The organism is Lentibacillus halophilus, assembly GCF_039522485.1.
Lineage (GTDB): Bacteria > Bacillota > Bacilli > Bacillales > Amphibacillaceae > Lentibacillus > Lentibacillus halophilus.
In genome coordinates, this window is record NZ_BAAADM010000054.1 from 358,715 (window position 1) to 416,385 (window position 57,671).

Annotated in this window: 57 protein-coding genes (1 of these 57 cut by a window edge); 3 read left to right on the plus strand and 54 right to left on the minus strand. The window is 42.4% G+C overall.

The window, feature by feature from the left end:
* The 7 genes from ABDZ72_RS11600 to ABDZ72_RS11630 form a co-directional block, all read right to left on the minus strand.
* A partial coding sequence (locus ABDZ72_RS11600; RefSeq protein ID WP_343753751.1) for an MnhB domain-containing protein occupies positions 1-239 on the minus strand: 239 nt, incomplete at its 3' end.
* Positions 240-328: 89 nt separating this feature from the next.
* Positions 329-1,036 (minus strand): cytochrome c biogenesis CcdA family protein, encoded by a 708-nt coding sequence (locus ABDZ72_RS11605; RefSeq protein ID WP_343753237.1) that lies wholly within the window; start codon positions 1,034-1,036, stop codon positions 329-331.
* A gap of 170 nt (positions 1,037-1,206) precedes the next feature.
* Positions 1,207-1,431, minus strand: a complete 225-nt coding sequence (locus ABDZ72_RS11610) for a YneF family protein (protein WP_343753239.1) — start codon at positions 1,429-1,431, stop codon at positions 1,207-1,209.
* Between the two features lie 44 nt (positions 1,432-1,475).
* On the minus strand, positions 1,476-1,940 hold the full coding sequence (gene sirA / locus ABDZ72_RS11615; protein WP_343753241.1) for a sporulation inhibitor of replication protein SirA: 465 nt from the start codon (positions 1,938-1,940) through the stop codon (positions 1,476-1,478).
* A gap of 138 nt (positions 1,941-2,078) precedes the next feature.
* Positions 2,079-4,082: a transketolase gene (gene tkt, locus ABDZ72_RS11620; RefSeq protein ID WP_343753243.1), complete on the minus strand. Its 2,004-nt coding sequence runs from the start codon at positions 4,080-4,082 to the stop codon at positions 2,079-2,081.
* A gap of 84 nt (positions 4,083-4,166) precedes the next feature.
* Positions 4,167-4,400, minus strand: coding sequence for a DUF896 domain-containing protein (locus ABDZ72_RS11625; protein WP_343753245.1), 234 nt, complete (start codon positions 4,398-4,400; stop codon positions 4,167-4,169).
* A gap of 80 nt (positions 4,401-4,480) precedes the next feature.
* On the minus strand, positions 4,481-5,122 hold the full coding sequence (locus tag ABDZ72_RS11630) for a YneB family resolvase-like protein (RefSeq protein WP_343753247.1): 642 nt from the start codon (positions 5,120-5,122) through the stop codon (positions 4,481-4,483).
* 280 nt (positions 5,123-5,402) lie between these two features.
* Between ABDZ72_RS11630 and lexA the strand changes: the two genes are divergently transcribed.
* The 3 genes from lexA (at position 5,403) to ABDZ72_RS11645 (ending at position 7,049) form a co-directional block, all read left to right on the plus strand.
* Positions 5,403-6,026 (plus strand): transcriptional repressor LexA, encoded by a 624-nt coding sequence (gene lexA / locus ABDZ72_RS11635; protein WP_343753249.1) that lies wholly within the window; start codon positions 5,403-5,405, stop codon positions 6,024-6,026.
* A gap of 137 nt (positions 6,027-6,163) precedes the next feature.
* Positions 6,164-6,598 (plus strand): DMT family transporter, encoded by a 435-nt coding sequence (locus ABDZ72_RS11640; protein WP_343753251.1) that lies wholly within the window; start codon positions 6,164-6,166, stop codon positions 6,596-6,598.
* Positions 6,582-7,049, plus strand: coding sequence for a DMT family transporter (locus ABDZ72_RS11645; protein WP_343753253.1), 468 nt, complete (start codon positions 6,582-6,584; stop codon positions 7,047-7,049). Before ABDZ72_RS11640 ends, ABDZ72_RS11645 begins: the two co-directional genes overlap by 17 nt.
* A gap of 192 nt (positions 7,050-7,241) precedes the next feature.
* Here ABDZ72_RS11645 and glnA read toward each other — a convergent pair whose 3' ends face one another.
* From glnA to ABDZ72_RS11880, 47 genes are all read right to left on the minus strand, one after another.
* Complete coding sequence (gene glnA / locus ABDZ72_RS11650; RefSeq protein ID WP_343753255.1) at positions 7,242-8,579, minus strand: type I glutamate--ammonia ligase; 1,338 nt, start codon at positions 8,577-8,579, stop codon at positions 7,242-7,244.
* 169 nt (positions 8,580-8,748) lie between these two features.
* On the minus strand, positions 8,749-9,972 hold the full coding sequence (locus ABDZ72_RS11655) for a methionine gamma-lyase family protein (RefSeq protein WP_343753257.1): 1,224 nt from the start codon (positions 9,970-9,972) through the stop codon (positions 8,749-8,751).
* The gene (gene hflX, locus ABDZ72_RS11660) at positions 9,969-11,213 is read right to left on the minus strand and encodes a GTPase HflX (protein ID WP_343753259.1); all 1,245 of its coding nucleotides are present in this window, start codon (positions 11,211-11,213) and stop codon (positions 9,969-9,971) included. Before hflX ends, ABDZ72_RS11655 begins: the two co-directional genes overlap by 4 nt.
* 65 nt (positions 11,214-11,278) lie before the next feature.
* The gene (gene spoVK, locus ABDZ72_RS11665; RefSeq protein WP_343753261.1) at positions 11,279-12,205 is read right to left on the minus strand and encodes a stage V sporulation protein K; all 927 of its coding nucleotides are present in this window, start codon (positions 12,203-12,205) and stop codon (positions 11,279-11,281) included.
* Positions 12,206-12,320: 115 nt separating this feature from the next.
* Positions 12,321-12,545, minus strand: a complete 225-nt coding sequence (hfq, locus tag ABDZ72_RS11670; protein ID WP_343753263.1) for an RNA chaperone Hfq — start codon at positions 12,543-12,545, stop codon at positions 12,321-12,323.
* Between the two features lie 46 nt (positions 12,546-12,591).
* Complete coding sequence (miaA, locus tag ABDZ72_RS11675) at positions 12,592-13,518, minus strand: tRNA (adenosine(37)-N6)-dimethylallyltransferase MiaA (protein ID WP_343753265.1); 927 nt, start codon at positions 13,516-13,518, stop codon at positions 12,592-12,594.
* A 23-nt stretch (positions 13,519-13,541) separates the two neighbouring features.
* Entirely contained in the window at positions 13,542-13,991 is a 450-nt protein-coding gene (locus ABDZ72_RS11680; protein ID WP_343753267.1) for a Dps family protein, read from the minus strand.
* A 52-nt stretch (positions 13,992-14,043) separates the two neighbouring features.
* Positions 14,044-15,897, minus strand: coding sequence for a DNA mismatch repair endonuclease MutL (gene mutL / locus ABDZ72_RS11685; RefSeq protein WP_343753269.1), 1,854 nt, complete (start codon positions 15,895-15,897; stop codon positions 14,044-14,046).
* A 20-nt stretch (positions 15,898-15,917) separates the two neighbouring features.
* Positions 15,918-18,485, minus strand: coding sequence for a DNA mismatch repair protein MutS (gene mutS, locus ABDZ72_RS11690; RefSeq protein WP_343753271.1), 2,568 nt, complete (start codon positions 18,483-18,485; stop codon positions 15,918-15,920).
* 125 nt (positions 18,486-18,610) lie between these two features.
* Positions 18,611-19,174: an outer spore coat protein CotE gene (gene cotE, locus ABDZ72_RS11695; protein WP_343753273.1), complete on the minus strand. Its 564-nt coding sequence runs from the start codon at positions 19,172-19,174 to the stop codon at positions 18,611-18,613.
* 176 nt (positions 19,175-19,350) lie between these two features.
* Positions 19,351-19,779 (minus strand): YlbF/YmcA family competence regulator, encoded by a 429-nt coding sequence (locus ABDZ72_RS11700; RefSeq protein ID WP_343753275.1) that lies wholly within the window; start codon positions 19,777-19,779, stop codon positions 19,351-19,353.
* 1 nt (position 19,780) lies between these two features.
* A complete protein-coding gene (miaB, locus tag ABDZ72_RS11705; protein ID WP_343753277.1) occupies positions 19,781-21,361 on the minus strand; it encodes a tRNA (N6-isopentenyl adenosine(37)-C2)-methylthiotransferase MiaB in 1,581 nt (526 codons plus the stop codon).
* A 165-nt stretch (positions 21,362-21,526) separates the two neighbouring features.
* Positions 21,527-21,787 carry a stage V sporulation protein S gene (locus ABDZ72_RS11710; protein ID WP_129674070.1) on the minus strand — a complete coding sequence of 87 codons (261 nt, stop codon included), beginning with the start codon at positions 21,785-21,787 and terminating at the stop codon, positions 21,527-21,529.
* Between the two features lie 107 nt (positions 21,788-21,894).
* Positions 21,895-22,692 carry a TIGR00282 family metallophosphoesterase gene (locus tag ABDZ72_RS11715; RefSeq protein ID WP_343753283.1) on the minus strand — a complete coding sequence of 266 codons (798 nt, stop codon included), beginning with the start codon at positions 22,690-22,692 and terminating at the stop codon, positions 21,895-21,897.
* Between the two features lie 103 nt (positions 22,693-22,795).
* On the minus strand, positions 22,796-24,361 hold the full coding sequence (gene rny / locus ABDZ72_RS11720; RefSeq protein ID WP_343753285.1) for a ribonuclease Y: 1,566 nt from the start codon (positions 24,359-24,361) through the stop codon (positions 22,796-22,798).
* Positions 24,362-24,591: 230 nt separating this feature from the next.
* Positions 24,592-25,629 carry a recombinase RecA gene (recA, locus tag ABDZ72_RS11725; RefSeq protein ID WP_343753287.1) on the minus strand — a complete coding sequence of 346 codons (1,038 nt, stop codon included), beginning with the start codon at positions 25,627-25,629 and terminating at the stop codon, positions 24,592-24,594.
* Between the two features lie 175 nt (positions 25,630-25,804).
* Entirely contained in the window at positions 25,805-27,052 is a 1,248-nt protein-coding gene (locus ABDZ72_RS11730; RefSeq protein WP_343753289.1) for a competence/damage-inducible protein A, read from the minus strand.
* Positions 27,052-27,630, minus strand: a complete 579-nt coding sequence (pgsA, locus tag ABDZ72_RS11735) for a CDP-diacylglycerol--glycerol-3-phosphate 3-phosphatidyltransferase (RefSeq protein WP_343753291.1) — start codon at positions 27,628-27,630, stop codon at positions 27,052-27,054. The genes ABDZ72_RS11730 and pgsA overlap by 1 nt, the downstream gene beginning before the upstream one ends.
* A gap of 68 nt (positions 27,631-27,698) precedes the next feature.
* A complete protein-coding gene (locus ABDZ72_RS11740) occupies positions 27,699-28,643 on the minus strand; it encodes a helix-turn-helix domain-containing protein (RefSeq protein ID WP_343753293.1) in 945 nt (314 codons plus the stop codon).
* A 103-nt stretch (positions 28,644-28,746) separates the two neighbouring features.
* Entirely contained in the window at positions 28,747-29,538 is a 792-nt protein-coding gene (locus ABDZ72_RS11745; protein ID WP_343753295.1) for a YmfK family protein, read from the minus strand.
* Positions 29,539-29,668: 130 nt separating this feature from the next.
* Positions 29,669-29,929, minus strand: coding sequence for a DUF3243 domain-containing protein (locus ABDZ72_RS11750; RefSeq protein ID WP_343753297.1), 261 nt, complete (start codon positions 29,927-29,929; stop codon positions 29,669-29,671).
* 68 nt (positions 29,930-29,997) lie between these two features.
* A complete protein-coding gene (gene ymfI, locus ABDZ72_RS11755; protein ID WP_343753299.1) occupies positions 29,998-30,717 on the minus strand; it encodes an elongation factor P 5-aminopentanone reductase in 720 nt (239 codons plus the stop codon).
* Between the two features lie 7 nt (positions 30,718-30,724).
* Positions 30,725-32,008 (minus strand): EF-P 5-aminopentanol modification-associated protein YfmH, encoded by a 1,284-nt coding sequence (gene yfmH, locus ABDZ72_RS11760; protein ID WP_343753301.1) that lies wholly within the window; start codon positions 32,006-32,008, stop codon positions 30,725-30,727.
* Positions 32,001-33,290, minus strand: coding sequence for an EF-P 5-aminopentanol modification-associated protein YfmF (gene yfmF, locus ABDZ72_RS11765; protein ID WP_343753303.1), 1,290 nt, complete (start codon positions 33,288-33,290; stop codon positions 32,001-32,003). Before yfmF ends, yfmH begins: the two co-directional genes overlap by 8 nt.
* A 117-nt stretch (positions 33,291-33,407) precedes the next feature.
* Positions 33,408-35,720, minus strand: coding sequence for a DNA translocase FtsK (locus ABDZ72_RS11770; protein ID WP_343753304.1), 2,313 nt, complete (start codon positions 35,718-35,720; stop codon positions 33,408-33,410).
* A 142-nt stretch (positions 35,721-35,862) separates the two neighbouring features.
* On the minus strand, positions 35,863-36,069 hold the full coding sequence (locus ABDZ72_RS11775) for a YlzJ-like family protein (protein ID WP_343753306.1): 207 nt from the start codon (positions 36,067-36,069) through the stop codon (positions 35,863-35,865).
* Positions 36,066-36,800 carry a ClpP family protease gene (locus ABDZ72_RS11780; protein ID WP_343753308.1) on the minus strand — a complete coding sequence of 245 codons (735 nt, stop codon included), beginning with the start codon at positions 36,798-36,800 and terminating at the stop codon, positions 36,066-36,068. The genes ABDZ72_RS11775 and ABDZ72_RS11780 overlap by 4 nt, the downstream gene beginning before the upstream one ends.
* Positions 36,801-36,899: 99 nt before the next feature.
* A complete protein-coding gene (dapA, locus tag ABDZ72_RS11785) occupies positions 36,900-37,766 on the minus strand; it encodes a 4-hydroxy-tetrahydrodipicolinate synthase (protein ID WP_343753310.1) in 867 nt (288 codons plus the stop codon).
* A 31-nt stretch (positions 37,767-37,797) separates the two neighbouring features.
* Complete coding sequence (dapG, locus tag ABDZ72_RS11790; protein ID WP_343753312.1) at positions 37,798-39,033, minus strand: aspartate kinase; 1,236 nt, start codon at positions 39,031-39,033, stop codon at positions 37,798-37,800.
* Between the two features lie 16 nt (positions 39,034-39,049).
* Positions 39,050-40,096: an aspartate-semialdehyde dehydrogenase gene (gene asd, locus ABDZ72_RS11795; protein WP_343753314.1), complete on the minus strand. Its 1,047-nt coding sequence runs from the start codon at positions 40,094-40,096 to the stop codon at positions 39,050-39,052.
* Positions 40,097-40,146: 50 nt separating this feature from the next.
* A complete protein-coding gene (gene dpaB, locus ABDZ72_RS11800) occupies positions 40,147-40,737 on the minus strand; it encodes a dipicolinate synthase subunit B (RefSeq protein ID WP_343753316.1) in 591 nt (196 codons plus the stop codon).
* Complete coding sequence (dpaA, locus tag ABDZ72_RS11805; protein ID WP_343753318.1) at positions 40,734-41,621, minus strand: dipicolinic acid synthetase subunit A; 888 nt, start codon at positions 41,619-41,621, stop codon at positions 40,734-40,736. Before dpaA ends, dpaB begins: the two co-directional genes overlap by 4 nt.
* A 185-nt stretch (positions 41,622-41,806) precedes the next feature.
* Positions 41,807-42,037, minus strand: coding sequence for a YlmC/YmxH family sporulation protein (locus ABDZ72_RS11810; RefSeq protein ID WP_343753320.1), 231 nt, complete (start codon positions 42,035-42,037; stop codon positions 41,807-41,809).
* Positions 42,038-42,105: 68 nt separating this feature from the next.
* Positions 42,106-43,326 carry a M16 family metallopeptidase gene (locus ABDZ72_RS11815; protein ID WP_343753753.1) on the minus strand — a complete coding sequence of 407 codons (1,221 nt, stop codon included), beginning with the start codon at positions 43,324-43,326 and terminating at the stop codon, positions 42,106-42,108.
* 17 nt (positions 43,327-43,343) lie between these two features.
* Positions 43,344-44,315, minus strand: a complete 972-nt coding sequence (locus ABDZ72_RS11820) for a polysaccharide deacetylase family protein (RefSeq protein ID WP_343753322.1) — start codon at positions 44,313-44,315, stop codon at positions 43,344-43,346.
* A 126-nt stretch (positions 44,316-44,441) separates the two neighbouring features.
* Positions 44,442-46,562 (minus strand): polyribonucleotide nucleotidyltransferase, encoded by a 2,121-nt coding sequence (pnp, locus tag ABDZ72_RS11825; protein ID WP_343753324.1) that lies wholly within the window; start codon positions 46,560-46,562, stop codon positions 44,442-44,444.
* Positions 46,563-46,715: 153 nt separating this feature from the next.
* Complete coding sequence (gene rpsO / locus ABDZ72_RS11830) at positions 46,716-46,985, minus strand: 30S ribosomal protein S15 (protein WP_343753326.1); 270 nt, start codon at positions 46,983-46,985, stop codon at positions 46,716-46,718.
* A 121-nt stretch (positions 46,986-47,106) separates the two neighbouring features.
* Positions 47,107-48,048, minus strand: coding sequence for a bifunctional riboflavin kinase/FAD synthetase (locus ABDZ72_RS11835; protein ID WP_343753328.1), 942 nt, complete (start codon positions 48,046-48,048; stop codon positions 47,107-47,109).
* A 17-nt stretch (positions 48,049-48,065) separates the two neighbouring features.
* On the minus strand, positions 48,066-48,959 hold the full coding sequence (gene truB / locus ABDZ72_RS11840; RefSeq protein WP_343753330.1) for a tRNA pseudouridine(55) synthase TruB: 894 nt from the start codon (positions 48,957-48,959) through the stop codon (positions 48,066-48,068).
* 96 nt (positions 48,960-49,055) lie between these two features.
* Positions 49,056-49,397, minus strand: a complete 342-nt coding sequence (gene rbfA / locus ABDZ72_RS11845) for a 30S ribosome-binding factor RbfA (RefSeq protein WP_343753333.1) — start codon at positions 49,395-49,397, stop codon at positions 49,056-49,058.
* 44 nt (positions 49,398-49,441) lie between these two features.
* On the minus strand, positions 49,442-49,720 hold the full coding sequence (locus ABDZ72_RS11850; RefSeq protein ID WP_343753335.1) for a DUF503 domain-containing protein: 279 nt from the start codon (positions 49,718-49,720) through the stop codon (positions 49,442-49,444).
* Complete coding sequence (gene infB, locus ABDZ72_RS11855; protein WP_343753337.1) at positions 49,717-51,966, minus strand: translation initiation factor IF-2; 2,250 nt, start codon at positions 51,964-51,966, stop codon at positions 49,717-49,719. Before infB ends, ABDZ72_RS11850 begins: the two co-directional genes overlap by 4 nt.
* 20 nt (positions 51,967-51,986) lie before the next feature.
* On the minus strand, positions 51,987-52,286 hold the full coding sequence (locus ABDZ72_RS11860) for a L7Ae/L30e/S12e/Gadd45 family ribosomal protein (RefSeq protein WP_343753339.1): 300 nt from the start codon (positions 52,284-52,286) through the stop codon (positions 51,987-51,989).
* Complete coding sequence (rnpM, locus tag ABDZ72_RS11865) at positions 52,276-52,557, minus strand: RNase P modulator RnpM (protein ID WP_343753341.1); 282 nt, start codon at positions 52,555-52,557, stop codon at positions 52,276-52,278. The genes ABDZ72_RS11860 and rnpM overlap by 11 nt, the downstream gene beginning before the upstream one ends.
* An 11-nt stretch (positions 52,558-52,568) precedes the next feature.
* Positions 52,569-53,687: a transcription termination factor NusA gene (gene nusA, locus ABDZ72_RS11870; RefSeq protein WP_343753343.1), complete on the minus strand. Its 1,119-nt coding sequence runs from the start codon at positions 53,685-53,687 to the stop codon at positions 52,569-52,571.
* A 15-nt stretch (positions 53,688-53,702) separates the two neighbouring features.
* Complete coding sequence (gene rimP, locus ABDZ72_RS11875) at positions 53,703-54,173, minus strand: ribosome maturation factor RimP (protein ID WP_343753345.1); 471 nt, start codon at positions 54,171-54,173, stop codon at positions 53,703-53,705.
* Between the two features lie 324 nt (positions 54,174-54,497).
* A protein-coding gene (locus tag ABDZ72_RS11880) for a PolC-type DNA polymerase III (RefSeq protein WP_343753347.1) crosses the window boundary here: on the minus strand, positions 54,498-57,671 show its 3' portion. It continues 1,122 nt past the right edge of the window; only the last 3,174 of its 4,296 coding nucleotides appear in the window; its start codon lies off the right edge, out of view; the stop codon is at positions 54,498-54,500.

A 57,671-nucleotide genomic window follows, 5' to 3' on the forward strand; every position in this document is an offset into this window, starting at 1 on the left:
GCAAGCAGGAGTCCACCGGGAATTAATAGCCGATAATTAAGGGGCAGAACTTTTTCCATAACAGTTGTCCCATATGCCATATACATCAACACAACGGCAGCAGAAGTCATTAATCCCCCAACAAAACCTCCACCAGGTGCGTTATGCCCAGCAAGCAGCAAATAAATCGAAAAGCCTAATAAAATAAAAGCAATTAATGATGTCGTCGTGCGTAAAATTAAATCATTCGGCTTGTACATGGAGTAAAACTCCTTTGTTCAATTATTTCTGTATAATGAATGCATGTTTATTTTAATACAAATAAAGAAAAAATCCAATGAAAGCGGATTTAGAAACCTGTAAATCCGAATAGGCCGCCTAAAAACGATGTCAAATCCGTCATCCAATCAAAAAACAAAGCAATTCCGACTAAAATCATCAAGTATCCGCCAATTTTCATGATCGTTGCACTGTGTCGTTTTATCCAACCCAATTTCCCGACGAATAGAGACAACACAAAAAATGGAATGGAAAAACCTAAAATATAACTTATCATCATGACCAGTCCTAAGTCTGGATTGGTTGCTGCTAACGAAATAACAAATGTCAAAATTGGTCCCATACACGGTGTCCATCCCAGTGAAAATGTCAAACCAATCAAAAAAGACCCCGCGAAACCAGCCGGCCGGTTTTTAAAAGTTATTTTTTTGTCTTTCATTAAAAAATCAAACCTGAGCACGCCTATAATGACAAGACCGAAAAAGACGATCACAATGGCGCCAATTTGTCGGATGACAGCACTGTTTTCTTTCAAAAATTCCGAAATGAACATCGACCCAAAACCAAGAACGAAAAAGATGATTGAAAACCCAAGCAAAAAGAACAATGTATGTAATAAACTTTTCCGGGTAAGCATTTTGTTTTCTTCTTTTATTTCATGGACACTCATCCCCGTTATATATGATAAAAATGCCGGGTATAGTGGCAAAACACAAGGTGAAATAAATGATAAAACACCTGCTCCAAACGCGATAAATATATTTATCTCCTCATTCATGGAATTCCTCCCATTAATCTCTCACATCCATTTTATCAAACGGAAATGAAAATACCATAACAAGCCTTTGACAATAATGCAACAATATAACGTCGTTGCCATTCATGTAAAATACCCCCGTTATCCAAATATAACAAGGGGTTTTCACGTAAACAGAAGGCAATATATCATTATTTTCCTTGCTGCTGATTATTCATTTGACGCATCATCTGGTTAATTTTCTTCTGCGACGGTTTTTGTCCCATTTGCATCATAAGTGTTCGAAGCATCTGTTCATTAATAGGTGGATTTTTCTTCAAATAATTCATCATATATTTTCTGGCAATAAAAAATCCGAGTGCAAGACCAGCTATTAATGCAACGATTGCAATTAAAACAACCCAAATTATGCCCATCCAAGCTTTCCTCCTTCATGTTGTTTCCCGTATAGTATAGTAAATCAGAGGCATGAATACAATACTTGTCCAATTTTGTCCATTTTTGTCAACCGGCATACCGGTGATACCCAGCCAAAATCTTCCGTATTGTTTCCAACAACAAACAAATAAGGCTGGAAAGACCGTAAAGCGGGAAACAGCAAATCTTCAGCATCATATATGATGTCACTACGAAAGTTTATACGTTTTTTTTCCATATGTAAAGAAATATAGCGTTCGTCGTTCGCATAAATGTTCAACAAATCATTGTTCTTTATGGCAACGGTATCAGATGGAAGACATTCTGTTATATGGGTTGTTAGTAAACTACATGGAAATGTTTGTGTGATATATTGGAATTGGGAAGCGAGGTCTTCCCTGTTTCGATCATGTTCATAACTTTTGATGAACCGATATAATATTTCACTTTTGTAATAAAAAAAGTGCGCAAATTCTTTTCTGATCCAGTAAATAGAGTAATGGTTCAACCGAATCCCTCCTCTTTTACTTGTCAATATACCAATTCTATTTTAAAAACGTTGTCATTTCGCGTAGCAAACTAGAACTAGTTTTGTCGATGATCATAAAAAAGTGACTCCCGTAAAATGGAAGTCACTTTTAGGGGATCAGTCGAGAAGTGCTTGAACACGTTTCACAACATTATCCACTGTAAAACCATATTTTTCAACTACTTCAGAACCTTTTGCAGATGCACCAAATTGATCGATAGCCATAATATCTCCATGATCGCCTGTATATCTTTCCCAACCAAATGGAGCAGCCATTTCGATGGCAAGCCTTTCCTTTACATCGGGAGGAAGAACACGGTTTTTATACGTATCATCCTGTTTATTGAACCTATCCCATGAAGGCATACTTATAACATTCACAGCAATATTTTTTTCCTTTAGTGCGTCTTTTGCCCTGACGGCAAGTTGAACCTCTGAACCTGAAGCGAGAAGAAGTGCATCCGGCGTGTCTTTTTCACACGCACTCACGGTGTAGGCGCCTCGTTTAACACCTTCATACGCATTTTCTTTTGTTCCCTCCAATACTGGAACACCTTGTCTCGTCAGTACAAGTGCTGTTGGTTGATCCTTTGACTCAAGTGCCAGTCTCCATGCTGCCTGAACTTCATTTCCATCGGCAGGGCGAATAAGAGAAAGACCTGGCATAGCTCTGAGTGATGGCAGTTGTTCAATCGGTTCATGTGTTGGACCGTCTTCACCCACAGCAATGGAATCATGTGTAAAGACATATGTGACCGGATTGTTCATAATAGCTGAAAGCCGTACTGCTGGTCGCATGTAGTCGCTAAATACAAAGAATGTTCCTGCATAAGGTTTTATTCCACCATGAAGTGCCATGCCATTGACTGCAGCTGCCATTGAAAATTCCCGGACACCAAACCAAATATTTTTGCCGGTGTAATTTTTATTTGAAAAGTCATTTTCGCCTTTAACAGTCGTTTTATTGGATCCAGCAAGGTCTGCACTCCCACCGAAGAGGTATGGAATAGCTTTTGAAACTTCATTGAGCACTTCTCCGGATGTGGCACGCGTCGCCTTGGCATCGTCATCTGTGCTGTAAATTGGTAGGTTTTCGTTCCAACTTTTCGGCAGTTCTCCTTTTATAGCGCTTTCCAACTCAGCACCTGCTTCAGGATATGTTTCCTTATAATTTTCAAATAAACGGTTCCAGTTTTCTTCAGCAGAAGCGCCTTTTCGGGCTGCTTTCTCTTGGAAGTCCTGATACACTTCATCAGGAACATGAAATTCATCAAATGTCCATTCATAATGCTCTTTTGTTAATTTCACTTCATCTTCACCAAGCGGGGCCCCGTGGGAATCAGCTGATGCGGATTTGTTCGGTGACCCAAAGCCAATAGTGGTTTTGACTTCAATTAACGACGGTTGCTTTGTATTTTCTTTTGCTTTTGTGATGGCTTGCCGGATCTCTTCCAAATTATTACCGTCTTCCACACGCAGAACTTGCCATCCGTACGCTTTGAATCGTTCTTCAGTATTATCGGAGAATGATCGATTCAGATCTCCATCAAGTGAAATGTCGTTGGAGTCATACAATGCAATTAGTTTGCCAAGCCCCAGATGACCGGCTAGTGATGCTGACTCATGCGATATGCCTTCCATCATGTCACCATCGCTGACAAGTGCATATGTGTGGTGATCGATAATAGGAAATTCCTGCTTGTTGTAAGTGCCCGCTAGATGTGCTTCGGCCATTGCCATTCCAACCGACATCGCCAATCCTTGTCCAAGAGGTCCGGTCGTGGATTCCACGCCATCCGTATGATGCACTTCTGGATGTCCTGGGGTTTTGGATCCCCATTGACGGAAAGATTTTAAGTCATCAATGGTTACATTATATCCGGACAGGTGCAGCAGTCCATACAATAACATGGAACCATGCCCGGCAGACAAAACAAAACGATCCCGGTTGAACCATTTGGCGTTTTGGGGATTGTGGGTCATGAAATCAGTCCACAATGTATAAGCCATTGGCGCAGCACCCATGGGAAGTCCGGGATGACCGGAACTGGCGTTTTCAACTGCGTCAATGGCCAAAGTGCGAATGGCATTAATCGATAATTGCTCGGTATATTGCGACAATATAATACCCCTCTCTATCCTTGTATTCCTATCCTTCTTAATTCTATAACGAATCCGGCTATCCAACAAGTATATAAAGGAAGTTCAGCGTTTGTTGTCTCCTTTTTGCAAATCACGAACCTTTTCAGGTGTAACATCTTGTCCTGCCGGATCTTTTACTTTCATGGATTTAAGTTGATTTTTAAATGATTTTCTCACATTTTGCAAATATTCTTCGCGTAATGTTTTTTGTTCCGACTGCTCTTTTACTGTTAAACCTTCTTCCTTGGATTTTTTGGCTAGTTTATTTATGCGGTCCAGCTTTTCTTGTGATATCATATTTAACCTCCCGGAACCGATGAAAATGAAAACAGTAATGGTACTCTATTGGTACATATTACGCTTCACGTGCATCATTATCAAGTCTTTTGATGTTCCTGATATCTCCTGTTCACAGTAGCCTTTGAAACCGGGTGTCCTAGTTGATTTAAGGTGTGGGCAATCTCCTCAAATGTCATTTGATGGTTTTCCCTTAAGCGTACAACTTCATCCATTGGAAATTGTTTACGTTCTTTACCCGGGGCCTTGTCGCGATTGGTTAAATTATTGCCCGGGTTAAAGCCGTTGTTAACAGCTTTCCTCATACCTCGTTTAATTTTTGCATTATGAATTTTACGCTGATACTCTTCCACGATACTTACTATATGCAGGACCATAGAATCGGATTCAGACAATTCCAGTCTACCATTATGTTGGATGGTATAGATATTGACGTTCATTTTATGAAGTTGGTGGAAAAGGGCAATTTTCGTGTTTCCCCTCCCTAATCTTGTTTCATCCTGTATAAGTAGACTGTCAGCCTGGCCTGAGGAAAAGTAATCGAGCATTTGAAAAATACCGTCTCTATTTATGTCGTAACCACTGGATCTTTCCTCGATAGATTCGGCAATGGTAAAATGATAACGGGCTGCAAGGTCTGTCAATTCGTCATTTTGGCGCTTCAGTGACGTTTCCTGCGCTGATTTATCTGTACTCACACGGCAATAAATGATGGCTGTCAACACAAAGTCCCCTTTTATATTACGCACTTATTATTAAAGCAACATATAAAAAACCTAATGCAAATGCAAATGCCACCAAATAAAATACATCTGTTTTCGTCATTTTTTCAAACATTTGAATCGTCCCCTTCCAAATTAAGAACTATTGTTCGCATATTTAACTCTTATTGTATAAGAACATGTGATCTTGTCAAGCTCTTTTTTCGAACTTATGTTTGCTTTTTTAAAGTCTCCGTGATAAACTTTCATTAATAAATTCTATTCACGGGGTGTTAAATAGATGACAAAACTCTCTAAACGACAAGAGGCAATTTTGGATTTTATAAAAGAACGCGTATATGAGAAAGGTTATCCGCCGTCTGTTCGGGAAATCGCCGAGGCAGTTGAACTCGCATCAAGCTCAACTGTACACGGGCATTTAGCAAGACTTGAAAGCAAAGGATATATCAGACGGGATCCCACGAAGCCAAGAGCTATTGAAGTGTTGGATTTGTCTGAAGAAAGTCAGATCCCCAGGGAAGAAGCACGATATGCACCCGTCATCGGTAAAGTAACAGCAGGTTTGCCGATTACAGCTGTAGAAAACATTGAACAATTTGTACCACTGCCTGGATCGGTATCAGGTACCGAGGAAAATTTGTTCGTCTTAATCATTGAAGGGGAAAGCATGATCGAAGCCGGAATACTTGATGGGGATATGGTTATTGTTAAACAACAGAATGCGGCGCAAAACGGGGATATAGTGGTTGCTATGACAGAAGAAGATGAGGCGACAGTTAAGCGGTTTTTTAAAGAACAAGATCACGTACGTCTGCAACCGGAAAATGCCACGATGGATCCACTCATTTATCATCATGTGACCATTTTGGGAAAAGTAGTCGGACTGTATCGCAATATTGACTGAAAAGTACTGGATAGTTTTGTTATGATGAGAGTTATATAACATGTTTATGATTGCCGATTGATTTGTACATGTCCTTTTTATTGGTAAGAATATAGCAGTTAGCATCATGAAGCATGAGAATAGAGAGGACAGATTGTATGTTTAGGACGTATATGTGGCTGACATTCAGTGTGTCCGCTTGGGGAAGCAATTTTGTTTTCGGAAAAATACTTGTGAACGACTTTTCCCCAGCGGTCTTGACATCGCTCCGATTATTATTCATCGTTCTTTTCCTTATTGTCTTCGTTTTATCAAGACAAAAACTCCAGAAAGTTTCAATCCGAGATTGGAAATGGATTCTTATGCTTGGTGTTGTCGGGGTATTTATAAATCAGCTGACTTTTTTTAAAGGGCTTGTTACGGCCGATTCCACTTCTTCAGCGTTGATCCTTGCCACAGCTCCTATATTGACCGGATTTTTGGGCCGCTTTTTTGAAAGAACCATTCACATCACGTATGCTTTTTGGTTCTTTTATTGCAATCATTGGTATTTACTTTGTAGTGAGCAAAGGAGGAGTGGTATTCCACTTTGAACCAGGTTTGATGTGGATTGTTGCCACAATGATCTCTTTTGCTATACTGATTATTATTACCCGGATATTGTCGCAGCGCATAGACCCAGTCAGTACGACGTTTTATTCCAATGTAACGGGTTTTATTGTGTCTCTTCCGGTCATATTCGTCATGGATGATCCTGTGGAATTGAACGGGAATTGGCAAAGCTGGTCCTTTTTGATTGGGACAGCCATTGTTGTTCATGGCATTGCCACGTTGGTATGGAATCAAAACATTCGTTACGCCGATGCATCCAAGGCATCCATTTTATCCAATCTCGAACCGTTTGCTGCTATGATAATGGGGGTTATTTTGCTGCAAAAGCCGATTACCGGTCCTGAAATAATCGGTTCACTGTTTATTGTAGGCGGCGTTATGTTTGCAACCCATCAGCGTCGAAAACAGAGTCGAAAAGCACCCCAGCACTGATGTTTAATTATTATCAATTAATGTATTGATATCTTTATCTTTATATTTTATTACCTCAACTACGGGAAGCTTGGTGCATCCATAAAACATACCGCCCATTTAATCTTGCATGGACGGTATGTTAAGAAGTCATATTTTGTGGGTGTTTGCTTATATAAGGTTGTCACGATACATTGTTTTGACATACCAATGTTAATACGAACTCAAATACTGCTCCCTTTCCCAAGGATGCACAGTCGTACGGAACATATCCCACTCAATTTCTTTTGCCTCCATGAAATGTCCGTAAAGATGCTCCCCAAGTGAGTCAACAATCGTCGGATCCTTCTGAAGTTCCCGTAAGGCTTCCATTAATGTCTCAGGCAAATCTTTTATGCCGTTTTGTTCACGTTCATTACGATCCATTGCATATATATTTCGATCAACAGCTGTAGGTGGGGTTAGTTTATTCTCAATGCCATCGAGTCCGCTTGCAAGCAATGCAGACATTGCCAAGTATGGATTGGCTGATGGATCAACACTTCTTACTTCAATTCGGGTACTCAATCCTCTAGAATAAGGAATGCGGACGAGCGGGCTTCGATTTGCCCCGGACCAGGCAACATAACATGGTGCTTCATACCCTGGCACCAGTCGTTTATAAGAATTAACAGTCGGATTTGTTACAGCTGTAAAATTGGTCGCGTGTTTAATCATACCGGCTGTAAATTGATAGGCAACATCACTGAGCTGCATGTCACCATTTTTATCAAAAAAACTGTTTTCTCCATTTGCGAATAAAGACATATTAACATGCATGCCGGAGCCGTTAACACCAAACAAAGGTTTCGGCATAAATGTTGCGTGTAGATTATGTTTTCTGGCTATCGTTTTTACAGCGAGCTTAAATGTCTGAATATCGTCAGCATGCTTGACGGCATCTGAATATTTGAAGTCAATTTCATGTTGGCCTGGTGCCCCTTCATGGTGAGATGCTTCAATTTCGAATCCCATTTCCTCTAATTCTAAAACAATATCGCGACGGCAGTTTTCTCCCAAATCCGTTGGAGCCAAATCAAAATAACCGCCACGGTCATTCAGTTCCATCGATGGATCGCCTTTTTCATCCAACTTAAACAAAAAGAATTCTGGTTCTGTTCCGATGTTAAAAGCATCAAAACCCAGCTCTTCCATTTTTTTGAGATTACGCTTCAAGTTATATCGTGGACAGCCTGCGAATGGGCTACCATCCGGATTATAAATGTCACAGATAAATCGAGCCACTTTCCCTTTTTCCGATGTCCATGGGAAAACCACAAATGAATCCAGGTCTGGGTGCAAGTACATATCTGATTCTTCAATTCGGACAAATCCCTCGATGGATGAGCCGTCAAACATCATTTTGTTGTCTAATGCCTTATCAAGTTGACTGAGTGGAATTTCAACATTTTTTATCGTTCCCAGCATATCTGTAAATTGAAGACGGATAAATCGGACGTTTTCTTCATCAATTCGTTTCATAATTTGTTCTCTGGTTAAGTGATCGGACATTCATGTTCCTCCTGAATATGTGTCATTGGTTTATCTTGATAGAGTTATTCCTATATCAATATAATAAAGTAGAGTATCAAATGTTTCCACTGTTGTCAAATGGCGTTGTACCTTCGACAGCAATAAAAAAAGAGCCCTATACAAGCTCTTTTTCAACGGTTTGATTAGTTTAATCATCAAGTGTTGTGACGGCAGCCGTCAATGCCAGTTTTACATGAGCATAGGTCAGCCCACCCTGTATGAAAGCCATATATGGTTGTCGAATCGGGCCATCTGCTGTCAGTTCAATGCTAGCGCCTTGAATAAATGTACCGGCAGCCATAATGACCTCATCGTCATACCCAGGCATTGCAGCTGGATAAGGTGTTACAAAAGCATTGACCGGTGAGTTTTGTTGGATGGCTTGACAAAAAGCAATCATTTGTTCAGAAGAGTGGAACGTTACCGACTGTATTAAATCTGTGCGCTCAGCTTGATAATCCGGTGATGTATGGAATCCGGCCAATTCCAGAAATCGCGCTGTCAAGATGGCACCCTTCAAGGCTTCTCCAACAATCATAGGCGCCATAAATAAGCCTTGAAACATCTCCTGCAACGTATGCAACGTCGCACCTGTTTCTTTCCCGAGACCCGGGGCAGTAAGTCTATTGGCGCATTGCTGCACGAGGTCTCCCCTCCCGGCAATATATCCTCCGGCACGTACAATACCGCCACCCGGATTTTTAATAAGCGAACCTGCGATGATATCAGCATTTGCGTGCAACGGTTCTTGCTCTTCAACAAATTCCCCGTAACAGTTGTCAACAAAGACTGTTACATTGGTATTAATCGATTTAACATAAGCAACTATCTCCGCTATCTCATTAATGGTGAAGGAAGGTCTGTCATCATATCCTTTTGAGCGTTGAATGGCGACAATGCCTGTATTCTCTGATAATTTGCGTTTAATTTCCGGAAAATCGACCGAACCATTATCCATCAGATCAACCTGGTCATAGGCAATATGGAAATCAGCCAGAGAACCGGCTGCCTGTCCGTTGGTGCCAATGACCGATTCAAGTGTGTCATATGGTTTTCCAGTAATATAGAGCAATTCATCACCAGGTCTGAGCAATCCGAACAATGTTGTCGATATAGCGTGTGTGCCGGAGACAATCTGCGGCCTGACAAGGGCATCTTCTCCCCCGAAAATCTCCGCATATACGGCTTCGAGTGTTTCACGTCCAATGTCATCATACCCATAACCGGTTGTTGATTGGAAATGGGTATCACTGACATGGTTGTTAATGAAAGCATCCAAGACACGTTTCTGATTGCGTTCAACGATTGTGGATACATTGTCATGAACTTGTGCGCAGTCTTTTTCGGCTTGTGTCATTAAGTCGTCTGTCATTGGTTTTGAAACTCCTTCAGTACCCCGTTGAGTGGATGGTCAGGCCGGATATACCCTTGTATCGCATACATGTTTTTGCTGTCATCAAACGATTGTCTCGTAATAATGGTTTCTCGCTCCAAACGATGCATCCATTTTCCTTCTGCCGGATCCAGGTTCACCGAAAACCAGCGCCATTCCGATTGTAAGATCTCCTCGATTTTTTTTAGCAGCATGTGAATATCTGACGATTCGTAAGCACTCATCACGATGTTCGGATGATACACTGGTATAAAATCTTCTGTCAGCAAATCGTTTTTGTTGTAAACAGTCAATATCGGTAAATGATCCGCTTTTAATTCATTCAGCATGGATTGCACGGTTTCCTGCTGCCTTTGCAAATCCGGGCTTGCTGCGTCAGCCACGTGAAGAATAAAATCAGCTTCCGATACTTCCTCCAGTGTGGAGCGGAAAGAGGCTATCAGAGATGTTGGCAAATCTTGAATAAACCCAACTGTATCGGTGATAAGCGACTGAAAACCGGAAGGAAGCTGAATCTGCCGTGTCAGTGGATCAAGTGTGGCAAACAAGTAATTTTCAGAAGTTGAATCGCTTTTGGTAAGTTGGTTAAAAAGAGTGGACTTGCCTGCGTTTGTATAACCTACAAGGGCTATCTGAAAAACGTCATTGCTTTTTCGTCGCTCCCGGTATTGCCCCCGTTGGCGATCGGCTATTTTTAATTGCCGTTTAATATCGTCAATTCGTCTCCTGATATGCCGTTGATCGGTTTCTAATTTTGTTTCACCGGGACCGCGCGTTCCAATGCCGGCTCCAAGACGCGACATCTCTTCCCCTTTCCCGCGCAGTCTTGGCAATGTATATTCAAGCTGGGCAAGCTCTACTTGCAGTTTGCCTTCTTTGGTACGTGCCCGTTTAGCAAATATATCCAATATGAGTTGACTTCGATCAATGATCTGAAAACCGGATTGATCCGTTAAGTTCCGCAGCTGAGACGGTGATAATTCGTCATTGGAAATGATGACATCTATATTCAACTGTTCGGCGATTTCCTTTATCTCTGCAAGTTTTCCCTCACCGATATAGTATGCAGGGTGAATCTTTTGACGTTTTTGCGTAATCGTTTCTTCGACAGATCCATCAGCTGTATGGCATAGAGACACAAGTTCTGCAAGCGAGGATTCGAATCGTTCTTTACGGTCGTGCGGCAATTCTACCGCGATAATCAATACTCGTTCCATCATCGGTTTATCACATCCAGTACAGAATTCCTCAATCATCATAGCAAAGTTTGCGATGTACAACAATGTCAAGCTTGGATCTCAAGGGTCAAATCAGCCCCGGTTAAATAGATCAGATCATTTGCCGAAAAAGCCTCTTGATTTAACAATCGTACGGCATGATATCGAATGGATTGCTCAATCACATTGCGAATATAGCGCGCATTGGAAAAATTAACAGATGTTTCCCGCTTTTTTTTATATAAATGCGTTCGCAATTTCCATTCAGCTTCTCTGGTCAGTTCATATTCCCGTTCCTGCACCATTTGTTTGGCGATATTCATAAGCTGGTCGATATCGTAGTCATCAAAGTCGAGAATAAATGGAAACCTTGATTTTAATCCGGGGTTAAGCGTCAGAAAACGATCCATTTCATTCGGATATCCGGCCAATATAAGCACAAAATCGTTATGACGGTCTTCCATATGCTTCACAAGGGTATCAATAGCTTCTTTTCCAAAGTCCTTTTCGCCTCCGCGTGCCAATGAATATGCTTCATCAACAAATAAAATGCCTCCCATAGCCTTTTGAATGACTGACCGCGTCTTTTGTGCGGTCTGCCCGATATATTCACCGACCAAATCGGCACGTTCCGCTTCAATGAAATGCCCTTTGGAAAGCAAATTCATACTATGATACATTTCCGCCAGTTTTCGTGCTACCGTTGTTTTGCCTGTTCCAGGATTACCTTTAAATAACATATGAAGGACTTGATTAGAACCGGGGAGACCCATTTCGTTTCGTTTTCTGTTAACGACAATGGTTGCATATACTTCTTTAATGGTTTCTTTCAGTTCGTTCATTCCGATGAACGACGAAAACGCCGAATCAATATGAGAAAACGGATTATTTGTTGATAGCTGCCTATCACCGTTTTGTTCAAGCGGTGCACTCTGTTTATCCTGCAAAATAATATTGATTTGCCCGTTTTTGTTTCGCTTTTTTTGCGTTTCCACGTCATCACCCCTTCGTCACGATAGTATACGCGACAGGAATGGAAGACGTGACAGGTGCCTATTTCTTCATATCTGTAAGCAAAAAAAGGACGCATGAAAGCGCCCGTTTGGTATGTTATTCTTTTTCAATGGACACATTTTTAACAGGGGCAAATGTGGAAATGGCGTGTTTGAAAATGAGTTGCTGTTTTCCATCTGTTTCGATAAGTACAGTAAAATTATCAAATGCTTTCAGTACACCACGCAGTTGAAATCCATTCGTCAAAAAAAGCGTTACTGAAATATGTTCTTTTCTTAATTTATTCAAATATTGATCTTGAACATTTACTGATTGCGCCATGATTTTTCCTCCTCTTTCTATCTGTACATAACTATTTCTATATACTTTATAACATTCCTGCTAAATCATTTGAAATTTTTGCAACGGTTGCTTCCATTGTCGACGGTGTAATGGTGTACCAGTGAACGTTCAGTTTGTTTTTAAACCACGTATATTGCCTTTTTGCATAGCGTCTGGAATTGCGCTTCAATAACCGTATGCTTTCTTCAAGAGTCTGTTCGTCTTTAAAATAGGGAACAAATTCTTTATAGCCGATTGCACGCATAGCTTGCGAATCGCCATATCCATGATCATACAACCGGCGTACTTCATCGAGCAATCCATCAGCCATCATTCTGTCCACTCGACTGTTAATTCGCTCATACAATTGATCACGGTCCATTTCAAGACCGATAAAAATCGGATGATAATCGCTTTCATTCACCTGATTCTGCTGATATTCTGACATGGTTCGTCCGGTTGTTTCATAGATTTCCAATGCGCGAATAAGTCTGCGATGATTATTCGGATGAATCTTGGCCGCTTGATCCGGATCCAGTCGTTGAAGACGTTGGTAGAGACGAACAGCCCCGTACGTGTCCAATTCTTGTTCCAGTTGTTTGGTTACGTGCTTATCCCGGCGCTGATCCGAAAAATTATAATGGAATAGCGTTGCTTGTATATAAAGGCCACTGCCTCCCGCAATAATCGGCAATTTGTGCTTGGACGCAATGTGCTGAATATTGTGCTGGACATAATGTTGAAAGTCAGCTGCCGAAAAGGCTTCATCAGGATGTAGGATATCTATCATGTAATGGGGGATTCCCTGTTTTTCTTCTTCTGAAATTTTGGCAGTGCCAATATCAAGTCCTTTATATACTTGCATGGAATCACCGCTAATGATTTCCCCATCAAACGCTTTGGCCACTTCCGCGCTAACTCGTGATTTGCCCACGGCAGTCGGTCCGACAATGGCAATGACTGTTTGTTTCATTAGCATTCCCCTATAATAATGATTTATTCATACGCTCGATAGGCCCCCAACATCCAGACATATTTCTCCATCTTGCCTTGAAGAGTAATCAGTAAATCCATGGTTGGTCCGTCGTTTTCTTCCGATGCGTATGGTATTCCTTCTTTTTTTATTTCCTTAATTATTTGCTGATAATCGGTCACCAGCCGCGCTATCATTTCGTTTTCTTTGTCATCGGCTGAGGCTTCATCAAGTGTTGCTTCTTTTATGTATTTGCTCATGGTGGCCAATGGCTTGCCATCAATCATCAACACCCTTTCTGCGATCACATCAATATCATTGGCCATTGCCGTATACATATCTTCAAACATATCATGCAGTTGAAAGAAATGCGGCCCCTGTACAAACCAGTGGTAACGATGCAACTTGACATACATGACAAAATGGTTGGATAATAATTGATTCAAAAAGTTAATAAGCTTTTGATTATCCATTTGAAACACCCCGCTTTTATTATGCTCGGAATGTGTTCCATTTAAACACTGTCTACATAACCCGTTTGAACATTTTTTCAAGTTCGTAAGACGAAAAATGAATGATGACAGGACGACCATGCGGACATGTGAACGGATCGTTCGCTTGTCGCAAGTCGTTCAGTAGTCTTGTCATATCTTCTTGATTTAAATAATGGTTTGCTTTGATCGACCGTTTGCAGGACATCAAGGCAGCCGCATCTTCCCGGATTGCCTCGATATTGATGGTTTCCCGTTGTATCATTTGTTCAATCATTCCCCGGATGATATCTTCTTCCAGTCCATCTGGAAACCAAACCGGTAAGGATCGTATAATGTATGACTGTTGTCCAAATGGCTCTAAAAATAACCCGACGCTGGCTAATTCGTCTTTATGCTGTTCGATAAACATCGCTTCCTGTTTCGAAAAATCAAATGTTAATGGAATTAAGAGCTCTTGAACTTCATTAGGCGTCTGTCCCAAATGTTTTCGAAATTGTTCAAATTTAATCCGTTCTTGGGCTGCGTGCTGATCAATCATATAAAAGCCGTTCTCGTTTTGGGCGAGAATATAGGTGCCATGCAGCTGGCCGATGGGATAAATGACCGGCATTGATTCGTTTTTCCCGTTCTCTGGATCCATGTCGTGTTCAGCCGTTGTCCGCTTTACAGCTCCAACATTGTCTCCATTGCTGGTATCATCGGGCGTTTCTCCGGATATGGCCACCGATTCCGGTTCTTCATGCAACAGAGGTTCCTCTGACGTTAAGGCTGGCCGGGGTTCGTTCACTTGTTCGTGTGTTTCGTTCGATGAGTGTTTTGAAACCGGTTCGTCCAACGGCATGGCGTTTTGTACGGTAACCGTGCTTGGCTCCGACTTTTTCTGTTCCATTTCCGGTATGAGCGATGTACGACGAAACGTTGAACGAATCATTTCTTCTATGGCTGCAACGAGTTCCTGATCTTTACTGAAGCGGGCTTCCAGCTTGGTTGGATGAACATTAACATCCATCAGAATGGGATCCATTTCAATAGCTAACACCGTGATCGGAAATCGGCCGACAGGTAGCAATGTATGATACCCTCTTAAAATAGCCTGCGACAACTGCATACTTTTGATATAGCGTCCATTAATAATTGTGGATATATAATTGCGCGACGCTCTGGTAGTCTCGGGTTTTGTGATATAGCCTTTGATGGAAAAGTCCAGGGTTTCATGCTGGATTGGAAGCATCTTCCTGGCTGTTCCCATGCCATAGATGTGACCGATTACTTGCAGAAGATCACCGCTGCCGGTTGTTTTAAAAAGTGATTTGCCATTATGACGCAGCTCAAAACGGATATCGGGGTGAGAAATTGCCAGCCGGTTCAGCAAATCGGTTACATGTCCTAATTCTGTATGAATGGTTTTCATATATTTTAACCGTGCCGGTGTGTTAAAGAACAAGTTTTCCACTACTATTTCCGTTCCTTTGCGGGCATCACTTTTTGAACGTTCTTTTATGGTACCACCTTCAAATTGCAGGTATGTGCCAGCATTGTCTCCCTGTGACGTTTTCACAGTCAGTCTGCTCACAGCAGCAATACTGGCGAGGGCTTCTCCTCGAAATCCCAATGTATTGACGCGAAACAAGTCAGTTTCATTTTTAATTTTGCTTGTCGCGTGTCGTAAAAAGGCCTTCTCCGCATCTTCTTCCGTCATCCCGTTGCCATTATCCGTTACTTTGACCTTTTCCAATCCGGCTTCAGTCAATTCTACCGCTATAAATGTGCTGTCGGCATCGATACTGTTTTCAATCAGTTCTTTGACAACGGAAGCAGGACGTTCCACGACTTCTCCTGCGGCTATTTTATTGGAAAGCGCATCCGGCATTTGAAAAATTTCCATGGAATTTGTCCTTTCCTGGCTTATTTTTTGGCTTTTTGTTGAAGTCGATACAATGTATTCATGGCATCAAGTGGTGTCATGTCAAACAAATTCATAGTTTTTAAATCATTGAGAATAATCGATTCTGTTTGTTCTGCAACAGGTTTTTTCTCTTTTACACTGTTTTCTTCACCAAAGAACGACAATTGACCGCTATCGTCAGTCTTTGTCGTGTCACTGTTTTCCAATTGATCCAGAATGGTATTCGCCCGTTCAATAAGTGGGGATGGAAGCTCTGCCAATTTGGCAACTTGAATGCCGTAGCTCTGATCAGCAGCACCTTCTTTGACTTGGTGCAAAAAAATGACATTCCCGTCGTATTCGTCAGCGCGGACATGAATGTTTTTTAGCTTTTCCAGTGAATTCTCAAGAGCTGTCAATTCATGATAATGCGTTGAAAATACTGTTTTCGCATGAATCTTGTCATGAATGTGTTCAACAACAGCCTGTGCTAAAGCCATTCCGTCATAGGTGCTTGTACCGCGTCCGATTTCATCGAGAAGAATTAGGCTGTTTTCCGTGGCGTTTTCGATCGCATGGTTGGTTTCAAGCATTTCAACCATAAATGTACTTTGCCCGGAAACAAGGTCATCAGCAGCTCCTATACGAGTGAAAATTTGATCAAATAACAATAGCTCTGCTGCTTCACACGGGACGTAGCAACCAATTTGTCCCATAATCACCGTTAAGGCCAGCTGGCGCATATAGGTACTTTTTCCGGACATATTCGGACCGGTAATAAGCAGGATTGATGTTTCATCATCGAGCTGAATATGATTCGGTACAAACGTATCATCGTGCATCACCTGCTCCACAACAGGGTGACGTCCATTATTGATGGACAAACGATGGGATGAAAACACCGGACGTGTATACCCGTTGCTTTCACTGACCGTCGCAAATCCTTGCAGAACATCAATCTGGCTGATAGTCTCCGCTAAAAGTTGTATAGAGGAAATATGTTCTTTCACTGTATCACGAATCGTATTGAATAATTGATACTCCAGATCCACACTTTTTTCTTCGGCTTCCAGAATTAAGGCCTCTTTTTCCTTCAGTTCCGGCGTTATATATCGTTCCGCATTGGTTAGTGTCTGTTTTCGTTCATATCGTTCTTCCGGCAAAAGATGCAGATTGGCTTTCGTCACTTCAATATAATACCCGAAAACACGGTTGAATCCAACTTTTAACGATTTAATACCGGTAGCTGCTTTTTCTTTTTGCTCCAATTCTGCTATCCATTGCTTTCCATTGCGTGACGCTTCCCGATAGGAATCAAGCTTTTCATCATAACCATCTTTAATGATAGAGCCTTCAGTAATGGATATAGGTGGTTCGTCGGCCAGGCTTTGTTCGAGCAAGGATACAAGGTCTTCCGGGTATTGCAATTTATTATAAAACGCACGTATACCATCATCATTGAATACACTTAAAATCTGCTTCACATCAGGAATTTTAGCAAGTGATTGCTTAAGTTGAAGCAAATCACGCGCGTTCACATTCCCATAAGCGATTCTGCCGGCAAGCCGTTCCAAATCATAAACGGATCGCAGTGTTTCCCTGAGTTCATCCCGTTCCATAAAACCGTTCAGCAACTGTTCTACAACGTTAAGGCGGTTTTCAATTTCCTGTTTATAAAGAAGCGGGCGATCCAGCCATTTTTTAAGCATTCGCGATCCCATCGCTGTCACTGTTTGATCAAGTACCCAGAGCAGACTGCCATGTTTGCCTTTTTTCATGATTGTTTCCGTTAATTCCAAGTTGCGTTTGGAATACATATCCAGAGACAGATGTTGGTCCAATTCGATGACAGCAGCCGGCTGTAAATGATCCAGCGAACGTTTTTGCGTTTCCTGAATGTAATTAAGAAGCCGGCTGAATGCCTTAACCAATCGTTGATCATTCAAATGGCTGCACAATTCACGGTACTCCGCATTAAATGTTGTGTCATCCATATAGGACAACGTGATGTTCAGTTTGTCTTTCAGATCGTTTTGCAGAACGTCCGGCAGTTCTGAGGAAATGACCATTTCTTTGACCGGCTGGTTGTAAAGTTCATGAAGCACAGCATTCCACCCGGCTGAAATAAGTGCAACGTTTGTTTCCCCTACCGACAAATCATTATAAACTATCACGTACGAGCCTTCTGAAAAATGGGATATGCTAGCGATATAATGGTTGCTCTGTTCGTCCAACATAGTATTTTCCATGACGGTCCCTGGAGTGATTAATTGAATGACTTCCCGTTTAACAACGCCTTTGGTTGCTTTCGGGTCTTCAACCTGCTCACAGATGGCGACTTTATAACCTTTATCGATTAAAGTTTTAATATAGGTTTCAGCGGAATGGTAGGGTACACCGCACATAGGGACGGAATCCTGTTTTCCACCATCCCGTTTTGTCAATGTGATTTCCAATTCCCTGGCTGCCTGAATAGCATCATCAAAAAACATCTCATAAAAGTCACCCAATCGGAAAAATAGAAACGCGTCTTTGTGATCCGCTTTTATCTTTAAATATTGCTCCATCATTGGTGTATTTACAGCCATAATGCATCCTCCAGAACGTACTTGCGAATATATTGTTCTATTATAGCATATTTAACCGAACCCAGACGAATGCCCGGGACGGATCAGAAGAAAAACTTACGAGAGTATTACCCCTCGTAAGTTCTTCAATCTTTATCCCGGTTAACAAAATCAGGTTTTACGTCATGTAGTTCGTCATCGGTGATATCAAAATTCCAGTCATCGTCATCATCCAGTGTGAATCCTTTAGGGTCAACCTTAACAGCAACCTTCGTTTCGCCAATAATTTGTACGACAAATTCGCGTTCCACGTCAACAGAAATGTTGTTTCCATGACTGTCTATCTCACATTCCAGGCAATTCGGCTGCTGTATGACCTTGGCTATAACATCATAGTCATCATTCAGGCAATTATCATCTTTAACAGATAAGGGAATATGGTCATAATACGTAACACGTTCTGTGACGACTTCTGTTTTAGTGTTGTCATTGTACGAATACCAGATGTTAATGTCGTAGCTTCCATTGATTTCCACCGTGTCCTCTGATTTTTTCTTGGCGTTGTACAGATGATTGATAACCCAGCAACCGAGTATGCTTGATGGTCTGTGGGACGGTTGGATGTGGTGGGTGGCTTGAGTGAACTTTCTTCCTTTTCCACAAACAGCCTTTGTTATAACTTCTCGGTAATCATGATCAAGAAATGACATAGCTTCGTTACCTCCTTTTTCTCATAGTCATCGTATGCAAGACAAATACCTAAAGTGACTCATGAGAAAGAAGGAACGCAAAAAAGCCGGGTTCCTATTCACCCGGCCAGTGTATGCTGTTGACATCAAACTGATACTCAATCAAGTATATGATCGGGGCAGAAAAGATAACATTATTAACTGTTCGCTGCTTCTTCATCTCCCCATTTGGTTCCTGTTGTGCCTTCCAGAAGGTTGCCACCTGTTGATGTGATAACATTGTTGGTCACTTCTCTGGAAATGGTGCCGGACACCAGCTGCAATACATCGTTGACGACACCCTGCGTTTCTTTGAATTCCTGTACAATGGGTATGGCATCCACTTCCTCATGGAGCCGATCGATTTCTTCTTCCACATTTTTCAATGCTTCTGTTTTACCATATGCTTGAAAATTAACGGCTTGTTTCTGTAATGTTTTAATTTTTTTAATCAGTTGCTGCACCTTTTGATTGTTATTAATTTTGGCTTCTACTTGTTTAAAACGGTCAATCTCTTCTGTATTCGCCAGCATATCAGCAAGATGTTTTGCTTCATCCAAAATTTCTTTTCGAGAATATTGTGCCATATTATTTCACCTCTGCCGTCGTTTCTGCCATAACGCCGTTTAACGACCATGTTTTCGTTTCGGTAATTTGGACATCAACCAAGCTTCCAATAAGGGATTTGGGTCCCTTAAAGTTGACAAGTTTATTGCGCTCAGTATACCCAGCAAGCACATCCGGATCCTTTTTACTTTCGCCGTCCACAAGCACTTTCACAACTTGATCCTGATACTGTCCCATTGATTCAGCCGATTGCTTATTCACGAGTTCATTCAGACGGTAGAGACGCTGTTTCTTAACGTCTTCTGGCACATCATCCTGTTTGCGTGCAGCTGGAGTGCCTTCCCGCGGTGAATAAATGAATGTGAACGCCGATTCAAATCCGACTTCTTCCACCAGCGACATGGTTTCTTCAAATTGTTCTTCCGTTTCATTCGGGAATCCGACGATGATATCGGTCGTCAGCGTTGCATTTGGCATGGCTTGGCGTATTTTCCGCACTAATTCCAAATACTCTTCACGGGTGTATCGACGGTTCATCTTTTTCAGTACCTCGCTGCTTCCCGATTGTACAGGCAAATGAATGTGGTCAAGTAAGTTTCCGCCTTGAGAAAGTACCTCAATCAGACGGTCATCAAAGTCTCTTGGGTGGGAAGTAGTGAAACGGATTCTTGGAATGTCAATTTTATGAAGGTCGTCCATCAAGTCACCCAAACCATAGTCCGAATCGTCAAAATCCTTGCCGTATGCATTGACATTCTGACCGAGCAACGTAATTTCTTTATATCCCTGGGCTGTCAGGTGACGAACTTCCTGAATGATATCTTCTGGCAGACGGCTGCGTTCTTTGCCCCGTGTCATAGGGACGATGCAGTACGTACAAAATTTATCACAACCGTACATAATGTTGACCCATGCTTTCACACTGCCTTTGCGGGCTTTCGGAAGGTTTTCAATAATATCGCCTTCTTTGGACCACACTTCGACTACTTTTTCTTTACTGAACATAGCATCTTTCACAAGGTGTGGCAGGCGGTGTATGTTATGGGTCCCGAAAATCAGATCGATTTGCGGATGCTTTTGAAGAATTCGATTGACCACTTTTTCTTCCTGCGACATGCAGCCGCATACGCCCAGAATTAAATCCGGATTTTCCCGTTTCAAGGCTTTCAGATGACCAATTTCCCCGAAGACTTTGTTTTCGGCATTTTCCCTTATGGCACATGTGTTTAACAGAATAATATCAGCTTCATGCTTATCATCCGTTGACTCATAACCCATTTCGGACAAAATTCCGGCCATCACTTCCGTATCATGTTCGTTCATCTGGCACCCATATGTTCGAATCATGAATTTTTTATCTTGTCCGATGTTTTCCATTTCTTCGGGGATATTGAAATCGTAATGAACGTCTACGTCATCACGTCCGCGTTTTCTGGCTTTGCTCATATTTGGCGGCTCATACGTTGTTTCGAAGTATTTAGCAATCATATCGTCACTTGTTGTGTTTTTCAGCCGTTGCATATTCTCCGCATCGGATTTTACGTCCGTCGGATTATCAGCCTGTTTGATGTATGATTGCTGCTTTCGTTGTTGTTCGTTCATATCGCAACTCCTTTCGTTTATGTCTTTATATAGAAAAGCTTGATCTGCAAAACCATACGTGTTTTTATTATAAAGGTTTCCATTAAAATAAACAATAGATACTGTTTTCACAGGAAATAAAAAGTGCTGCGCTTATGCACAACACTAGAAGGAATGATTATACTATTATCTCGGTTCAACAATCAGCTTAATAGCTGTTCGCTCTTCTTCCTCGATCATAATATCGGTGAATGCCGGTATACAGATGAGATCGACTCCGCTTGGTGCAACAAATCCTCTTGAAATGGCCACAGCCTTGACTGCTTGGTTTAATGCACCGGCACCGATGGCCTGTATCTCCGCTGATCCTCTTTCCCTTAGAACGTTTGCAAGTGCTCCTGCTACTGAATTTGGATTTGATTTAGCTGAAACTTTTAATACTTCCACTACTGGTACCTCCTTCATGTACTATAGTTTTTCTAATGCTACTATATTCTTGGAGATGGTTGCTTATTACTCACATTATGCATCAATTATTCTAAACTTTCAAATAATCAGCTGTCGAATGGGTGATCATCATTAATCATAATCCGTTCAATAGACGTAGCCAGACCCGATGATTCATCAACCGTGACAATCATTCCGTTTAATTGGGTCCGTCCGCTTTTATCAATTTCAAAACGAACCGGCAAGCCCGTCAGAAACTTCTTTATAACTGCATCCTTCTCCATACCCAGAATGGCATCATAAGGTCCAGTCATGCCAACATCGGTTATATAAGCTGTGCCCTTGGGCAATACACGTTCATCTGCAGTTTGTGTATGAGTATGGGTTCCCGCCACTGCACTAACTTTACCGTCGAGATACCATCCCATAGCCTGCTTTTCACTTGTTGCTTCCGCGTGAAAATCAACAAAAATAATATTAGTGCGTTTTTTCGCTATTTCAATTAATTCATCCATTTTTCGAAACGGGTCATCGATCGCTGGCAGAAACGTTCGACCTTGCACATTAATTACAGCTGCTTCTGTTCCATTGATATTCATAAACGTAATACCTTTTCCTGGTGTGCCTTCCGGAAAATTAGCTGGTCGAACCATATTTTTGGCGTCATCAATGAACTCAAATATTTCTTTTTTATCCCATGTATGATTGCCCATGGTGATGACATGAGCGCCCCACTGCAACATTTGTTTATAAATTTTTTGTGTAATCCCTTTACCGGATGCAGCATTTTCTCCGTTGATTATTGTCAGATCAGACCGATGTTTGTCTTGTAATTTCTGTAAATATGTTTGTACCATGTCTCTTCCGGGCGAGCCCGCTACATCACCGATAAACAGTATTTTCATTACGCTTCATCCTAACATGTTATGTCATTTCAGTGTTACATATTGCCATCATATTGTAAAGAAAAGAAAAAGCGGCCAAATTGACCGCTTTTCTCAGTTTTATTTACTTTGCATATTCCACTGAACGTGTTTCTCTGATAACTGTTACTTTAATGTGACCAGGATAATCAAGTTCGCTCTCAATTTGTTTGCGAATATCACGTGCTATACGAGCGGAATCAATATCATCAAGTTCTCCCGGTTTAACCATAATCCGGATTTCCCTACCGGCCTGAATGGCAAACGATTTTTCCACACCGGTAAATGATTCCGAGATTTCTTCCAGTTTTTCGAGACGTTTGATGTAATTTTCCAATGTCTCACTTCTTGCCCCAGGTCTTGCGGCTGACAGTGCGTCTGCAGCAGCAACCAAGACTGAAATAGTGGAAGTGGCTTCTTCATCACCATGGTGTGAAGCAATGGAATTGATGACAACATCGTGTTCCTTATACTTGATTCCAAGCTCCTTGCCAATTTCAACATGGCTTCCCTCGACTTCATGATCAACAGCTTTACCGATATCGTGAAGCAGGCCGGCTCTTCTTGCCAAAGCTTCATCTTCACCTAATTCAGCAGCAAGCAGTCCGGATAGATAAGCTACTTCCGTGGAATGTTTTAACACATTTTGACCGTAGCTTGTACGATATTTCAGACGACCGAGTATTTTAACGAGATCCGGGTGCAGTCCGTGAATGCCAACCTCAAATGTTGTTTCTTCGCCGACTTCGCGGATATAATCATCAATATCGCGTCTGGCTTTGTCAACCATTTCTTCAATTCTAGCAGGATGTATCCGGCCATCTTGAACAAGACGTTCCAAGGACATGCGGGCGATTTCACGGCGAATCGGATCAAATCCTGATAGAACGACTGCTTCTGGTGTGTCATCAATAATCAAATCAATACCGGTTAACGTTTCCAGTGTCCGGATATTGCGTCCTTCTCGTCCAATAATCCGGCCTTTCATCTCATCATTCGGAAGATTGACAACCGATACAGTCGTTTCCGCAACATGGTCAGCAGCACAACGCTGCAGAGCGAGTGAAAGAATATTTTTAGCTTTCTTATCAGCTTCTTCTTTCGCGCGGTTCTCAGCTTCTTTAATCATTAATGCTGATTCATGGTTGACCTCTTGCTCCACTCGGTCCAAAATAACCTGTTTCGCCTGGTCAGTTGTATACCCTGAAATGCGTTCAAGCTCCGTTTGCTGCTCATTAAGTTTTGCTTCCACTTTGCTTTCCATTTCTTCAATTTGTTGTTGTTTTTCTGTTAATGATTCTTCTTTTCCCTCCAGTGTGAGTTCTCGCTTCTCAAGCGCGTCACTCTTATTGTCCAGACTTTCTTCCTTTTGCATCAGACGGTTTTCTTGCTTTTGCACGTCCATCCGGCGCTCACGGAGTTCATCTTCTGTTTCTTGGCGCAGTTTTTGATTTTCATCTTTTGCTTCCAGAAGTGCTTCCTTCTTGGCAGCATCTGCATTTCGATGACCTTCATCAACTATCTGTTTTGCCAAATTTTCCGCACTGGATATTTTAGCCTCTGCAATTGAACGGCGAATCATATAACCAACAACAATACCGACGATCAGGATTACGGCAAGCAAAATGGAGATGATTAAGGGACTATCCATGGTTTCACCTCCTATTGCTATATAGTTGTACAATTGATTCATTATTGTTGGCATGTACAATGTTCAATAATAAATAATTTAATGTATAATAAACTATAAAATTATACAAGTTAATTTTAATGCCACCCATACCCAATGTCAAGGAAACATGCAGTCAACAAAAATAAATCCTTTGCCGATGACCACAGGCAAAGGATTTAATAGCATTGAAAGATGAAGCGCGGTTAGCTTCAGACGTCAAGACTCTCATGATTCTCTTCATCCGATTCATTTTCGGGAGCATCATCCAAGTTATGATACTGACGAATGGCATGATGAATTTCACGTTTGATGTCCTCATTTTCTTTCAGGAACTGTTTGGCGTTTTCTCGTCCCTGTCCCAATCGTTCACTGTTATACGAGTACCAGGCACCACTTTTCGTAATAATATCCAGCTCCGAACCGACATCGAGAATTTCCCCTTCTTTGGAAATGCCTTCTCCATACATTATATCGACTTCTGCTTGTTTGAATGGAGGAGCAACTTTATTCTTAACAACTTTTAATCGCGCTTTGTTGCCTACCACATCATTTCCTTGTTTCAAGGTTTCCGCACGCCGAACCTCGAGTCTGACAGATGAATAAAATTTAAGTGCCCGGCCACCAGTGGTTGTTTCCGGATTACCGAACATAACACCAACTTTTTCTCTGATCTGATTGATAAATACAGCTGTTGTTTTAGACTTGTTGATGGCACCGGATAATTTCCGCAATGCCTGTGACATCAGCCTTGCCTGCAGACCGACATGGGAGTCTCCCATCTCCCCTTCAATTTCTGCTTTTGGTACCAGTGCCGCCACTGAGTCCACTACAATAATGTCGACGGCGCCACTGCGAACGAGTGCCTCAGCAATCTCCAGTGCTTGTTCACCAGTATCCGGTTGTGATAAAAGCAATTCCTCAATATCGACACCAAGAGCCCGTGCATACGTTGGGTCAAGAGCGTGCTCCGCATCGATGAAAGCAGCTTGCCCGCCCTGCTGCTGTGCTTCAGCAATAGCGTGCAGGGCGACGGTTGTTTTACCGGACGATTCGGGCCCGTAGACTTCAACAACACGTCCTCTTGGATAGCCACCAATACCAAGTGCCACATCCAATGCAAGTGAGCCACTCGGAATCGTTGCAACCTTCTGTCCTTCTTGCTCACCCAGTTTCATAATGGATCCTTTGCCAAATTGTTTCTCGATTTGCTTCAATGCCATATCCAAAGCTTGTTGTTTATCTCCCAATGCATTAACCTCCTTTAATGACCTGGTTACATCATACGCTTTTTTTCTTGTTTTGCCAAGGAATAAACGAATGAGTGTTCCCGTATTTTGCCTTGTCTTTTACGTAGAAAAAACACATTTACGCGGATAATAGTCGGTAAAATTCCATTTTTAGTTTGTTTTCCGGTCAATATGTTCATTTTAACAAATGATATAAAAGTTCATAACCCTTTAAAACGGCTTGTTCACGAATGGCGTTGCGATCACCGTAAAAGACATGCTTTTCCACTGGAATTTTTCCGGAACGGTCGGCGGAAAGAGCGATAAACACTGTTCCCGCAGGATGCCCTTCTGAACGATCAGGACCTGCGACACCTGTGAAACTGATGCCAATATCCGCATCCAACCGTGAGCTGACATTGTCGGCCATTGCCCTAGCGCATTCCTCACTGACTGTTCCATGCTCGTTAAGCAGACGGGATTCCACACCGAGCACGTGTTCTTTCACTGTTGTATCGTAGCAGACAATTCCGCCGCGGCATGCGTCTGAAGCTCCAGGAATCGCAATCAACCGGTCTGTAAACATTCCTCCTGTTAAACTTTCCGCTGCCGCCACCGTTTTTCCCTGTTCTTTAAGCCGCTCTAGCACTTGTTCTTCCAATGATTGTTCATCCATACCGAAATAATGATCTCCTACCCTGTTAAGGATGGCGCGTTTGGACTGCTCAATCAAGGTAAGAGCTGCGTCATCCGTTTCGGCTTTAGCTGTCAGTCGAATGGCAACGCCTTCACTTTGTGCTAGGGGGGCAATGGTTGGATTTTCCTGTTGATCAATAAGGTCTTGGATGTCGTGTTCAATCCGCGACTCACCAATGCCTATAAAACGGAGCATAACAGATTTAATAATCCTGTCTTCTCCCGTCAGACGTTGTAAATGTGGAAGCACATGATCGGTCATCATTCGTTTCATTTCATTCGGTACACCGGGCAGGAAAATCCACGTTGTATTTTCAAATGGAACAATCATTCCGGGAGCCATTCCGGTATGATTTTCAAAAACATCAGATTCGACAAATACTCGTGCCTGCTTGCGGTTGTTTGGTGTCATCTTCATTCCTTTTTTATCATAATAGGATTTTATCATTTCCATGGATGGTTCATGTTCTGTCAATTCTTTGCCGGACACCTGCTGGAAAGCCTCCCTTGTTAAATCGTCCTCTGTGGGCCCAAGTCCACCAGTGACGATGATGACATCCGATCGTTTATTCGAAACACGGAACTGTTCTTCCACACGATGACGGTTATCACCAACAACAGCATGATGATGGACATTTATTCCTATGGAAGCAAGCTTTTTTGATATCCATTGCGCATTGGTATCGGCAATCTGTCCAAGCAATAATTCTGTTCCTACTGCAATAATCTCCGTACTAATGGTAGTCATTATTTTGAATCCCTCATTACATGCCAATTTTTAACAAAATATTCCAATCCTGAAAGTACCGTAAAGACAAGCGCTGCATACAGCATGATCAAACCAAGTGGAAATCCTGCGAAAGCAAACGGGAAATTATGAAGCAACAAGATAGCTATGGCAATCATTTGTGTGGCTGTCTTTACTTTCCCCATACTGCCGGCAGCCATGACAACGCCTTCTCCGGCAGCTACCAGTCGCAATCCAGTGACGGCAAATTCTCTGCCGATAATAACAATTACGATCCATCCTGGTGCCAGACCCAAGTCGACAAGCATAATCAGTGCTGAAGCAACCAGCAGCTTATCGGCAAGTGGGTCCAGAAACTTCCCCATGTTTGTAATCAGGTTGTATTTCCGTGCATAGTGCCCATCAACCCAATCAGTTGCAGCTGCGATAATAAATAATAGTGCTGCGATTAGATGAGATACAGGAAGCGCATTGTCACCAATGGACCATTTTCCCCAATCCAGTGGAATGCTCAGTAATAAAATGAAAATAGGCAGTAAAAAAATACGTGAAAGTGTCAACTTGTTCGGTAAATTCATTATCGTTTCCTCCTGCGTGATAACCCCCTTCCATGATCATATAGGAAGGGTCTTTGAATAGCATCCATTTAACCGGATTGTTCTTCTGATCGGACAATGTCAATCCAAAGATATTGATGGTCTTTATTTTGTGCATCCACTGGATAATCGACAGGGACTCCATCAATGGTTATATTAAGAGTCGGGGCATACCCCACATTGAATTGAACTCGGTCTGTATCTGTGAGATCCACTTCAATAGGTGATTCTTCCACGGAAATCGTACCAGTGTAAAGGGTTTCTCCGCGGTCATTTTCAACCGCTACCCACGTGTCACTGCTTACCTCAATAGAGGCAGATACATCATCACTTGCATGGTTCAGTGTCAGCGTCGATTCCGGTGACGCTCCTGATCCGGTTTCTTCAACTATAAGCTCGGGAGAAGGATTATTCGTCTCATTATTCGTTGTTGAATCATTATTCTCCTCCTGTTCTGAATCCGGTTTTTTTCCGGAATTCTCCCCGGTTTCATCGTTATTATCATTCGTCTCTTGTTCATCGCCCTGATTGCCATCTTCTGAATTGCGGAAGACCGCATTATCCTCGTTCGGCTCTTCCGGATTGGCGCTGCTCCCCGAGGAGGTATCCTGATTAAATATCCATACGACAGCTACGATACCAATAACTAGAAGAACCACAATCAAAGTCGGCAACAGTGAAAAAATAGACTGGCTTTTCTTTGGATTATTATCTTTTCTGGACCGTTGAATATACGTGTACTGGGACGTGTTTTCGTCTTCGAACTGCGGTATTTCTTCTTTATGCTCCTCTAGCAGTTCTTTTCCGTCAAGATCAACAGCCGAAGCATATTCTTTGATGAAAGCCCGGGCATAAAAATTCCCGGGCAAAATGTCAAAATTCCCTTGTTCAATCGCTTCTAAGTATCTTTTTTGTATTTTCGTTGTTTCCTGAAGCTTGTCAAGCGACAGGTTTTTTGCTTCTCTCGCCTCTTTCAGTCTTGCGCCAATTTCCATAGATAACACCATCCATCAATCCATTTTAGAAAACGCCGCTTGTCGATGTTTATGGCGGCAAGCTTGCTATGTGTTTACACAGGAAAAATGTGGTTGTTTCCCTTTAAAAATCAAACATGGAAAAACCATCTTCCTGAGTGAATTGATCACTTTCCATCGAGTCATATGTGATTTGTTCGCTTTCATCATTGCGAAGTTCGATAATATAGTCAAAATCACTCAATTTATATTCCGTCAGCTGCACGAACATATCAGGATGCTCTACAACTTTGACAGACGGCAACTGCATAATTTCCCGAATCAATTCCCAGTGTTGTTCACCGGCCCGTTTAGTTGATAAAATGCCGTCCATAATATACAAATTATTACTGCTGTATTCGTCCTTGATCAATTCTTTTCGAATGGTTTGTTTCAGTAGTGTGCTGGAGACAAACAACCACCGCTTATTAGCAGATACACTAGCCGCCACAATAGACTCGGTCTTCCCCACTCGGGGCATCCCGCGTATACCAATCAATTTATGTCCGTCTTTTTTAAACAGTTCCGACATAAAATCAACTAGGATGCCCAATTCATTCCGGACAAAGCGAAATGTTTTTCGATCATCGCCATCGCTCTGAATATGGCGGCCATGACGGACAGCCAGCTTATCCCGTAATTTAGGATTGCGCATTTTGGTCACGCGTATGGTGTCCATCGTTTCCATAATGGACTGCAAACGAATGATCTGCTCCTTTGTTCTTGATAGAAGCAACATTCCGCGTTTTGAATCTTCCACGCCATTAATGGATATAATGTTAATGGAAAGCATGCCAAGCAATGACGATATATCTCCCAGAAGCCCTGGCCGATTATGTAGGATTTCATATTCAAGATACCATTCCGTTTTTTCCATTATTAGCTCCTATACATACGATTTTTTAATAACGTAATCATAATACTATAATAAAGTATTTTAAGCATGGTGAAAAGGTTATTGACCGAAAAAATAAAGAAGCTGTTCACACAGCTTCTTTATTTTTTGCTTAATTTGTATTTCCTTCGTTTTGCACGAGTTTCACCATTGCGCTGGCAATTGATTGACGCTCATCATCTGATGCAGCGGTCCAAATATCTTGAAGAACACCCTCTTCGTCATTCTTGGCTTCGGTGCTTTTCGCGAGATAGTCACCAACTTCATAAGCCATATTCGATATGGTTTCCTGTCCCATGCCCTGTGATTGTGCTTGTTCAAGTCTGCTGGCCAAAAAGTCTTTCCATGTGTCAAAATTATCAAGAACAGACATGCTTATCTGCCTCCTTTTAAATTGATCATCCTTAGTATTCGACGTATTGGCCGCATTATACATGGCATTCAGGACAGCCAGCCACCGGTCACATGGATAATTTCTCCATTAATATATCCCGATTTCTCATTCATTAAAAAGCTGACCGCATGAGCCACATCCTCAACAGTACCAGCGCGTCCTGCGGGAATGTCCTGTATAATGGCTTCTTTTTCTTCAGGAAGCAGATGCTCATTCATTTTTGTATCTATAAATCCCGGACTGACAGCGTTGACAGAGATTCCAGATGGCGCGGTTTCTTTGGCAAGTGCTTTGATAAAACTATTTTGCGCACCTTTGACAGAGGAATACACGACTTCATGGCTTGCACCCACTTCCCCCCAGATGGACGTGATCATGATGATGTTGCCTTGTTTTCGTGCAATCATGTGAGGAAGAATGTGCCGTGATATTTGCCATGGTGCTTTTACATGTAATGTCAGCATGCTGTCCATTATCGTATCATCGGTATCTTGAAAAAGCCCGGTATGAGCCTTTCCACCTGCAAACACAACAGCATCCACGGGAAGGGTGAGCTGGTTCAACAAATGGTTCACCCCATTGGCGGTGCTGAGGTCAGCCTTTATTTCCATAAGGATGGATTCCTGCTGCATGATGTCAGTGAATTGAAGTCCTTGTTTATTCTGATAATAATGCAAAATAAGGTGGTCACCATCAGCAGCAATCTGTTTATAAACAGCACGCCCAATTTCCCCACTTGCGCCAATAATTAATACGTTTCTTCCCATATCATCCCTACTCATTCACCATTTTACATACCGTCATCCGGTCATCATCAATCCAATCCTGGATAAACGAGTTGAAATCATCTGCCGTCAGCGACTGAATGAAAGGGATTACCCGGAACAAATCAACGCCAACTGTATCATAATGAATATACTTATTAGCCATAAATTCCAATGAATTCATAGCGCGAAGCAATTGACCAATTTGTTTCTTTTTCATTCGTTCGACCTCTTCGTCGGTAAAGGATTTTTTTTGGACGGACCGAAGCAGTTGGATGGTTTTTTCTGCAAATCGATCCGGATCAACAGTATTTCCGCCAATCAGCGAATACCCGAAATTTTTCTCCAGGTCGGTTTCAAAATGAAAACTATCGTCGATCAGCTGTTCCTCATACAACGTTTGATAAAACGACCCACCTTTGGAAAAGAAAAATTCAAGAACCATACTTTGCAGCAAATCTTTCTTTAGAAAAGCATCGCCATAAAGTTCATCTGATAACTCTTTAATACCTACGGTACATTTGGGAACTGAGACCGGCATGACCAGTGTACTTTCTTTCTGTGCGACTGAATCAGGTTCTGTCGGATAATTACGTTTGATGTCCGGTATATCGGCAAAATGTTTCGCTGACTGATTGGTACGGATCCAATCCATCATATGATCCACTTCAAAATTCCCAGTCATAAACAATGTCATATTGCTTGGATGATAAAACGTGTCATAACATGTGTACAAATCATCTTTCGTAATGGTACGGATGGAATCAACTGTTCCGGCGATATCAACCTTGACCGGATGATAATGGAACAGATTACGGAGCGACTCCATAAAAACTTGCCATTCAGGCTGGTCGTTATACATTTCGATTTCTTGGGCGATAATGCCTTTTTCTTTTTCCACGGAGTCTTTGGAAAAGTAAGGAGTCTGCACAAAGTCAAGCAATGTCGTTGTATTTTGTTTAATTTGGTCCGTGGCTGCAAACAAGTAGGCTGTTTTAGTAAAGGATGTATAAGCATTGGCTGATGCGCCCTGTTTACCAAAATCCGCAAACACATCCCGATCTTCTTGTTCAAACATTTTATGCTCCAAAAAGTGAGCAACGCCTTCCGGAACCGTAATCGTTTCCGTTTGATCAATGGGGATGAACGTTTGATCGATCGAACCGTAATTGGTTGAAAATATACCGTACGTTTTAGCCATTTCACGTTTCGGAAGCAAATACACTGTCAATCCATTGGCAAGCTTCTCTTTGTAAAGGATTTCTTCAATCTCATTATACGCTATTTTATTCATTTGAACCGCCCCCTTTGCTGCTCAGTAAATATACCGTGTCCAGTTGACATTGGTGTGCGATGCTGATTATTTCTTCCTTCCCGACATTTTTGATCATTTCTATTAATTCATAGGGAGATTTATCGGAGTCGGCAATGACTTGTTGGTACAATAGTTCAATTAATCCTTTGGAATCATCCATTGTCTCCAGCAGTTGATTAATGATCAGCCTCTTGGTATCATCCATGTCGTCGACAGTAAAATCGCCCTGTTTTATCGCGTCCAACTGCTGTTCAATGATATTTTTTGCCTGCTCATAATCATCAGGAGCAATGCCGCTTAAGACAAATAAAAGCCCTTTATGACTTTCAAGCCGTGATGCTGCATAATAGGCCAAACTATGTTTTTCGCGCACATTCCGGAACAGCTTGGAACTTGGGAAGCCGCCGAACAGGCCATTAAAAACATGTAGGGCAGCATACTCATTGTCAGCGTATGTAATATGGGTGCGGAATCCCAAGTGCAGCTTTGCTTGCTGGACATCCTCTGTTTCAATGATTTCATTCGTCTGATGCACCTGTTTTTCCATATCCGGTATTGGCTCAACATCATCAGGCACTTGATCACGAGCGATTTTATGAATCAGCTTTTCTTTCATGTCTGCACTGTCAAAATCACCGGATACATAGATGTCAAGCTGATCGTGTTTCAAGACGGATTGATAATACGCATACAAGCTCTCCGGAGTAAGGGTATTCAAATCATCTTCATAACCATGAATATGTATACGATAAGATTCATTTTGGCACATTTCATCGATGAGGCGCATGTTGGCATAACTCGCTTTATTGTCTTTCATACTCTTCATTTTCTGGCGTAAAGTATCTTTTTCCCGGGTCACAATCGATGGCATAAATGCGTCGTTGTCACTGATTGGATGAAAAATGATCTCTTGAAGTAAATCAATCGATTCATCCATAATGGATGCTTCATCTGAAATAAATTTCTGATTCGCTGTTTCAAGCCGGATGGTCATAATATGGTTGTTCCCTTTTTTGGAACCATCCACTGATAAAACGGCTCCGTATAACCGGTCAAGTGCTGTTTGAATGGCCTTTCGATCCGGATACGTTACTGTTCCCTGTTGCAGCACATAGGGGAGCAATGCACGTTTGGTAATGGTGTCTTTAGACAAGGGAGATTTGAATTTGGCCGTGATGCTGACCGTCTTAAACTTTTTATCCGGGACGAGATGTATGTTGGTTCCGTTTTCCCGAATGACTGTTTCCAAACTATTGGTCATGGCGGTTGCCTCCTTTGCTTTTTATATTATAGCTAAAACTTGCGTTGCTTATGTATACGACAGGCGCAGACCATCCAAAACCTGTTACAACGGATGAATGACTGCCCTGTACGCATATTAGGATGTCTTTTCGTCATCCATTTGTGAGACAAGGACAGATCGCGGTTTACTACCTTCATATGGACCAACAATGCCTCTGTCTTCCATGGCATCAATCAGGCGAGCGGCCCGGGTATAACCAATGCGGAATCTTCGTTGAAGCATGGACACACTGGCACTTTGCATGTCTGTGATCATTTGCACGGCCTCGCCGTAAAGCTCGTCATCAACTTCGGAATCCGGTTCTTCCGTTTCCTCAGGGATCATCTCTTCCTGATAAGATGCTTTCTGTTGGTCAATACAATGATCAACAACCCGCTCCACTTCTTCATCCGATAAAAATGCTCCCTGCACCCGTGTCGGCTTGGATGAACCTACCGGGGTGAATAGCATGTCGCCGCGGCCCAGCAGCTTTTCCGCACCACCGGCATCCAGAATTGTCCGTGAATCGGTTGCTGATGACACGCTGAAGGCTATTCTAGATGGAATATTCGCTTTAATGACCCCTGTAATGACATCCACAGAAGGCCGCTGTGTTGCAAGTATCAAATGAATTCCGGCGGCTCTAGCCATTTGTGCTAGCCTCGTTATGGCGTCTTCCACCTCATTGGAAGCTACCATCATCAAATCGGCAAGCTCATCCACTAATACGACGATATATGGCAGGTTTGGTTGTTGCTCCTCTTCCGGAACTGTTTGGTTATACTTACGAATATAGTCATTATAGCCTTCAATATTGCGTGTGCTTGTCTCTGAGAACAGTTCATAACGCCGGTCCATCTCATCAACGATTTTTTTCAATGCTTTCGATGCTTTTTTTGGGTCCGTAACAACCGGTGTCATCAAATGCGGGATTCCATTGTAAACGTTCAGTTCCACCTTTTTGGGATCAATCATCATCATTTTCACTTCATGAGGTTTGGCACGCATTAAGATGGTTGTAATAATACCATTCACACAAACACTTTTTCCGCTTCCGGTTGCGCCGGCAACCAACATGTGCGGCATTTTGCTCAATTCGGATACCACCGCCTCACCGGAAATATCCCGGCCAAGGGCGAATAAGAGTTTGGATGATTGTTTGGTAATCACACTGTCCAACACTTCCCGTAGCGACACCATCGCTATTTCATTATTTGGAACCTCTATTCCCACAGCTGATCGGCCTGGTATCGGTGCTTCAATCCGAATATCTTTGGCGGCCAGAGCAAGAGCCAGGTCATCATGTAAATTGACGATTTTACTCACCTTGACACCGGCTTCCGGAGAAACTTCGTACTTCGTTACGGACGGGCCGACGTGGACTTTGGTCACTCGTGCCTTCACACTAAAACTTTGAAATGTCTGTTCCAATTTACGAACCGTAGCCTGAATTTGTGATTTTTCCTGCTGCTGTGAATTTTGCAATGGCTCGGCAAGCAAATGCGAAGGTGGAAGTTCGTATTCATAGTTTTCCGTTTCCGTCATGGCCAACGGATTTTCATCATCTTTTGCATCTTCCGCCACATCTTCTTCAGCTGCTGTGGAAGGTGTTTCAACGTTTTCAGCAGTCGCATTTGAGCTGTCTTCCAGTTCCTGCGTATCATACGTGTAAGCATCTGTAAAATCCTGAATAACCGGCTCTTCCGGCTTTTCTGTTTCAATAGGCGTATTCGGTTCTATATCGGCTGGAGCATCGTCATGATGCTTCGCTTGTTTAATGGTCGTTCGGTGCGACTGTATCCGTTCCTTCATTGATTGAATCATGCCACCGATTTTTTTCATCCATCCGGCAACAAAATCACCAAGTGAAAACTCGGTCATAAAAATGATGCCTATTAAAATAGAAAAAACGGAAACTATTTTTGCGCCTGCCGCTGAAAACAAATAGTAATTAAACACTAGCAACAAGGCGCCAAGCATACCGCCTCCGGTTTGTGCAGCAGTCCCTTCTCCATTAACAAATGCAAGCACATTTTCCCATGTAGCTTTCAAAACAGATGGATCTTCTGGCAAAGCAAGAATACTTTCATATGTTTCAATATGGGTGAATAGCAACAAACCACCAAAAATAATATAAAATCCTGCCATTTTTCGGTGGGAAAAGTCCGGAAAGCGTCGTTTGATCATTAACACGAGTCCCGTGATCAATAGAAAAACAGAGGCAACAAAATACCAGATTCCAAGAAAAAACCGAAAAATATACTCTAGTCCACCGGGGATGGCACCATCACTAATGGCACTGGCACCGCTTCCGAAAATGGCTATGAACAAAAACAGTAGTCCAAGCAGCTCAAATTTAACTTGTTGGTTTAATTGATTGCTTTTCTTTTTTCGCTTCTTTTTCGCCAAGATGATCACCTCTCCGGCCGTCGTTCATTCATTGGTCAACAAATTTCTTATAGAAGAATAGTAACCCCCTGCCATCTGTTTAGGCAAGGGGATGCTGACAATTAGTTCCATTATAGCACAGTTTTCCGCATTTGACGTACCTTTATCGCAAAATAGTGCCGGGAGTGTAGTTTTCATCCATAAAGTCATTCGGATCAGAAGAGAGTACTTGCAATAATTGATAGCTTCCGTCGTTCAATTCTTCGACGTACAATTGTTTCCCGTTGTGCGAGACGCAATGCCGCTTGCTCATTTCCGCTTCCGACTCCGGAAAAATATCCATTTCAGACATTGGTGTATATAAAATCATTGTATCACCTGATCTTCCGGCCCTTTATTATCGGTAATCATTTCATTCAGTTTATGCATAGCTTGTGTTACACCACCAATTCCATCAATCAAACCATTTTGAACGGCATCGTCCCCAATAATATTTGTTCCGATATCCCTGGCCAGATTGCCTTTTGCAAACATAAGCTCGTTAAACGTTTCTTCATCAATATTGGATTGCCTGACTACAAAATCAACGACACGATCCTGCATTTTATCAATGTATTCAAATGTTTGCGGTACACCGATTACTAGCCCATTTAAACGAATCGGGTGAATTGTCATGGTTGCGGTTGGTGCAATATACGAATAATCAGCCGCTACGGCGATAGGAACACCAATCGAGTGACCCCCGCCCAAAACAATCGAAACGGTTGGTTTTGATATGGATGAAATCATTTCGGACAGAGCCAGCCCAGCTTCCACATCACCGCCCACTGTATTCAGCAATACAATCAAGCCTTCGATTTGAGGATTTTGTTCAATCGCAATCAGTTGCGGCAGCATATGCTCATATTTCGTAGTTTTATTTTGTGATGGCAGCTGTACATGTCCCTCAATTTGTCCAATAATCGACAGCACATGAATATTGGAATCAGGTGCTTGTGCAACATTGGATTGACCGAGCTGCTGAATTTTCTGCACTAAAGACGAATTATTGGTCTGTTCTTCCTGATTCTGACCATCTTTTTTTCCTGGATCTTTTTCCATATATGGTCCTCCTTTACCTGTACGTTCCATCCATAGTATGAACCAAATAAAGAAAGACCATACAAACGAATAAAAATATCGGCTGATATGCCGATATTTTTATTCAATCATCACATTCTTCAGTGCTTCTTTTTCCGATTCAGTCAATTCAACCAGAGGGAGTCGAACACTACCGACGTCGATTCCATTCATGCGCAATGCAGCTTTAACGGGGGCAGGTGATGGCTGGTTAAATAATCCATTCATAAGTGGCAGCAGATGTCGATGAATGGAAGCCGATTTATTCACATCGCCCGATTGATAAGCATGGACCATGGTCTGCAGGTTTGTTCCCACAATATGTGCAGCGACTGATACGACACCATCCGCACCAACGGAAAGCATAGGCAATGTTATATTGTCCTCCCCTGAGTATATACGAAAATCTCGGGATGTCTGTTGTATGATGTCGACAACTTGATTCAGGTCACCGCTGGCTTCTTTCACTGCAACGATATTGTTAATGTGGCTTAACTGTATAATGGTATCTGCATCCATTTTAACCGCCGTACGTCCAGGGACATTATACAACATGACTGGCAATGCGGTTGCATTGGCAATTGTTTCAAAGTGGCTGTACAACCCTTTTGGATTTGGTTTATTGTAATAAGGTGTTACGAGCATAATGCCATCCACACCCGAAAATTCAGCTTCTTTAGTCAATGACATGGACGCTGCTGTATCATTGCTTCCTGTTCCGGCAATGACTGGCACACGGCCATTAACCGTTTTAACAATATGCCGGAAAAGGGACTGCTTTTCCTCGTTTGTCAATGTGGGTGATTCACCGGTTGTACCGGCAACCACCAGTCCATCACTTCCATTCTTTAGCAAATGTTCAATCAATTCATCCGTTTTTTCAAAATCGATTTCACCATGCACGTCAAACGGCGTCACCATTGCAGTCAGAACATTACCAAAGTCCATTGCATGACACCTTTCTGTTTATAATAATCCTTCAAGAGACAGGGTTCCCGTGAACATGATTCAATTCAAACACATCATGAAGTGCGTTTACAGCTGTTTTTAAATGTTGTTCATGAATCAGCACCCAAATCGTCGTATGACTGTCTGCCGACTGCAATATTTGCACGCCGGCATCAGTCAGAGACTGAACAATTTTGGAGGCAACCCCTGGTACGCCGGTCATCCCGGCACCCACAGCCGAAACTTTGGCACAGTTTTTAGTAATCTCCGGATAGAAGCCCATGGTTTCAAGGATGTGTACCGCTTTTTCTGTTTGAGCATCAGGAACGGTGTAAAGAACCCCCGTTGGCGAAATATTGATAAAGTCAACGGAAATCCCAGCTTCAGCCATTGCTTTAAAAACATCTGACTGAAGTATGGACGTTTGCTCCTCTGTTTCCACTTTTATCTGTGTAATGGATGACATATGGGCGATACCGGTGACCAAACGATCGGAAATATCAGTACCTGCTTCCTGGATGCGTGATGATGTGATCAACGTTCCTTCATCCTTGACATAAGTTGATCGGACACGCATAGGAATTTTTGCCTGCATAGCAATCTCCACAGCCCGGGGATGAATCACTTTAGCACCTTGGTAAGCCAAATTACATATTTCGGTATACGTCACCACGTCCATTGGTCTGGCGGATGAAACGATGGTCGGATCAGCTGTCATCACCCCGTTCACATCCGTAAATACTTCTACGCGATCTGCATCTACAGCGGCACCGAGAGCAGCTGCGGTTGTATCACTTCCACCACGTCCTATGGTTGTTATTTCTCCGTTTTCTGTTTGTCCTTGAAATCCGGCCACAACAACAACATCATGCTGTTTCAAGGCTTCGAGCATTTGATCGGCTTTCACATCTTTAATTTTCGCTTGTGTGAAGTCATCGTTTGTCGTAAATCCGGCCTGTGCGCCGGTAAGGGCTGTTGCGTTAATATGATGTTTCTGCAGCTCATTGGATAGTACGACTGACGCAATGGTTTCCCCGCATGACATGAGTAAGTCCAATTCACGTTTTGATGTGAAATTTTTTGGGAAATCAACCAATCCCAACAATGTGTCTGTTGCGTAGGGAGCCGGGTCTCGCCCCAATGCGGATACAACGACTGCAAGTTTATAATTATTCATTAAAGCATTTTTAATATGTTGAATGACGTGATGTCGATTGTCTTCGGTTTGTACAGACGTACCTCCGAATTTTTGAACCACTATTTGCATGATTCCACCTCAATTTTTAAAGCCATTTATTATGAATTAATCGTTCGGCGATTTGAATGGTATTCAATGCAGCCCCTTTGATCAAGTTATCAGACACAATCCAGAAGTGGAAGCCATAATCATTGTCCAGATCTTTACGGATACGTCCGGCAAAGACATCTTCTTTGCCTTCAGCACTGAGCGGTGTTGGATAGGTCTGTGTCGTCGGGTCATCTTCAACGACAACACCATTCGCGCGTTCCAGCTCATCTTGTATATCGTTAACGGTAAGGTCATTGTTTTCCACTTCGGCATATACGCTTTCAGCATGTGATGTAAAAATAGGAAGTCTGACACACGTTGCAGCGATCGCCAGTTTTTGATCATGCAGAATTTTTTTGGATTCATGGATCATTTTCATTTCCTCAAACGTGTAGCCATTTTCTTGAAACGAATCAATTTGAGGAAGCGCATTAAAGGCAATCGGGAAGTGTTTTTCATCCCCTTTGACAGGTAATTGGTCCGCAGTCATTTCGTCACCATTCATATATTGTCTGGTTTGCTCCTCCAGTTCATCGCATGCTTCATTGCCTGATCCTGAAACAGCTTGATACGTCGATACGATAACACGGTTCAGACCAAATGCTTCCTGGATCGGCTTCAATATCGCAACCATTTGGATCGTGGAACAATTTGGATTGGCAATGATTCCGTTGTGTGACTGCAAATCGTCTTCATTCACTTCCGGGACAACCAAAGGAACCTGGTCATCGAGACGATAAGCACTTGTGTTATCAACAACAACCGCACCGCGTTCCACAGCTTCCGGCGCCAATTTTTTGGAAATGGATCCACCTGCAGAGAACAGTGCTATATCAACATTCTCAAAACTTTCTGGTGCTGCCTCCTCAACGGTTAATTCTTCGTTTTTAAAACGAACTTTTTTTCCTGCTGATCGTTTTGATGATAAAAGTTTCAGTTCACCAATAGGCATATCTCTTTCCTCTAATAGTTGAACAATTTTTTGGCCGACTGCACCAGTCGCTCCTACAACTGCTATTGTAAATGTTGTTTGTTCCGCCATGTATTCTGACACCTCACTGAAATGATAGATTCATTTTATTGTACCATATGTTAACCGGAATAAGGAATAATGACTGGCTGAATTTGCTCATAATTCAGTGCCGACTCAATGGTGGCGGAAACTTGACTCATGTCCGAAACAAGGGAATTTGGCTTTTTGCGTGGATTATCCTGACCATAGGGGATGAAATAATAATATTTGCTTGCCATCAACCGCATCAGATTGACACCATTCATCCCAAGTGCATCATTGGTGGCTATCCCTAGGACAACCGGTTGTTGATTTCTAATTGTTGCTTTGGCAGCCATTAGCACCGGTGTATCAGTCAAAGCGTTCGCAAGTTTGCTCATGGAGTTTCCGGTCAGTGGAGCTATCAGCATGCAATCAAGCGGAAAATCAGGTCCAAGCGGTTCAGCTTCGGGCATCGTTCTGATCGCGCGTTTGCCTGTAATCGACTCTATTTTGCTGACGTGATCGGCTGCATAACCAAATTTACTGTCCGTATTCTGAACTGTGTAAGAAATAATCGGTACCACATCAGCTCCGGTTTCCATCAAATTTTCAAGCTGTGGAAATACTTGATCATAGGTGCAATGTGACCCAGTAATACCAAATCCGATCCGTTTTCCTTCTAAACTCATAATTGATTCTCCTTCCGATTAATCAGAAATTGTTTGATGACATCGGCCAATATTTTTCCAGCTGTTTTTGGTGCAACTATCCCCGGTAAACTTTTAGCCAAGATCGCTTTGATGCCACGCTGTTCAGCATAGTCAAAATCGGTTCCACCTGGTTTGGATGCAAGATCAAAAATAATGGCATGTGGAGGAAGTTGCTGCACCTCTTTTCTAGTGACCACCTGCGCCGGAACAGTATTAATGAGCAAGTCGCATTCTGAAGTATGTTTATGCAGTTGTTCGAATGGGATAGCTGTATGTCCCAATTCCGTTATCCGAGCCAAATCCATAATGCTTTTTGCACAAACCGATACGTTTGCGCCGAGCGCTGCGAATTTATTGGCAACAGTATTACCTACTCTTCCAAAGCCAACCACGAAGACACGTGAAGAATGAATCGTGAAATCCGTATGTTCCATGGCCTTCATAATGGTGCCTTCCGCTGTGGGGATCGAGTTATAAATAGCAACATCATCTCTATTAAGCAATGGAATCAATGTTACATTGGCTTGTTCTGTCGCTTGATTCAGATAATCATTCGAAATGCCTGTAAACAAAACAGCCGTATCTTTCATTTTCTTAAACCAATCAGTCGTTAATTGAATTTTCTGATCGGAAAAAACGGTTTCCACATACCCTGAGCGATCCGTCCCGGTGATCGGCAAAACAATGGCATCCATTTTTTCTGGATCCAAATCAGAAAAAGCAATTTGGTGTGACCCGGTAAAGCCTTCCTCCAAATTGTCAAATCCAATTAAATAAATCGTTAACTCCGGCCATGCCTGCATCTGGCGTATTAATTCCAGATACCGTGCATCTCCGCCAATAACAGCCATTTGTTGAATCATTCGTATAACTACCCTCCACTGTTCTGCTGTTTTCATTTCAATATAGCCTATGCTTTAATGGGAAGTTAGTGATGGAGAGACCATTAAAAAACCAGCATCAATTAAGATGCTGGTTTCACTGTTGCTCAAGAGCCATCAGTGGGGGATCAAAGACCCATTGATTGACGTTTCACTTTATTATACGGTCATGATTCAATCATAATCATGTCTTCACCGATTTTTTTTACAGAGCTCCATCGTATTTTCGTCTCGGCTCCTTCTTTTTTCAAACCGAACCATTTGTAGCCTGGAATGATAAACGACTCAATCTGCCCTGTTTTTTCGTCAATTTCAAGGTCAGTCTGACCAAGAATACCAAGCCGGGATCCTTCATTAACATCAATGATTTCTTTGCCGCTGATATCTTTATAACGCATGGAAACGCCCCCAAAAATATTTTCTTAATAAATCATATGATAGCGACAAGAATCTATGACTGAGCCCATTAAGAGGATGGAGCAATCAATGCTGTTGCTGGGGATTCCTGAAAAACCGATTCAATAACATGACGAATTTTATCATGATCAACGGCATCAATCTCTCCGATTATTTCATCCATAGACCGATGCCGCCCCAGCAGAAGTTCGTTTCGTCCATTTCGGCTCATCCGGCTGCTAGTGCTTTCCAGACTGAGCATCAAATTTCCCTTCAATTGCTCCTTGCTGTTTTTTAATTCTTTGTCCGTTAGCCCATTTTTAATTAAATCATCCACTGTTTTATAAAGGATATCCTGCAATTGTGGCAGCTGATCTTTTCCAGTTCCGGCATAGATAGTCAGAAGCCCACTATCCAGAAATGACTCATGATAGGAAAACACGGCATAGGCGAGGCCCTGTTTCTCACGAATGTCCTGAAATAGCCTTGAGCTCATACTACCACCCAAAACATTATTCATAACGATCAGACTGTATATATCATTGTCATCGACGGGAAGACCGTTATAACCGATGCATATATGTGCCTGCTCGGTATCTTTGGATTTTTCAATGCGATTACCCAAGAAGCTCGGATGCATCACTTCTTTTTCATGATTGGATTTTTCCGGGAACCCGCTGAAATAGGATTCGGTCGTACGAACAAACGCCTCGTCCACATTGCCAGCAATCGATACGACTACATTATCAGGGGTATAACGCTCCTGAATATATTGTTTCAGGCCGTCCGAAGTAAATGACTGCAATTGTTTTTCCGTCCCGAGGATCGGATAGCCCAATGGATGTTGTCCGAATGCAGCACGTGCCAAAACATCATGAACGATATCGTCCGGTGTATCTTCATACATATTAATTTCTTCCATAACAACTTTCTTTTCCCGTTCCAATTCTTCTTCATCAAAAGATGAATGGAAAAACATGTCTGCTAAAATAGCCAGAGCATATTCTTTGTGCGTGTCAATGACTTTCGCATAAAAACATGTATACTCTTTTGACGTGAACGCATTCACCTGTCCGCCGATAGCATCAAAAGCTTCAGCAATATCTTGTGGCGATCTTGTTTCCGTTCCCTTAAAAAACATATGTTCTAAAAAATGGGAGATACCGTTGTTGTCTTCTGTTTCATTTCTGGAACCGGTTCGTATCCATATACCAATGGTTACCGAACGAACATCAGGTATCTTTTCCGTAACAATTCGAAGACCATTCGTACTTGTATGCTTTTCCACCAACATTTCTTCCTCCTAAATCATTGGAGCGTATGCGGACGCTCTTCATTTAACAATTCATCAATGGTGCCAAGTTTATACCCTTTGTCCTTGATACGAGCAATTAATGGGTCAAGATTTTTGGCAACTGATGGAGTGGGGTGCATTAAAACAGTAGCTCCAGGATGAATATTGTTCATTACGCGATTCATCATAACAGATAACGACGGATTCTTCCAATCAATGGTATCGACTGTCCACAAAATGGTATTTAACCCTTTTTTGGAAGCTGCGGTTACAGTCTGCTCGGAATAACTGCCGCTGGGCGGGGCAAACCATTTCGGCATATCTCCGGTAATAGCTTTCAAGATCTCGTTTGTGCGTGTCAACTGTGTACCAGTTTCTTCGTTCGACAATCGGGCCATATCTGGATGATTATACGCATGATTGCCGATGCTATGACCCTGTTCTTTGATCATTTTAACATAATCTGAATGAGTTTTAGCCCACTTTCCTTCGATAAAAAAGGTCGCCTTAACCCCAGTTTCCTTCAGGGTTGTTAAAATGGATGGTATGTATTTTCCCCCCCACGACACATTAAATAACAGTGCAACCATATTTTTTTCCGGATGACCGCGGTAAATGGGGGCAGACGGAAGATCATCCATGCTTATTTCCGGAGGGATTTGTTCATAGGTCAGAAGCGTCTCATCAAAACCACCTTCTTCTTTCATTTGTTCATACGATTGGCTCACGTTTACTTTCAGCCCATTAATGCCAGGCATTTTTTTCCATACTTTATGAATAACGGCATTTTCCGGTTCTGCTTCATAGCTTGAACGTTTCCGTTTTATTTTTTGATACAGCGCATCTTCCTGCTTGGCTACCTTACTGACAGTCTGGGAAAATGTTTTGGCTTCATTTGTCTGGAATGGATTATAGCTGTTTCCAAATGAAGCGAATACAATCAATACAAATACACAGACATGTACCAATCCCCGGTAATGGTGCATCCATATCCCTCCTCACTCCACTTTATGAATAAGAAGGACAAGATATGATCGCTGATAAACCGCCACTGTACTTGCATAATGTCAGGCATAAAAAAAGAAACTGGTGCTCCAGCTTCTTGTTTTACCTTATGAACTTGATTCTGTACTTTTTTCCCGTTCTTCTTTTAGCAGTGCTTTGCGGGACAAGTTAACCCGACCCTGGTTGTCAATTTCCTTCACTTTCACCGTTATTTCATCCCCAACGGAAACGACATCCTCAACTTTATTTGTACGTTCTTCAGCCAGTTCGGAAATATGAACGAGTCCGTCCTTTCCTTTAAAGAGTTCTACAAAAGCACCGAACTTCTCAATGCGTTTTACAGTGCCCCGGTATATTTGTCCAACTTCCACTTCACGGACTAAATCTTCAATAATCTGTTTCGCTTGTTGGTTCATATCAGCGTCAGTGGATGAAATGAATACACTGCCATCCTGCTCAATGTCAATTTTTACACCGGTATCTTCTATAATTTGATTAATCTGTTTACCACTAGGTCCGATAACGTCCCGAATCTTATCCGGATCAATGGACATGGTCAATATTTTGGGCGCATGTTGTGACAGGCGTTCTCTTGGTTCATTCAGTGTTGACAGCATAGAATCAAGAATTTGCATACGTCCTTTTTTAGCCTGTTCCAATGCTTCCTTTAAAATGTCTTTGGATAATCCTTCAATTTTAATATCCATTTGCAGTGCGGTCACACCCTGTTCAGTTCCAGCCACTTTAAAGTCCATGTCTCCTAGGGCATCTTCCATGCCTTGTATATCCGAAAGAATGGTGTAATCATCGCCTGATTTCACAAGTCCCATTGCAATACCAGCAACTGGTGCTTTAATGGGTATCCCTGCATCCATCATAGCTAGCGTACTGGCACAAATACTGGCCTGTGATGTGGAACCGTTGGACTCCAACACCTCTGAAACGAGACGGATCGTATATGGAAATTCTTTTTCAGACGGAACGACTTTCTCGAGTGCCCGTTCGCCCAGTGCTCCATGACCAATTTCACGTCGACCGGGGCCTTTGATTGGTCCAGTCTCACCGACGCTGTATTGTGGAAAGTTATAATGGTGCATGAACCGTTTCGACTCTTCCAGATCCAGGCCATCGAGGACTTGGACATCCCCCAATGCTCCCAATGTGCATACACTTAATGCCTGGGTTTGTCCGCGTGTGAAGAGTCCTGAACCATGCGTCCGGGGCAATATATCGACTCGTGATGACAAGTGACGGATCTGATCAATATGACGCCCATCCGGACGGATATTTTCCTTCGTTATCAGGCGGCGGACTTCTGACTTAACCATGTCATCGAGAATGGAATCGATTTGTTTCAGGACGTCCTCGTTTTCACCTTCTTCTTCAAATGACGCCAGAATCTCATTTTTCACATGACTGATAGCTTCATCACGGGCAAGCTTTTCTTCTGTTCGGATAGCTTCAAGAAGCTTGTCTTCTGATTGTGCTTCCACTCTGGAGATTAAGTCGTTATCCTCATCAGGAGCTTGAAAATCCTGTTTCGTTATGCCGACTTCTTCCACAATGGCTTCCTGGAATTCGATCAAACGAACAATTTCTTGATGACCGAACATAATAGCCTCAAGCATAATGTCTTCCGGAATTTCGTCCGCGCCAGCTTCCACCATATTCACAGCGTTTTTTGTTCCAGCAACTGTCAAGTCAATGTCGCTTTTTTCTTCCTGTTCCACTGTCGGATTAATAATAAATTCACCGTCAATCCGTCCGACATGAACACCGGCAATCGGTTCAGAAAACGGTAAATCAGAAATGGACAGTGCAATTGATGACCCAATCATCGCAGCCATTTCGGACGAACAATCCTGATCAACACTCATAACGGTACTGATGACCTGTACTTCATTTCTGTATCCATCCGGAAACAGTGGTCGAATCGGACGATCAATCAGACGGGACGTTAATGTTGCTTTCTCGCTCGGACGCCCTTCCCGTTTAATAAAGCCTCCAGGGATTTTTCCTACGGCATATAAACGTTCTTCATAATTGATGGTCAATGGGAAAAATGGTAAATCTTTTGGTTCGTTGGATCCGGTTGCCACTGATAATACAGATGTTTCACCGTAACGAATCATCGCGGCACCATTTGCTTGTTTAGCCAGTTCTCCAGTTTCAACAGTAAACGTTCTGCCGCCGATTTCAGTGGAGAATGTTTTCTTTGCTTCTTCCATTAGTCATATAACTCCCTTCAAAAACTTTCTGCTTTCATTTTATAGTTAATAAGCATAAAAGTAAATTTTATGTATCGTTTTGTGATATTAAAATGGATCAAAGCGGAATAAAGTGAAAAAAGCAGGATTTCTCCTGCTTTTCACTTCTACTTCTTATCGGCGAAGGCCGAGTTTTTTAATTACGTCACGATAGCGTATAACGTCTTTGTTACGCAAATAATTGAGTAAATTCCGGCGCTTACCCACCATCTTCAAAAGACCACGACGTGAATGGTGATCTTTCTTGTGAAAGCGCAAATGTCCGTTAAGGGTTGTGATTTCTTCCGTCATAATAGCAATCTGTACTTCCGGAGAACCGGTATCACTTTCATGGACTTTGAACTCATTTATGATTTCATTCTTGCGTTCTTTTGTGACAGCCATCAGGCTCACCTCCAAATATGTTTATATCCCCATTCTCCCAGCAATCGCCGGAGTTACGAATTGCCATGAGATGGTTCACGATATTAAGAATACACCTTTTTGTTAAAAAATGCAAGAGTTGTCATGAATAACGGAAAAAATCACGTATTTGCCGTTCATCATCTTCAATTTGCTTGACCAATTCGGCAACATTGTCGAATTTTTCTTCATCCCGTATGAAGCGGTGCCATTCAAGGACCAATTCCTCACCATAAAGGTTATTGCTGTAATCTAGAATATTAACTTCAACGCTTGGTTTTTCCTTATTTTCCGTGAATGTTGGATTATAGCCCAAGCTTCCCATTCCTAAATAAATGTCATGCCCGTAACGGACTTTCACCGCATACACACCCACCTTAGGCAACAATGCATCGGCAGGAACATTTAAATTGGCGGTAGGATATCCAATTTCCCGTCCGCGCATATCTCCCTTTTTTACTATGCCTCGAACAGACAAGGGCCTGCCCAACTGTGAATTAGCCCTGGTGATTTGACCATTCCGAAGCCACTCCCTAATTTTTGTGGAACTTATTTTTTCATGACTCATCTTCACTTCGTCAACAGTTGTAAAGGTAAATGATCCCTGTGCATGGTCCTGAAGTGTATGTACATTTCCTCGTCCTTTATGTCCATAGGAAAAATCAAATCCTGTAACAAGATGCTTAATATGCAACTGTATAATGAAATGATTGATAAATGTTTGCGGTGTCAGTTTGGATAGTTCGTTATTAAATGTTATAACATATAGGTGGTCAATGCCAAGCTGCTCTACCAACTTTTCTTTTTCCTTCAGCGGAGTGATGTAGTTGACATGATGGACATCTTCCCGCAGCACAACGGAAGGATGAGGATGAAACGTAATGACAGCGCTTTGTATTTGTCTCGTTTCCGCTTCAGATATGGCAGTCCGGATCACGCGTTGATGACCTTTATGGACGCCATCAAAAAAGCCAATGGCAGCAACCGTTTCCGGCAGTTCGTTTCTTAATAAGGTATGTGGATAAGTCAGCATTGTCGTCTGCAATTGGATTCACCTACTTTTCAATCATTAAAAACTCGCACCGGTTTTATAAGATGTTTATCTTCAGGATGGGACTGATAAATGGCCAGAACCTGTCCATCCGCCATCATTAAAAAGGGCTCCGTCTTTGGTGGGGAGTCAGGTTTTGGCAGCTTTTGTCCACTATATATCCGTTTTTTAAGAGATACGTCCACATGCAATTGTTCCATGTGTGTCAGGCCACGCGCAATTGGAAAAAGAAGTTTATCCAATTCATTATTCGTCACGGCGTTTTCTATATCATCAAATGAGACCGTTTCTTTTGTTTCAATACCACCTGATTTTGTACGACACAGCGTTCCCATATGCGCAGGATAGTCTAATTGAGCGCCTATATCTCCACATAATGTACGGATATAGGTTCCTTTTGAACATACAACTTGCACCTGAAACGAATGGGTATCAATACTTTCGTCTATTAAATCCAAACTGTAAATAAACACGTGTCGTTCCGGCCGTTCAACCGATTCATTGTCCCGAGCATATTCGTACAATTTTTTGCCATTCACCTTCACAGCTGAATACATGGGAGGAACTTGTGTTATACCTCCTTGAAACAATCGTAACACGTTTTCAATAGCTTGTTGAGATGGAGGGGACATGACGGTTCTCGATTCGATAACATGCCCATGGCTATCCTCGGTTTCTGTGGTTGTACCAAGGATAATTTCAGCCGTGTACATTTTTTTCGTATCAGTCAGAAAAGGAACAATCTTAGTCGCCTTCCCTATGCAGACAGGCAGTACACCTTCTACTTCCGGGTCAAGTGTTCCGGTATGGCCTGCTTTGTGGATGCCTGTTAATTCTCGAATTTTCATGATGCAATCGTGCGATGTTATGCCTTTTGGTTTCCATAAAGGTAAGATGCCTTTCATACAGCCACCCCCAGTCGCTCGGTAGACAGATAGAGCACGGAAAAAATGGACCCGTCAGCCTGGTTGCCAACGAGTCAGATTGCCCATGCGCGCTGTTTAACTATTTAAATCACGTAATATCCTTTCGATTCGATTGCCGTGTTCAAGGGCTTCATCAAACTCAAATGTGATTTCCGGTGTTTTTCTCAGTCGTATACGCTGTCCGATTTCAGAGCGGATAAATCCCTTTGCTTTTGCCAAACCAGTCAGTGTGTCGTGTTTCTCTTCTTCATCGCCGAGAACGGATATGAAGATCTTGGCTTGCTGCAGATCCCCGGTGACTTCCACATCAGTAACGGTCACAAATCCAACACGCGGATCTTTTATTTTCCGGCTCAAAATCTCACCCAGTTCTTTTTTCATCTGCTCCGCCACACGATTCGAACGAATATCACCCATTTTGATCACCTCAGTTTATATGACGATCTGCCGGAGTCGTACGATTACAAATGTTCAACATCTGTAATCGTTCGTTCCAGATCAGGAAACGTATCCATCATCTTTAGTATTTCCTGTATTACTTGCTCAGCATGCACTTTATTATTGGAAATAGTGACAATGCCAAATTTAGCCCGCTGCCACAGATCGTGATAATTCAGTTCAGTAACAGCAACATTAAATTCATTTCGTAACTTGGAGCTTACACGTTTAATGATGGATCGTTTCGCCTTTAAAGACTGGACTTCATACAGCATGCATTCGACTTCGGCATAAATAATCATGTGCGCTCAATTTCTTCCATAACGAATGCTTCCAGTATATCGCCTTCTTTTATATCATTAAAGTTTTTAATGGTTATGCCGCATTCGTAGTTTTGAGCAACTTCTTTGGCGTCATCCTTGTACCGTTTCAATGTGTCAATTTCTCCCTCAAACTGCACGACGCCGTCACGAATAAGACGTACACCCGAATCTCTTGTAATTTTTCCATCTGTAACATAACTACCTGCAATGGTACCGATCCGTGACACTTTAAATATTTCCCTAACTTCCGCTTGTCCGATCACTTTTTCTTCGTATTCCGGATCGAGCATCCCTTTCATGGCTGCTTCTATTTCTTCAATGGCTTTGTAAATAACACGATGCTGACGAACATCCACTTTTTCTGATTCAGCCGCTTTTTTGGCGTTGGCATCCGGACGTACATTAAAACCAATAACAATGGCATTGGATGCAGAAGCAAGGATGATATCCGATTCTTTTATAGCTCCGACACCAGTGTGAATGATTTTGATTTTAACGCCTTCCACATCAATTTTTTCCAGTGACGATGCAAGTGCTTCGGCGGAACCCTGAACATCAGCTTTAATAACAATATTTATTTCTTTCATTTCGCCTTGTTTAATTTGTTCAAACAAGTCGTCAACACTGACTTTTGCTGTTTCTGAACGTGATTCCTGAATGTGTTTTTGCTGCCGTGCCTGACCAACTTGACGCGCTTTTTTCTCATCTGAGAATACGAGAAATTGATCACCGGCTTGCGGAACATCATTTAACCCCGTCACTTCCACAGGGGTTGACGGATCAGCGGAATTGACACGTCGTCCTTGATCATTGACCATTGCTCTCACCCGGCCGAATGTGCTTCCGACAACAATGGAATCACTCTTATGAAGTGTGCCGTTCTGTATGAGCAGTGTAGCAACTGGGCCCCGGCCTTTATCCAACTCCCCTTCAATGACCGTTCCAAATGCATTTGCCTGTGGGTTAGCTTTCAGTTCTTCCATTTCAGAAACAAGAAGCAGCATTTCCAAAAGGTTGTCGATCCCGTCATGTTTAACAGCTGACATGTTTACAAAAATCGTATTACCGCCCCACTCTTCAGAAACCAGCTCGTATTCCGTCAGTTCCTGCATAACACGATCGGGATTAGCCCCTTCCTTATCCATCTTATTGACAGCAACGATAATAGGAACGTCGGCGGCCTTCGCATGATTAATAGCTTCTACGGTCTGTGGCATAATGCCATCGTCTGCCGCGACAACCAGAACGGCAATATCTGTCACCTGTGCGCCACGGGAGCGCATGCTTGTAAAGGCAGCATGACCGGGTGTATCCAAAAAGGTTAATTTCTTTCCGTTGTTTTCCACTTGGTAGGCACCAATATGCTGGGTGATTCCGCCTGCTTCATCTTCTTGCACTTTTGCCTGGCGAATCGCATCCAGGAGTGTTGTTTTTCCATGGTCAACATGTCCCATAATGGTAACGACAGCCGGCCGTTCAACTAATTGGTCCTCATCATCTTCCTGGAGGTATTTGTTGAAATCAGTGTCATCCAGGATAATTTCTTTTTCCACTTCGACGCTGAATTCATTACAAATCAATTCGACAGCGTCATCATCAAGATCCTGATTTTTGGTTGCCATAACACCAAGAAACATAAGTTTTTTAATGATTTCTGATGTTTCTTTATTTAATTTGGTTGCCAATTCATCAACAGTAAGCGTTTCACTGTATGTGATTTTCTCAGGTACTTTTTTAGCAGGTTTTTGCTTATGTTTAGCTGATTGGTTCGTTTTATCGCCTTTTTTGTGCTGTTGATTCTTGTGTTGTCGACCCTTTTTCTGTTGCTGCCCTTGACGTTTTTGATGACCGCTTTGTTTCTGCTGTTCCTGTGATGATTGCTTTTTATTTTGGTTTTGCTGCCCTTGGGATGCCTGTTTTTTATTCTGGTTTTGTTGGTTTTGGCTGTTTGCCTTGTTATTTGATTGTTGTTGTTTATTCATACGCTGACCGCTTTCATTTTTAGTATTGTTGGTTGGATTTACGTGTTGTTTGCTGCCTCCAGGCGCCTTTTCCGTTTCATTGTTCTTTGACGCAAACGTTTTATCCAGTTCCGCGATCGTGTCGGTGGAAATGGTTGACATATGGTTTTTTACATCGATGCTTAAGTTTTTTAGTTGTTGAATGACGTCTTTACTGGTTGCGTTATTCTGCCGTGCATATTCGTATATGCGCATTTTGCTCATACATCCACCCCCAAGATTTTTTACCTCAGCAGCGATTGGATCTTGGTTGCAAACCCATCATCCAGTATAGCTGCTGCCACTCGTTGTGTTTTGCCGATGGCGTTTGAGAGGGTTTCCCTGTCCTCGACAAAAACAAATGGCACGTCATAGGTTTCACACTTATTTATGAGTTTTTTTCGTGTACGTGTACCGATATCATCTGCCAACAGAACCAGTTTTGCCCTGTTTTTCCGGATATCGTTCACAATGATGTCTTCCCCCAGGGAACACTTCCCTGCGCGATAAGCGAGTCCAATGATACTCAAATAATTATTTTTCATCGGTCTTCCCTTCTGCAGTCTGTTTCAGTTCTTCATATATGGACGGATCAATGTGTGTGTTGAGTTGACGACCAAGAAGATCCGCCTTTTTTGCTCGTACAATCACGTCCGGATCCGCTGAAACATAGGCACCTCGTCCGTTTTTTTTGCCGGTGAGGTCAATAAAAACCTCGTTTTCTTTATTACGGACAACCCGGATGAGTTCTTTCTTTGGTTTCATTTCATTCGTTACAACGCATTTTCGGTACGGTGTTTTCTTTTTTTTAACCATTGGAATCCTCCTTATTCAAACAAGTCTTCTTCATTGTCAGAATAAGAATCATCAAACTCATCAAGCTCATCGTCATCATCCGCTATAAGACCTTCTGCACGTGCTTCCGACTCGCTTTTAATATCAATCTTCCATCCGGTCAGTTTAGCCGCAAGACGTGCATTTTGACCTTTTTTTCCGATGGCCAACGACAATTGATAATCTGGTACAATCACTGTGGTCGCCTTATCGTCCTCATCCACGAGAACGTCCACCACTTTGGACGGGCTCAGGGCGTTGGAAACGTAGACAACAGGATCATCTGAAAACTCGACCACATCAATTTTTTCACCCTTCAGCTCATCAACAACAACTTGTATCCGCTGTCCGCGCTGACCGACGCATGAACCGACAGCATCAATTTCCGGATCGTCAGCATGAACAGAAATTTTAGACCGATCGCCGGCTTCACGAGCCACGGATTTTATCTCCACAATACCATCATAAATTTCCGGAACTTCCATTTCAAATAAGCGTTTTAACAATCCCGGATGTGACCGTGATATATAAATCTGCGGTCCTTTGCTTGTATTTTCAACTTTTGTAACAAATACCTTCAGCCGATCATGCACGTAGTAGTCCTCGGTCGGCATTTGCTCCGATTCAGCTAGTTTTGCTTCGATTTTACCAAGATTGACATAAATAAAACGCGAATCTTTACGAGATATAATGCCATTCATGACATCTTCTTCACGATCGGCATACTCACTAAAAATAACGCCCCGTTCCGCTTCTCTTACACGTTGAGTGACAACTTGTTTGGCTGCCTGTGCTGCTATTCGGCCGAAATCTTTTGGGGTTACTTCCACTTCGATGACATCATCAACCTCATAATTCGGATCGATTTCCCTCGCTTCATCTAAGGATGTTTCTTCTAGACTGTTTTCAATCTCTTCCACAACCGTTTTGCGTGAAAGCACTCGTAATGATGACGACTCCTCATCAATATCAATACGCACATTGGATGCTGATTTAAAATTCTTCTTATAAGCGGAAATAAGAGCGGCCTCGAGTGCCTCCATCAATATATCTTTATCAATCCCTTTTTCCGTTTCTAAATAATCAATGGCATCAAACAATTGATTGCTCACTTTCATTTTCCCCCTTTACAATGTGACCGCCAATCTCGCTTTTGCAATTTTGTCATATGGTATTTCCGCAATTTTTGTGCGGGTTTTGATTTTATATTCGATGGATGCTGTTTCTCCGTCAAATGTTTTTAATATCCCCTGGTGCTCTTTATCTCCATCAATGGGGGCATACAGTTTCACATAGACGTTATTGCCAATATTTTTTTGAAAATCATCTTTTGATTTTAACGGGCGTTCAACACCTGGTGATGACACTTCCAAAAAATAAGATCCTTCAATGGGGTCTATCTCATCAAGCTTTTCACTGAGCTGTTCCGAGACAATACCACATTCGTTAATATCAACACCGCCATCTTTGTCAATATAAACCCGAAGGAACCAATTTTTGCCTTCTTTCACATATTCAATGTCAACCAATTCCAGCCCTTTTTCTTCTAAAATAGGCGTTGCTAATTCTCTGGTCGTTTTAATGACATGAGAACTCACACAAACAACCTCCTTTTATTCAATTGTGATTATTAACCAGTTTGAATCATTTTTACACATTTTATTGTGTAAAAACTGCTAAGCAATTGCTGCACTACTTAAACGCCGTTGTTCGCTGTTCAAATTGAACAATTAGGAAGCAAATCCAACGATAATATAAACCCCCTGCCGGAAGATGGCAAGGGGGAGTAAGTGCCGAAGTCAGCAGTATGAATAAAGAGTGGGGGAGACCCACTCTTTCATCACTACGTGTCGTTACGTACTTTTAAACTATAGCATAATTGAACGATTCATGCAACGATTTCTTATTTTTGCCATTTAGTCTTAAAACAGAGATAACTGATTCTGATTGGCCATCCCGTCCAAACAGCCATGGTTATCCAAGTATTCCAATACCGTTTTGGATATGCGACTTCGCTGAAGGAGGTCTTCTTTCGACAAAAATTCACCGTCTTCTCTGGCATTAACAATGTTGATAGCGGCATTTGTGCCCAGGCCATCCACGGCATCGAATGGTGGTATTAGTGACTGACCATCAACCTTGAATTCCGATGCCTTTGACTGATAGAGACCCACTTTCTGAAACGAAAACCCTCGTTCACACATTTCCAGTGCGACTTCCAATACGGTTAAGAGACTTTTTTCTTTAGGTGGCGCATCGTTTCCTTTTGCCATGATATCTTCTATACGTTGTCGGATTGCCTGAGATCCTTTAATCATCGTATTCAATTCAAAGTCGCCAGCCCGAACAGAGAAATAGGCAGCATAGAAATAAATCGGGTAGTGGACTTTAAAATAAGCAATTCGTACTGCCATTAGTACATAAGCAGCAGCGTGCGCTTTCGGGAACATATATTTAATTTTTTTGCATGACTCGATATACCAGTCCGGGACCCCGTGATTTTTCATTTCGTCTATCCACTCATCTTTCAGTCCTCTGCCTTTTCGGACATATTCCATAATCGTAAAGGCCATGGATGATTCAAGCCCCTTTTGGAGCAGATAGACCATGATATCATCACGGCAGCCGATGACATCCGGCAGTTCACAGATTCCATCATTAATCAGCTGTTCAGCATTGCCGAGCCACACATCCGTCCCGTGCGACAATCCCGATATGATGACAAGTTCCGCAAACGTATCCGGTTTTGTATCTTCCAGCATTTGTCGGACAAACCTTGTACCGAATTCCGGTACTCCCAGTGTACCTGTTTGACAATTAATCTGTTCCGGAGTGACACCGAGCGATTCCGTTCCGGAAAAGATTTTCATCATATCTGCATCGTCCGTTGGTATCGTTTTCGGATCAATGCCGCTTAAATCTTGCAGCATGCGGATCACCGTGGGATCATCGTGTCCGAGTATATCCAATTTCAACAAATTGTTATCGATGGAATGAAAGTCAAAATGGGTCGTCTTCCATTCACTGTTCCGGTCATCAGCCGGGTATTGAATCGGTGTAAAATCATAAATTTCTTTATCTTCCGGAACAACGATGATGCCGCCCGGATGTTGGCCTGTTGTCCGCTTCACACCGGTACAACCTTGAACCAGACGATCAATTTCGGCATTTTTATATACAATTTGTTTGTCGGAAGCATATCCTTTTACATAGCCAAACGCTGTTTTTTCTGCAATGGTTCCGATGGTTCCGGCACGATAAACATTTTCTTCTCCAAACAGCTCTTTTGTATAGTTATGGGCTTTTGGCTGATACTCACCGGAAAAATTCAAATCGATATCCGGAACTTTATTTCCCTTAAATCCCAAGAATGTTTCAAAAGGGATATCTTGGCCGTCTTTTGTCAACGGCACACCACAATTCGGGCACGATTTATCCGGCAAATCAAACCCGCTTCCGACCGAACCATCTGTGATAAAATCGCTATAACGACAGTTGGTGCAAATATAGTGGGGCGGCAGTGGATTAACTTCAGTAATCTCGGACATCGTCGCAGCGAGCGACGAGCCGACAGATCCGCGTGAACCTACCAAATAGCCATCGTCAAGCGATTTTTTTACTAGTTTATGAGAAATAAGGTAGATGACGGAAAACCCGTTACCGATAATGCTGGAAAGCTCATTTTCTAGCCGGTCTGTCACTATTTCAGGAACGGGATCACCATAAATGGATTTAGCCTGGCTATAACAGAGATCCCTCATTTCCTGGTCGGCGCCTTCAATTTTCGGTGTGAACAGACCATCTTTCACCGGTGATACATCTTCAATACGATCAGCTAATGTGTTGGTATTATCCACCACGATTTCCTTAGCCTTGTCGTCACCGAGAAAATGGAAGCAATCCAGCATTTCATTTGTTGTCCGGAACTGTGTATCCGGCAATGTCTGCCTATTCAATGGGTTTCCGGACTGGGACGCGATTAAAATTTGTCGGTAAATTTTATCATGCTGCTCCAAATAATGGGCATTGCCCGTCGCAACGACCGTTTTGCCCATTCGCTCGCCCATGTCGACCAGGTTCGAAATAATATCCAAAATTTGCGCCTCGTTTTGAACAAGCTCTTGTTCAATCAGATGCGCATAATTGGCCGGTGGTTGAACTTCAATATAATCATAAAATGCAGCAACTTTTTCCGCTTCATCCGACGATTTTTGCATCATCGCTTCAAACACTTCACCTTTGTCACAGGCTGAGCCAACCAGAAGCCCTTCACGGAATTTCTGCAGCAGGGATCTCGGTATTCTCGGTACACGGTAAAAATAATCGATATGAGCTGCTGAGACGAGCTTATACAGATTTTTTATCCCCACATCTGTCTGTGCCAGCAGAATGCAGTGCGATGGACGGGAGCGTTTATACGCATCTCCTTCGCCCATATGGTCATTTAATTGCCGGTGATTGATGATATCCTTTTTCAAAAGTCGCTGAACCAGCTTCCACATGAGATAACCCGTAGCTTCCGCATCATAGATGGCCCGGTGATGCTGGGTCAGCTCGATATCCAAATGCTTACACATCGTATTTAAACGGTGGTTTTTCAAATCCGGAAAGAGAAGCCGTGACAACTCCAGTGTATCAATAACGGGATTAGCGATTTTATCAACACTCATTCGTTGAAACCCCTGATTCAAAAAGCCTATGTCAAAACTGGCATTATGCGCTACAAGGATACAGTCATCCATCCATTCATGAAATTTGCCTAACACGTCATCCGCATCGGGAGCGTCTTTCACCATATCATCCGTAATCCCGGTTAGATCAGTTGTCGTCTGTGACAATGGATGGTGAGGGTTGGCAAAGGATTCAAACCGATCAATCACTTCACCTTGATGAATTTTCACACCTGCCAGCTCTATAATCGTATCGTAAACAGCGGAAAGTCCTGTTGTTTCCACATCGAAAACAACATAGGCGCCGTTTTCCAAACCGACGTCTTTTTCATTATAGGCAATGGGTACACCATCGTCGACCAGATTGGCTTCTACACCATAAATAACTTTAACCCCATGCTTTTGACCGGCTTCATGTGCTTCCGG

Bases quoted from the DNA above. Each gene is read 5' to 3' on its own strand.
- ABDZ72_RS11605 (WP_343753237.1), bottom strand. From the start codon at position 1,036: ATGAATGAGGAGATAAATATATTTATCGCGTTTGGAGCAGGTGTTTTA.
- ABDZ72_RS11610 (WP_343753239.1), bottom strand. From the start codon at position 1,431: ATGGGCATAATTTGGGTTGTTTTAATTGCAATCGTTGCATTAATAGCT.
- ABDZ72_RS11625 (WP_343753245.1), bottom strand. From the start codon at position 4,400: ATGATATCACAAGAAAAGCTGGACCGCATAAATAAACTAGCCAAAAAA.
- lexA (WP_343753249.1), top strand. From the start codon at position 5,403: ATGACAAAACTCTCTAAACGACAAGAGGCAATTTTGGATTTTATAAAA.
- ABDZ72_RS11640 (WP_343753251.1), top strand. From the start codon at position 6,164: ATGTTTAGGACGTATATGTGGCTGACATTCAGTGTGTCCGCTTGGGGA.
- glnA (WP_343753255.1), bottom strand. From the start codon at position 8,579: ATGTCCGATCACTTAACCAGAGAACAAATTATGAAACGAATTGATGAA.
- ABDZ72_RS11655 (WP_343753257.1), bottom strand. From the start codon at position 9,972: ATGACAGACGACTTAATGACACAAGCCGAAAAAGACTGCGCACAAGTT.
- hflX (WP_343753259.1), bottom strand. From the start codon at position 11,213: ATGATGGAACGAGTATTGATTATCGCGGTAGAATTGCCGCACGACCGT.
- hfq (WP_343753263.1), bottom strand. From the start codon at position 12,545: ATGGCGCAATCAGTAAATGTTCAAGATCAATATTTGAATAAATTAAGA.
- miaA (WP_343753265.1), bottom strand. From the start codon at position 13,518: ATGAAACAAACAGTCATTGCCATTGTCGGACCGACTGCCGTGGGCAAA.
- ABDZ72_RS11680 (WP_343753267.1), bottom strand. From the start codon at position 13,991: ATGGATAATCAAAAGCTTATTAACTTTTTGAATCAATTATTATCCAAC.
- mutL (WP_343753269.1), bottom strand. From the start codon at position 15,897: ATGGAAATTTTTCAAATGCCGGATGCGCTTTCCAATAAAATAGCCGCA.
- mutS (WP_343753271.1), bottom strand. From the start codon at position 18,485: ATGGCTGTAAATACACCAATGATGGAGCAATATTTAAAGATAAAAGCG.
- cotE (WP_343753273.1), bottom strand. From the start codon at position 19,174: ATGTCATTTCTTGATCATGATTACCGAGAAGTTATAACAAAGGCTGTT.
- ABDZ72_RS11700 (WP_343753275.1), bottom strand. From the start codon at position 19,779: ATGGCACAATATTCTCGAAAAGAAATTTTGGATGAAGCAAAACATCTT.
- miaB (WP_343753277.1), bottom strand. From the start codon at position 21,361: ATGAACGAACAACAACGAAAGCAGCAATCATACATCAAACAGGCTGAT.
- ABDZ72_RS11715 (WP_343753283.1), bottom strand. From the start codon at position 22,692: ATGAAAATACTGTTTATCGGTGATGTAGCGGGCTCGCCCGGAAGAGAC.
- rny (WP_343753285.1), bottom strand. From the start codon at position 24,361: ATGGATAGTCCCTTAATCATCTCCATTTTGCTTGCCGTAATCCTGATC.
- ABDZ72_RS11730 (WP_343753289.1), bottom strand. From the start codon at position 27,052: ATGACTACCATTAGTACGGAGATTATTGCAGTAGGAACAGAATTATTG.
- pgsA (WP_343753291.1), bottom strand. From the start codon at position 27,630: ATGAATTTACCGAACAAGTTGACACTTTCACGTATTTTTTTACTGCCT.
- ABDZ72_RS11740 (WP_343753293.1), bottom strand. From the start codon at position 28,643: ATGGAAATTGGCGCAAGACTGAAAGAGGCGAGAGAAGCAAAAAACCTG.
- ABDZ72_RS11745 (WP_343753295.1), bottom strand. From the start codon at position 29,538: ATGGAAAAAACGGAATGGTATCTTGAATATGAAATCCTACATAATCGG.
- ABDZ72_RS11750 (WP_343753297.1), bottom strand. From the start codon at position 29,929: ATGTCTGTTCTTGATAATTTTGACACATGGAAAGACTTTTTGGCCAGC.
- ymfI (WP_343753299.1), bottom strand. From the start codon at position 30,717: ATGGGAAGAAACGTATTAATTATTGGCGCAAGTGGGGAAATTGGGCGT.
- yfmH (WP_343753301.1), bottom strand. From the start codon at position 32,008: ATGAATAAAATAGCGTATAATGAGATTGAAGAAATCCTTTACAAAGAG.
- yfmF (WP_343753303.1), bottom strand. From the start codon at position 33,290: ATGACCAATAGTTTGGAAACAGTCATTCGGGAAAACGGAACCAACATA.
- ABDZ72_RS11775 (WP_343753306.1), bottom strand. From the start codon at position 36,069: ATGATTTTATATACACCAATGTCTGAAATGGATATTTTTCCGGAGTCG.
- ABDZ72_RS11780 (WP_343753308.1), bottom strand. From the start codon at position 36,800: ATGGAAAAAGATCCAGGAAAAAAAGATGGTCAGAATCAGGAAGAACAG.
- dapA (WP_343753310.1), bottom strand. From the start codon at position 37,766: ATGGACTTTGGTAATGTTCTGACTGCAATGGTGACGCCGTTTGACGTG.
- dapG (WP_343753312.1), bottom strand. From the start codon at position 39,033: ATGCAAATAGTGGTTCAAAAATTCGGAGGTACGTCTGTACAAACCGAA.
- asd (WP_343753314.1), bottom strand. From the start codon at position 40,096: ATGGCGGAACAAACAACATTTACAATAGCAGTTGTAGGAGCGACTGGT.
- dpaB (WP_343753316.1), bottom strand. From the start codon at position 40,737: ATGAGTTTAGAAGGAAAACGGATCGGATTTGGTATTACTGGGTCACAT.
- dpaA (WP_343753318.1), bottom strand. From the start codon at position 41,621: ATGATTCAACAAATGGCTGTTATTGGCGGAGATGCACGGTATCTGGAA.
- ABDZ72_RS11810 (WP_343753320.1), bottom strand. From the start codon at position 42,037: ATGCGTTATAAAGATATCAGCGGCAAAGAAATCATTGATGTTAATGAA.
- ABDZ72_RS11820 (WP_343753322.1), bottom strand. From the start codon at position 44,315: ATGCACCATTACCGGGGATTGGTACATGTCTGTGTATTTGTATTGATT.
- pnp (WP_343753324.1), bottom strand. From the start codon at position 46,562: ATGGAAGAAGCAAAGAAAACATTCTCCACTGAAATCGGCGGCAGAACG.
- rpsO (WP_343753326.1), bottom strand. From the start codon at position 46,985: ATGGCTGTCACAAAAGAACGCAAGAATGAAATCATAAATGAGTTCAAA.
- truB (WP_343753330.1), bottom strand. From the start codon at position 48,959: ATGAAAGGCATCTTACCTTTATGGAAACCAAAAGGCATAACATCGCAC.
- rbfA (WP_343753333.1), bottom strand. From the start codon at position 49,397: ATGGGTGATATTCGTTCGAATCGTGTGGCGGAGCAGATGAAAAAAGAA.
- ABDZ72_RS11850 (WP_343753335.1), bottom strand. From the start codon at position 49,720: ATGATTATTTATGCCGAAGTCGAATGCATGCTGTATGAAGTCCAGTCT.
- infB (WP_343753337.1), bottom strand. From the start codon at position 51,966: ATGAGCAAAATGCGCATATACGAATATGCACGGCAGAATAACGCAACC.
- ABDZ72_RS11860 (WP_343753339.1), bottom strand. From the start codon at position 52,286: ATGAAAAATAATTATTTGAGTATCATTGGACTCGCTTATCGCGCAGGG.
- rnpM (WP_343753341.1), bottom strand. From the start codon at position 52,557: ATGGTTAAAAAAAAGAAAACACCGTACCGAAAATGCGTTGTAACGAAT.